This window comes from Paenibacillus sp. FSL R5-0701 (genome assembly GCF_037973995.1).
Taxonomy (GTDB): Bacteria; Bacillota; Bacilli; order Paenibacillales; family Paenibacillaceae; genus Paenibacillus.
Map to the genome: position 1 here is coordinate 2189292 of NZ_CP150230.1, position 57671 is coordinate 2246962.

General features: G+C 46.4%; 59 protein-coding genes and 1 other RNA gene (2 of these 60 cut by a window edge). 36 read left to right on the plus strand and 24 right to left on the minus strand.

Features of this window, described 5'->3' with window-relative positions; all coding sequences use genetic code 11:
• The 4 genes from MKZ13_RS10230 to MKZ13_RS10245 all read left to right on the plus strand — a co-directional run.
• Nucleotides 1-427 carry the end of a M14 family metallopeptidase gene (locus MKZ13_RS10230; RefSeq protein ID WP_339185377.1) on the plus strand. It extends 779 nt beyond the left edge of the window, so 427 of the gene's 1206 nt are visible here — the last part of the coding sequence; its start codon lies off the left edge, out of view; it ends in the stop codon at nt 425-427.
• A 195-nt stretch (nt 428-622) separates the two neighbouring features.
• A complete protein-coding gene (locus MKZ13_RS10235; protein ID WP_017689423.1) occupies nt 623-880 on the plus strand; it encodes a hypothetical protein in 258 nt (85 codons plus the stop codon).
• 142 nt (nt 881-1022) lie between these two features.
• Nucleotides 1023-1325, plus strand: coding sequence for an iron-sulfur cluster assembly accessory protein (locus MKZ13_RS10240; RefSeq protein WP_339183749.1), 303 nt, complete (start codon nt 1023-1025; stop codon nt 1323-1325).
• Nucleotides 1326-1346: 21 nt separating this feature from the next.
• On the plus strand, nt 1347-1568 hold the full coding sequence (locus tag MKZ13_RS10245) for a DUF1450 domain-containing protein (RefSeq protein WP_017689421.1): 222 nt from the start codon (nt 1347-1349) through the stop codon (nt 1566-1568).
• Nucleotides 1569-1667: 99 nt separating this feature from the next.
• On the opposite strand, the gene MKZ13_RS10250 is transcribed toward MKZ13_RS10245, so the two are convergent.
• Nucleotides 1668-2066 carry a hypothetical protein gene (locus MKZ13_RS10250; protein WP_339183752.1) on the minus strand — a complete coding sequence of 133 codons (399 nt, stop codon included), beginning with the start codon at nt 2064-2066 and terminating at the stop codon, nt 1668-1670.
• 150 nt (nt 2067-2216) lie between these two features.
• On the opposite strand from MKZ13_RS10250, the gene MKZ13_RS10255 reads away from it, so the two are divergent.
• On the plus strand, nt 2217-2498 hold the full coding sequence (locus MKZ13_RS10255) for a hypothetical protein (protein WP_076209046.1): 282 nt from the start codon (nt 2217-2219) through the stop codon (nt 2496-2498).
• A gap of 174 nt (nt 2499-2672) precedes the next feature.
• Nucleotides 2673-3503: an aldo/keto reductase gene (locus tag MKZ13_RS10260; RefSeq protein ID WP_036670089.1), complete on the plus strand. Its 831-nt coding sequence runs from the start codon at nt 2673-2675 to the stop codon at nt 3501-3503.
• A 354-nt stretch (nt 3504-3857) separates the two neighbouring features.
• On the opposite strand, the gene MKZ13_RS10265 is transcribed toward MKZ13_RS10260, so the two are convergent.
• The 4 genes from MKZ13_RS10265 to MKZ13_RS10280 form a co-directional block, all read right to left on the minus strand.
• Complete coding sequence (locus MKZ13_RS10265) at nt 3858-4583, minus strand: DsbA family oxidoreductase (protein WP_339183755.1); 726 nt, start codon at nt 4581-4583, stop codon at nt 3858-3860.
• A gap of 85 nt (nt 4584-4668) precedes the next feature.
• A complete protein-coding gene (locus MKZ13_RS10270) occupies nt 4669-5094 on the minus strand; it encodes a cytidine deaminase (protein ID WP_339183757.1) in 426 nt (141 codons plus the stop codon).
• A gap of 75 nt (nt 5095-5169) precedes the next feature.
• The gene (locus tag MKZ13_RS10275) at nt 5170-7170 is read right to left on the minus strand and encodes an LTA synthase family protein (protein WP_339183759.1); all 2001 of its coding nucleotides are present in this window, start codon (nt 7168-7170) and stop codon (nt 5170-5172) included.
• 213 nt (nt 7171-7383) lie between these two features.
• On the minus strand, nt 7384-8538 hold the full coding sequence (locus tag MKZ13_RS10280; RefSeq protein WP_074094429.1) for a class I SAM-dependent RNA methyltransferase: 1155 nt from the start codon (nt 8536-8538) through the stop codon (nt 7384-7386).
• A gap of 239 nt (nt 8539-8777) precedes the next feature.
• On the opposite strand from MKZ13_RS10280, the gene MKZ13_RS10285 reads away from it, so the two are divergent.
• Entirely contained in the window at nt 8778-9410 is a 633-nt protein-coding gene (locus tag MKZ13_RS10285; protein WP_237176081.1) for an O-methyltransferase, read from the plus strand.
• A gap of 184 nt (nt 9411-9594) precedes the next feature.
• Here MKZ13_RS10285 and MKZ13_RS10290 read toward each other — a convergent pair whose 3' ends face one another.
• Nucleotides 9595-10806 carry an asparaginase gene (locus MKZ13_RS10290; protein WP_100529287.1) on the minus strand — a complete coding sequence of 404 codons (1212 nt, stop codon included), beginning with the start codon at nt 10804-10806 and terminating at the stop codon, nt 9595-9597.
• Between the two features lie 486 nt (nt 10807-11292).
• Between MKZ13_RS10290 and MKZ13_RS10295 the strand changes: the two genes are divergently transcribed.
• The gene (locus MKZ13_RS10295; protein ID WP_237176079.1) at nt 11293-12495 is read left to right on the plus strand and encodes a cytochrome P450; all 1203 of its coding nucleotides are present in this window, start codon (nt 11293-11295) and stop codon (nt 12493-12495) included.
• Between the two features lie 106 nt (nt 12496-12601).
• Here the strand turns inward: MKZ13_RS10295 and MKZ13_RS10300 are convergent, their stop codons facing one another.
• Nucleotides 12602-13813: an MFS transporter gene (locus tag MKZ13_RS10300; RefSeq protein WP_339183764.1), complete on the minus strand. Its 1212-nt coding sequence runs from the start codon at nt 13811-13813 to the stop codon at nt 12602-12604.
• 204 nt (nt 13814-14017) lie between these two features.
• Between MKZ13_RS10300 and hemE the strand changes: the two genes are divergently transcribed.
• The 6 genes from hemE (at nt 14018) to MKZ13_RS10330 (ending at nt 20512) form a co-directional block, all read left to right on the plus strand.
• Nucleotides 14018-15082, plus strand: coding sequence for a uroporphyrinogen decarboxylase (gene hemE / locus MKZ13_RS10305; protein WP_339183765.1), 1065 nt, complete (start codon nt 14018-14020; stop codon nt 15080-15082).
• Nucleotides 15075-16025 carry a ferrochelatase gene (gene hemH, locus MKZ13_RS10310; protein WP_221823324.1) on the plus strand — a complete coding sequence of 317 codons (951 nt, stop codon included), beginning with the start codon at nt 15075-15077 and terminating at the stop codon, nt 16023-16025. The genes hemE and hemH overlap by 8 nt, the downstream gene beginning before the upstream one ends.
• Nucleotides 16025-17449 (plus strand): protoporphyrinogen oxidase, encoded by a 1425-nt coding sequence (gene hemY, locus MKZ13_RS10315; RefSeq protein WP_221823326.1) that lies wholly within the window; start codon nt 16025-16027, stop codon nt 17447-17449. Before hemH ends, hemY begins: the two co-directional genes overlap by 1 nt.
• Before the next feature lie 185 nt (nt 17450-17634).
• Nucleotides 17635-19056: a CapA family protein gene (locus MKZ13_RS10320; RefSeq protein ID WP_221823328.1), complete on the plus strand. Its 1422-nt coding sequence runs from the start codon at nt 17635-17637 to the stop codon at nt 19054-19056.
• Nucleotides 19057-19080: 24 nt separating this feature from the next.
• Complete coding sequence (locus MKZ13_RS10325; protein ID WP_221823330.1) at nt 19081-19833, plus strand: glycerophosphodiester phosphodiesterase family protein; 753 nt, start codon at nt 19081-19083, stop codon at nt 19831-19833.
• 46 nt (nt 19834-19879) lie between these two features.
• Complete coding sequence (locus tag MKZ13_RS10330) at nt 19880-20512, plus strand: fumarylacetoacetate hydrolase family protein (RefSeq protein WP_221823332.1); 633 nt, start codon at nt 19880-19882, stop codon at nt 20510-20512.
• A gap of 121 nt (nt 20513-20633) precedes the next feature.
• Here MKZ13_RS10330 and MKZ13_RS10335 read toward each other — a convergent pair whose 3' ends face one another.
• Entirely contained in the window at nt 20634-21041 is a 408-nt protein-coding gene (locus MKZ13_RS10335; protein ID WP_339183770.1) for a hypothetical protein, read from the minus strand.
• 388 nt (nt 21042-21429) lie between these two features.
• On the opposite strand from MKZ13_RS10335, the gene MKZ13_RS10340 reads away from it, so the two are divergent.
• From MKZ13_RS10340 to MKZ13_RS10380, 9 genes are all read left to right on the plus strand, one after another.
• Nucleotides 21430-21987 (plus strand): MarR family transcriptional regulator, encoded by a 558-nt coding sequence (locus MKZ13_RS10340; protein ID WP_339183773.1) that lies wholly within the window; start codon nt 21430-21432, stop codon nt 21985-21987.
• Between the two features lie 58 nt (nt 21988-22045).
• Nucleotides 22046-23494 carry an aryl-sulfate sulfotransferase gene (locus MKZ13_RS10345; protein ID WP_339183774.1) on the plus strand — a complete coding sequence of 483 codons (1449 nt, stop codon included), beginning with the start codon at nt 22046-22048 and terminating at the stop codon, nt 23492-23494.
• A 9-nt stretch (nt 23495-23503) separates the two neighbouring features.
• Complete coding sequence (locus MKZ13_RS10350) at nt 23504-24559, plus strand: ABC transporter substrate-binding protein (protein ID WP_339183776.1); 1056 nt, start codon at nt 23504-23506, stop codon at nt 24557-24559.
• 32 nt (nt 24560-24591) lie between these two features.
• Nucleotides 24592-25368: an ABC transporter ATP-binding protein gene (locus MKZ13_RS10355; RefSeq protein WP_339183778.1), complete on the plus strand. Its 777-nt coding sequence runs from the start codon at nt 24592-24594 to the stop codon at nt 25366-25368.
• Nucleotides 25369-25385: 17 nt separating this feature from the next.
• Nucleotides 25386-26159, plus strand: a complete 774-nt coding sequence (locus MKZ13_RS10360; RefSeq protein ID WP_091017536.1) for an ABC transporter permease — start codon at nt 25386-25388, stop codon at nt 26157-26159.
• Between the two features lie 228 nt (nt 26160-26387).
• Nucleotides 26388-27197 (plus strand): DUF92 domain-containing protein, encoded by an 810-nt coding sequence (locus tag MKZ13_RS10365; protein ID WP_339183812.1) that lies wholly within the window; start codon nt 26388-26390, stop codon nt 27195-27197.
• A 13-nt stretch (nt 27198-27210) separates the two neighbouring features.
• The gene (locus MKZ13_RS10370; protein WP_339183814.1) at nt 27211-27789 is read left to right on the plus strand and encodes a TetR/AcrR family transcriptional regulator; all 579 of its coding nucleotides are present in this window, start codon (nt 27211-27213) and stop codon (nt 27787-27789) included.
• A 59-nt stretch (nt 27790-27848) separates the two neighbouring features.
• Nucleotides 27849-29780, plus strand: a complete 1932-nt coding sequence (locus tag MKZ13_RS10375; protein ID WP_339183816.1) for an ABC-F family ATP-binding cassette domain-containing protein — start codon at nt 27849-27851, stop codon at nt 29778-29780.
• Between the two features lie 163 nt (nt 29781-29943).
• Nucleotides 29944-30882, plus strand: coding sequence for a hypothetical protein (locus MKZ13_RS10380; RefSeq protein WP_339183818.1), 939 nt, complete (start codon nt 29944-29946; stop codon nt 30880-30882).
• 116 nt (nt 30883-30998) lie between these two features.
• Here the strand turns inward: MKZ13_RS10380 and MKZ13_RS10385 are convergent, their stop codons facing one another.
• From MKZ13_RS10385 to MKZ13_RS10405, 5 genes are all read right to left on the minus strand, one after another.
• Nucleotides 30999-32039, minus strand: a complete 1041-nt coding sequence (locus MKZ13_RS10385; protein WP_339183820.1) for a M42 family metallopeptidase — start codon at nt 32037-32039, stop codon at nt 30999-31001.
• A gap of 113 nt (nt 32040-32152) precedes the next feature.
• The gene (locus MKZ13_RS10390; protein ID WP_339183822.1) at nt 32153-32533 is read right to left on the minus strand and encodes a lipopolysaccharide assembly protein LapA domain-containing protein; all 381 of its coding nucleotides are present in this window, start codon (nt 32531-32533) and stop codon (nt 32153-32155) included.
• A gap of 132 nt (nt 32534-32665) precedes the next feature.
• Complete coding sequence (pepF, locus tag MKZ13_RS10395; protein ID WP_339183824.1) at nt 32666-34456, minus strand: oligoendopeptidase F; 1791 nt, start codon at nt 34454-34456, stop codon at nt 32666-32668.
• Between the two features lie 213 nt (nt 34457-34669).
• Nucleotides 34670-34855, minus strand: coding sequence for a hypothetical protein (locus MKZ13_RS10400; RefSeq protein ID WP_047842378.1), 186 nt, complete (start codon nt 34853-34855; stop codon nt 34670-34672).
• Nucleotides 34856-34858: 3 nt separating this feature from the next.
• Nucleotides 34859-35092: a hypothetical protein gene (locus MKZ13_RS10405; protein ID WP_017689395.1), complete on the minus strand. Its 234-nt coding sequence runs from the start codon at nt 35090-35092 to the stop codon at nt 34859-34861.
• 162 nt (nt 35093-35254) lie between these two features.
• Between MKZ13_RS10405 and MKZ13_RS10410 the strand changes: the two genes are divergently transcribed.
• Nucleotides 35255-35452 carry a cold shock domain-containing protein gene (locus tag MKZ13_RS10410; RefSeq protein ID WP_017689394.1) on the plus strand — a complete coding sequence of 66 codons (198 nt, stop codon included), beginning with the start codon at nt 35255-35257 and terminating at the stop codon, nt 35450-35452.
• A 154-nt stretch (nt 35453-35606) separates the two neighbouring features.
• Here the strand turns inward: MKZ13_RS10410 and MKZ13_RS10415 are convergent, their stop codons facing one another.
• Both MKZ13_RS10415 and MKZ13_RS10420 read right to left on the minus strand, forming a co-directional pair.
• Nucleotides 35607-36779 (minus strand): MFS transporter, encoded by a 1173-nt coding sequence (locus MKZ13_RS10415; protein WP_221823353.1) that lies wholly within the window; start codon nt 36777-36779, stop codon nt 35607-35609.
• A 39-nt stretch (nt 36780-36818) separates the two neighbouring features.
• Entirely contained in the window at nt 36819-38159 is a 1341-nt protein-coding gene (locus MKZ13_RS10420; RefSeq protein WP_192132474.1) for a multi antimicrobial extrusion protein MatE, read from the minus strand.
• Between the two features lie 179 nt (nt 38160-38338).
• Between MKZ13_RS10420 and MKZ13_RS10425 the strand changes: the two genes are divergently transcribed.
• Together MKZ13_RS10425 and pfkA are read left to right on the plus strand one after the other, a co-directional pair.
• On the plus strand, nt 38339-39418 hold the full coding sequence (locus MKZ13_RS10425; protein WP_017689390.1) for a tetraprenyl-beta-curcumene synthase family protein: 1080 nt from the start codon (nt 38339-38341) through the stop codon (nt 39416-39418).
• A gap of 53 nt (nt 39419-39471) precedes the next feature.
• Nucleotides 39472-40443 (plus strand): 6-phosphofructokinase, encoded by a 972-nt coding sequence (pfkA, locus tag MKZ13_RS10430; protein WP_036609663.1) that lies wholly within the window; start codon nt 39472-39474, stop codon nt 40441-40443.
• 83 nt (nt 40444-40526) lie between these two features.
• On the opposite strand, the gene MKZ13_RS10435 is transcribed toward pfkA, so the two are convergent.
• The 4 genes from MKZ13_RS10435 to MKZ13_RS10450 all read right to left on the minus strand — a co-directional run bounded on the left by MKZ13_RS10435 (nt 40527) and on the right by MKZ13_RS10450 (nt 44613).
• Complete coding sequence (locus tag MKZ13_RS10435; RefSeq protein WP_339183827.1) at nt 40527-41879, minus strand: MATE family efflux transporter; 1353 nt, start codon at nt 41877-41879, stop codon at nt 40527-40529.
• 204 nt (nt 41880-42083) lie between these two features.
• On the minus strand, nt 42084-43265 hold the full coding sequence (locus MKZ13_RS10440; protein WP_339183829.1) for a putative glycoside hydrolase: 1182 nt from the start codon (nt 43263-43265) through the stop codon (nt 42084-42086).
• A gap of 163 nt (nt 43266-43428) precedes the next feature.
• On the minus strand, nt 43429-43617 hold the full coding sequence (locus MKZ13_RS10445; protein ID WP_029880762.1) for a hypothetical protein: 189 nt from the start codon (nt 43615-43617) through the stop codon (nt 43429-43431).
• 174 nt (nt 43618-43791) lie between these two features.
• Nucleotides 43792-44613 (minus strand): YitT family protein, encoded by an 822-nt coding sequence (locus MKZ13_RS10450; RefSeq protein WP_036609659.1) that lies wholly within the window; start codon nt 44611-44613, stop codon nt 43792-43794.
• Nucleotides 44614-44918: 305 nt separating this feature from the next.
• Here MKZ13_RS10450 and MKZ13_RS10455 point away from each other — a divergent pair, with 305 nt between their 5' ends.
• The 4 genes from MKZ13_RS10455 to MKZ13_RS10470 all read left to right on the plus strand — a co-directional run bounded on the left by MKZ13_RS10455 (nt 44919) and on the right by MKZ13_RS10470 (nt 48362).
• Nucleotides 44919-46514, plus strand: a complete 1596-nt coding sequence (locus tag MKZ13_RS10455) for a DEAD/DEAH box helicase (protein ID WP_076209022.1) — start codon at nt 44919-44921, stop codon at nt 46512-46514.
• A 218-nt stretch (nt 46515-46732) separates the two neighbouring features.
• On the plus strand, nt 46733-47545 hold the full coding sequence (locus MKZ13_RS10460) for a DUF624 domain-containing protein (protein ID WP_339183834.1): 813 nt from the start codon (nt 46733-46735) through the stop codon (nt 47543-47545).
• Between the two features lie 51 nt (nt 47546-47596).
• Nucleotides 47597-47788: non-coding RNA, 6S RNA (gene ssrS / locus MKZ13_RS10465), on the plus strand.
• Nucleotides 47789-47969: 181 nt separating this feature from the next.
• The gene (locus MKZ13_RS10470; RefSeq protein ID WP_017689382.1) at nt 47970-48362 is read left to right on the plus strand and encodes a DUF1499 domain-containing protein; all 393 of its coding nucleotides are present in this window, start codon (nt 47970-47972) and stop codon (nt 48360-48362) included.
• Nucleotides 48363-48434: 72 nt separating this feature from the next.
• Here the strand turns inward: MKZ13_RS10470 and tpx are convergent, their stop codons facing one another.
• Nucleotides 48435-48953, minus strand: a complete 519-nt coding sequence (tpx, locus tag MKZ13_RS10475; protein ID WP_036609653.1) for a thiol peroxidase — start codon at nt 48951-48953, stop codon at nt 48435-48437.
• 148 nt (nt 48954-49101) lie between these two features.
• Here tpx and MKZ13_RS10480 point away from each other — a divergent pair, with 148 nt between their 5' ends.
• Both MKZ13_RS10480 and MKZ13_RS10485 read left to right on the plus strand, forming a co-directional pair.
• Nucleotides 49102-49728: a rhomboid family intramembrane serine protease gene (locus MKZ13_RS10480; protein ID WP_036670140.1), complete on the plus strand. Its 627-nt coding sequence runs from the start codon at nt 49102-49104 to the stop codon at nt 49726-49728.
• A gap of 69 nt (nt 49729-49797) precedes the next feature.
• Nucleotides 49798-50709, plus strand: coding sequence for a LysR family transcriptional regulator (locus MKZ13_RS10485; protein WP_036609648.1), 912 nt, complete (start codon nt 49798-49800; stop codon nt 50707-50709).
• 44 nt (nt 50710-50753) lie between these two features.
• Here MKZ13_RS10485 and MKZ13_RS10490 read toward each other — a convergent pair whose 3' ends face one another.
• Both MKZ13_RS10490 and MKZ13_RS10495 read right to left on the minus strand, forming a co-directional pair.
• Nucleotides 50754-51434, minus strand: coding sequence for a zinc metallopeptidase (locus tag MKZ13_RS10490; protein WP_036609646.1), 681 nt, complete (start codon nt 51432-51434; stop codon nt 50754-50756).
• A gap of 28 nt (nt 51435-51462) precedes the next feature.
• Nucleotides 51463-51891 (minus strand): MerR family transcriptional regulator, encoded by a 429-nt coding sequence (locus MKZ13_RS10495; RefSeq protein WP_076209500.1) that lies wholly within the window; start codon nt 51889-51891, stop codon nt 51463-51465.
• Between the two features lie 352 nt (nt 51892-52243).
• On the opposite strand from MKZ13_RS10495, the gene MKZ13_RS10500 reads away from it, so the two are divergent.
• Genes MKZ13_RS10500 through MKZ13_RS10510 form a run of 3 tightly spaced genes read left to right on the plus strand, consistent with a single transcriptional unit; the run spans nt 52244 to nt 55505 of the window.
• Nucleotides 52244-53644: an ammonium transporter gene (locus tag MKZ13_RS10500; RefSeq protein WP_221823363.1), complete on the plus strand. Its 1401-nt coding sequence runs from the start codon at nt 52244-52246 to the stop codon at nt 53642-53644.
• A gap of 38 nt (nt 53645-53682) precedes the next feature.
• Entirely contained in the window at nt 53683-54771 is a 1089-nt protein-coding gene (locus tag MKZ13_RS10505; RefSeq protein ID WP_339183839.1) for a DUF294 nucleotidyltransferase-like domain-containing protein, read from the plus strand.
• Nucleotides 54768-55505 (plus strand): exonuclease domain-containing protein, encoded by a 738-nt coding sequence (locus MKZ13_RS10510; protein ID WP_339183841.1) that lies wholly within the window; start codon nt 54768-54770, stop codon nt 55503-55505. The genes MKZ13_RS10505 and MKZ13_RS10510 overlap by 4 nt, the downstream gene beginning before the upstream one ends.
• Here MKZ13_RS10510 and MKZ13_RS10515 read toward each other — a convergent pair.
• Nucleotides 55491-55982: a Mov34/MPN/PAD-1 family protein gene (locus MKZ13_RS10515; protein WP_339183843.1), complete on the minus strand. Its 492-nt coding sequence runs from the start codon at nt 55980-55982 to the stop codon at nt 55491-55493. The two genes, MKZ13_RS10510 and MKZ13_RS10515, sit on opposite strands and share 15 nt — an antisense overlap.
• Before the next feature lie 226 nt (nt 55983-56208).
• Between MKZ13_RS10515 and MKZ13_RS10520 the strand changes: the two genes are divergently transcribed.
• On the plus strand, nt 56209-56760 hold the full coding sequence (locus MKZ13_RS10520) for a TlpA disulfide reductase family protein (RefSeq protein ID WP_339183846.1): 552 nt from the start codon (nt 56209-56211) through the stop codon (nt 56758-56760).
• Nucleotides 56761-56879: 119 nt separating this feature from the next.
• On the opposite strand, the gene cimA is transcribed toward MKZ13_RS10520, so the two are convergent.
• Nucleotides 56880-57671: the end of a citramalate synthase gene (gene cimA, locus MKZ13_RS10525; protein WP_339183848.1), read on the minus strand. 828 nt of this gene lie beyond the right edge of the window; the window shows 792 of its 1620 coding nt (coding positions 829-1620); the start codon falls outside the window, past its right edge; its stop codon occupies nt 56880-56882.

Sequence of the window (57671 nt, forward strand, 5' to 3'; positions counted from 1 at the left end):
AGCCCATTGGGAGGAAGAAGCAGTGAGAAGAGGTGTGACCTCACCTGGCCCCAGGGATTATGCAGGGACAGCGCCATTGACAGAACCAGAGGCACAGGCGCTTGAGCAGTGGACTCAGCAACATACATTTGATGCGGTAGTATCCCTGCATAGTCAGGGACAGGAGATTTATTGGAACTATCGTGATCTTGAACCCAGGGAGAGTGGACCGCTGTCGCGTAGACTCGCCAAAGCTTCCGGCTACAAGGCGGTGAAGCTCGGTGGCAGTGATGCCGGATATAAGGACTGGTTTATTCAAGATTTCGGTAAACCGGGCTTCACGGTGGAAGTTGGATTGGGTGTTAATCCGCTTCCCGTAGAACAGTTTGATGATATCTGTATAGAAGTGGGAATGTTGCTGGCTGAACTGTTATCCAATGGACAATGAGGCAAGACCCTGAATTATGAAGGTGTGAAACTTAACAGTAGATCATTCGTATAACAGGAACGGACGCTATGAGCGACGTTCCGTTTTTATTATTTTTTATAATGACATTCTACGTCATTCGTTCTGAATGTTTTTGAACGGGTAATGATGGATGTGCCGTTTCGGCGACATATACAATTATACGGAGGGATTCAAATGAAGTGGAGAAGACTGCTGTCGTTCAAACGATGGACACAAGTTTTCAAAAGGCTCCCCCGGCTGCTCCGGGCTCCGCAGATTCCTTTGGGAGAAAAGTTGTTGTTTATTATTCCGGCGCTGTTATACTGGGTACTTCCTGACGTAATGCCGTTTATGCCCATCGATGATATCGGGGTCACTTTGATTCTGATGAACTGGTTTGTAAGCCGGGCAGAACGTAAATATCCTGTGCTTCAGGAGGGGGCACCTTCTTAGTTTGCGGCCGAATGGATCATTTTAACATTGAATTCGCATCAATATTATTGCGAAGAGCGGTAACTTTCTTTACAATAGATGCTGTAGTTTAAGAATGCTGAAATTGTTGAAACCTGCAATTACAATATAGGAGATGAAGAGAATGAACTGCAAAATTACGCGTAATGCTGCTAAAGTATTGAAGCTTGAATTGGACAAGCCGGAGAACGAAGGAAAAACCCTGCGCGTTGTCATCACACATGCACATGGTGACCATGCTCACTACGGGCTTGATCTCGACACACCAAAAGAAAATGATACAGTTGTATCTACCGATAAAGAGATTGATGTCATTCTCGCGAATGATCAGCCTTTGTTGAACGGTGTTAAAATTGACTACCTCTACTTCCCGGAAGAGGGATTTGTTATTACGAATCCGTCCCAAGGTAATCACGGCGACCACTAAGGGCGCGAAGAAGGGGAACTCATGGCTAACGATATCCGCGTATGCGAAAAGTGTAATCATGTCCGACTGAAATCGATTGTACCCAAGCTGCAAAAAATGGCTCCAGACACGGAGATCAAGATTGGGTGCAAATCCTATTGCGGTCCTTGCGCGAAACGTGCATTTGTCTTTATCAATGGTCGGTATATCAGTGCGCCGACAGAAGAAGAAGTACTCGCCAAAGTCGCAAAGTTCGTGAAGTAATAGGATAAAACAAGGTGAGAGAACGAAAAGTTCAAACATCCGCAAGGAGGGGCTACGTGCCTCTCCTTTTTTTCGTTTGGGTAGCAGTGAAAGGATGTGTTACTCCATAGCACCTTGGACCATTTCAGTAATTTGGAAGGTATCTTCTCGAATTTCAATGGCAATGACGGTAATATCCTTTTTCAGGAAATGTACATTTCCAAGTCGTTCTTCCTCCAATTCTACCCAGCCTGTATCCGCTAACTTCTGAAAATAATCCATTGGCGGGTATAGTCCTTGCTCACCCCCAATATGTTTCAGCTCGTACTTAACGCCTTTTTTAAGGTTGGGATCATCGGAATAAGCTATGTTTTCAATAAGCTTTGCATTGGTTGGAACCGGGATGTCTGGGTTCATGGATGACGCTGTATATCCTTCTATCTCGTATGTTGCAGGAGTGCAGCCTTGTACCCAAATGAGCAGGGGCAACATACAGAGTGTCAATAATATTTTCTTCAAATAAATTCCTCCTGATTTGGAATGATTACCTAATAAACGTAGCGAAATCAATTAAAGTTACGATGAAAACACAAAAGAAGAATAAGGAAGGCTTGTGTTATCCATCCTAAAGGGGTAACAGGAACATGATAATCCCAAGGAGGAATACTCATGCCGAAGCGTTATGATTCCAGTTTGCAAGCCGATACCACCGTATCTCAGGCGCAAAATGCGGTGAACAAGCTTCATTATGCTGTATCTCAGGCCATGTCTCATCCGACGGCACAGACCATTGTACAGGCGGAACGACGTCTGGCACACACGGAGCAGGCGATGCGACAAGCAGAGCTTTCACTCGGAGGGCAAGGTGTTGAGTTGGCAGAGGAAATGTTCATCGAGGAGAAGAGAAGATTGAATTCAATCCAGAGTCAGCACGGTCAAGGGAATTTATAACGTTCCTGTCACACCAGAACCCGCAGGGCAGCAATGCTTTGCGGGTTTTTCATCTCTTTTGCAATGACTCCTCTTCCATTGGTATTCTTCGACAGTGTGTCGAATGGTCGCTTAAAATTCTGTGAGAAGGTTAATAGAACAAGAGCAGGCAAAATTCCATACGGGAGGTACAGAATGACAAAACATATTACAGATTGTACAATTCTGAACAACGGAGTAACGATGCCATGGCTAGGATTTGGAACATATAAAGCAAAAGGTAAGGAAGTACAACAGGCGGTTGAGACCGCTTTGGAGGTTGGATATCGGAGTATTGATACGGCGTCCATCTATGGCAATGAAGAAGAAGTGGGACAAGCTATTGCAAGCAGTGGTGTTGCCCGTAACGAACTGTTTGTGACGACCAAGCTCTGGAACGAGGATCAGGGATTTGATTCAACGTTAAGAGCATTTGAAGCCAGTCAGAAGGCACTTGGACTAAATGTGATTGATCTTTATTTAATTCACTGGCCTGGCAGAGACCAGTATAAGGAGACGTGGAGAGCATTCGAACGTCTATATAGCGAAGGAAGCATCCGTGCGATTGGTGTGAGTAATTTTCAAGTTCACCATTTGCAAGATATCATAGATGAGGGCGGAACGGTGCCTGCGGTAAATCAGGTAGAGCTGCATCCCGGTCTGATCCAGCAGGAACTTCAGGATTTCTGCGGGGCGCAGGGAATTCAACTGGAGGCTTGGAGCCCGATCATGAAAGGCAAGCTGAACCAAGAGTCCACCCTCAAAGCGCTGGCCCAGAAATATGGGAAAACGCCAGCACAGATCATTCTGCGCTGGGATATTCAGAATCAGATTGTGACGATTCCGAAGTCGGTTACCCCGGAGCGTATTCGTGAGAATGCGGACATCTTTGACTTTGAATTGACACCGGATGAGTTGAGACAGATTGATGCACTGGATTCGGATAAGCGGACGGGTCCACATCCGGATCAACTGTTCTGGGATTAAGTGGGTAGACGCTAGTTGAATATAAGTGTTTGATGAACTACTTGCGTTTGTTCCGGTTACGGATCGTTCTTCGTGGGTTTAAGATGTAAGTATAATCGGTCACGCTAAGACACTGCGTGTGCAGAACAATCTTTCGATCGCCGTTATCCCCAGATTTTTTTGAAATTTCTATCAAGGGAGAAATCCGGTGATAAATGCGAGCGCTCCGCTTCTCCAGCTTTTTTCTGCCCACTCCGTTATCGTGAATATTATAAATCCATCTTTAGATTGGGTGGGTAATTAAAAAGGATATAAAAAAAGCAGCAGGATCGGGAAATATCCCCTGATCCTGCTGCTTTGTGTGTGTGAATTGGCTTAATTTTTTTTCGGGACTTCGCATCCGTCATCTGTGCAGATGCCACTGCCGTCTGTTTCTGTTGTGTTGGATTCAACCATGGTGAAAGGGGAACGCTCGTCCCATGCTTTTTGAATGGCATCCAGGAACACCTCGTCAGGCTGAGCACCTGATACGGCGAACTTGCGGTCGAATACAAAGAACGGTACACCGCGGATGCCGAGTTGCTCGCCTTCCGCTTGGTCAGCTCGGACATTGTCGGTGAATTGATCACTGGACAGCACTGCCTTAGCTGCATCTCGATCCAAGCCGACTTCCTCTGCTAACTGAGCCAACACTTCAGGGTCGCCGGAGTGTTTACCTTCAATAAACACAGCTTGGAATATCCGTTCACTCAGTTCGAGCGCTTTGCCTTGTGTATCTGCCCAGTGTGTCAGGCGGTGAGCTGAGAAGGAGTTCGTAGGGATCATGGCGTCGATATTGTATTCCAGTCCTGCCGTGCGAGCATTGGCATTCATCTGGGCATTCATACCTTTGGCCTGTTCCACGCTCATATTATATTTGGCAGCCAGATATTCCGAATTGGTTTTGCCTGGGTTCAATGCAGCGTTTGGATCAAGCTCGAAGCTTTTGAATTGCAGCTTCACTTCATCACGGTGTGGGAACTGTTCCAGTACATTCTCCAGGCGGCGTTTGCCGATATAACAGAAAGGGCACAGAAAATCAGACCATATCTCAATATTCATTTTATTAAAACCTCCATCATCCTTTTAGTTGAAACTAATATGGTTACAATTATAAAGCCACTTTCTATAATTCGCAAGGAGATTACTATTTATCCCGATATGCCTTGGACCAATGGTAAGGTTGAATCTCATCCAGTCTCTTGAAGACCAGTTGACCAGAAGGATCGTATACGGCAGCTTTGACTTCTTCGCCCCAGTAAAATAATCGTTCCTGGCATACACCGCAAGGTGTAAGGACCTTAAATTCTGAATGCTCGTCATCACGAGCGATACAGAGGGAGTGGGTGACACGTTCGTTCAATTTGTGGGCTTCCAGATAAGCTCCTGTTTCCATGCACAGATGCGTGGCATCGTTGATGACCTCTGGAGCTACGCTAATCAGCAGGGAACCGGCTTCGGTATGGACGGCACCCGCACCGCCCCATCCCTGAGGATAACGTTGCTTCACGAAGTTTGCGGCTGCATCGAACAATTGCTGTTCAATATTGATTGGTTCAGTGTGTGATGTCATGTAATGTAAGTTCCCCTTTTTAAATCCAATTCAATTCATTTCGTGTATTTGTTTAGCTTGTCATTACGATATTGCTCATTGCGATGTTGCTGCTCCACTGTCTTCCTCTTGAAAGCGCTGAATCAAATCATAGGTAATGACCGTGTCCGAGACATGCAATCGCTTAGTTGCTTCATCATGAGCGGGACGGCAAGCATTGATATCCGTTTTGTCACGTGTGGACAAGTCATAACAAGCGCCATTCTCGTAGATATAATCATCCGATGGAATGTAGAATACAGAACCATCCGAGAATGCGCCATTACGCAGCACAACCGTACGTTCAGACCCGTCATATACGTCGTTACCCATATGATAATAGGAAAGGTCGGACACGCCGAGCAGATGCAGCACGGATGGTGTGATGTCCAGTTGTCCCGAAGGTTCGTCGATGGTTCCGGGAGCTGCTCCGTCCGGTAAATGCACGAGCAGAGGAACCTCGTTCATGATCTGTGCCATATCGAGTTCGTTCAATGAACGTCCCAGAAATTGCTCGTATTGTGATTGTTCCTTAATCGAGTTGTCGTGATCCCCGTAGAACATGAAGATGGTATTTTCCCATAATCCCCGATTTTTCAGATCCTCCACCATCTTGCCGAGCGCCGAATCCACGTAATGAACGGACTGCAGATAGTTACCAAACATGGTTCCCTGGAACTCGCCTACATCCAGTTGCTGCTTCTCTTTTGGCAAGGCATACGGATGGTGGCTGGTAAGAGTGATTAGGAAGGAATAGAACGGTTCGGTCACCTCACTACTCATTTTCTCAACGGATTGCCGGAAAAAGGATTCATCAGACAGGGACCAGCCAAGCGGGTCATCCTGTGCAAAATCATTTTTACTATAAAACTTGTCGTACTTCATGTTCTGATACATCGTATACCGATTCCAGAAGCCACTCTCATAAGCGTGAAATACATTGGTGCTATACCCGTTATCCTTCAGGATGGAAGGAAGGGAATCATACGTATGGTCTGCATATCGTACAAAGGCTGATCCAACCGGAAGTGGATGTAGGGAAATGTTTGCGCCAAAATCGGCATCTGACGTTCTACCCTGACCGGTCTGGTGATAAAAGTGACTATAATACTGGCTTTCCTTCATCAGTTCATTAAAATGGGGCGTGATCTCCTGACCGCCAATGCTCTGACCAATCATGAAGTTCATAAAAGCCTCACCCTGGACAATGATCACATTGCTGTCTTTATATTTGCCAAACAAGGCATCATTCTGCGGGGCAGTTCCTTGCCTTTCAGCGAAGAATGCCTTTGCTTGCTCAACATCAGCGGGATCAGCCTGCGGCCCGGAGCCGATGTGGTCTTTGGCATAGTTGTACAGATCATAACTGTGAAAAGCGAGTAGTCCGGTCACGTTGTACATGGATACATTCCACCAGTTGTTATCGAACAGGCCTTTGGCCCATGTTTTGCTGTAGAAATAAATCGGGCCGACGGCGAGGCCAAGTCCCAGCACAAGGGCAATGCTGCCAGCCGTGAGACGGCGGCGCAACCGTATCTTGCCATCGTTATACGAATAACTCCCGTAACTCGTAACAGATGTACTGGAGTACTTCGAACGGTAACGTCTGCTGAACAGTACGATAGCTGCGAACGGGATGACGACAAGCCAGTCGGCAAAGAACCAGAGATCACTTGTGTAGATCAATGTAGCGATGCTGTCACCCAATGCGTCAACTTGTCTCGCCTGCAACAATACCGGGATGGTCAAGAAATCCTGGAAATAGCGATAATACACCATATCGGCATAGATTAGTCCGGTAAGCAGCAGGTTAAGCACGGCGAGAGACGCGATCATGCCTCTACGTGGCAGCAACCAGGCCCAGAAGGACAAGAGTAGTAAAGATCCAATGGCAATCACCTTATCCAGCAGTCCCATCGTAATGTTATAAGCGTGAAGATTGTGATGGAGCCACATGAGTTTGAGCAGCATGAGCACAAGAAAAATAAGATATAACGTTAATGGATGATTTAGAAGCCCGCGTGGCATGGAGCTGCGCGTAGGCCGAGTGACAACCATATGTATGTCCCCCTTGCTTTTGTTGTTTTGTTATCGGAATGTAAAATAGGGCTCCATCCATTATAGCGTGGCCTCATGTGTTTTCAACTATGCCTCAGAAGAATTGATTTCTGCTGAGGCGAAGAGCGAAGTTGATGAATTCATATGATCGGAAAAGCGCACAAAAAAAGCGCCCCGCCCATGGATGGCAGGAGCACTTTAGATTTGAAACAATTACGAAGATTGTGGTGCTTTATTTCGTGGAGGCAGTGGGCCCAAATACTGATAGTACTGGGTTTCAATTCGTCCGTTGAACAACTTGCGACGTTTGTCTGCCTTATGACCGAAATACTCCTCGAAAGCTTTGGTCGATGTGATTGCAAAAAAGGACCATGTTGGCATGTCGAGGTAACTGCGCCCTAATGAGCGAAGCAACTTCTGAACTTCTTTTTCTTCACTCAAACGTTCGCCATATGGGGGATTGGTGATGATGACACCATATTCACCCTGTGGTCTTGCGCGATGAGCGGGCAGGACGCTGACTTCAATATCTTTGGCGAACCCAGCACTTTTGATCGCTGCCATAGCAACTTCAATCGCTTCAGGATCAATATCGCTACCTGAAATCTGTAACGGGACATCGTCACGAACAGCATCGAATGCTTCTTCGCGTGCTTGTTCCCATAATTCTTCAGGAATCACAGCCCAATCCTCAGAGTTGAAGGTCCGACGAAGTCCTGGTGCAATGTTCCAGCCGATCATGGCGGCTTCGATCAGCATTGTACCTGATCCACAGCACGGGTCATAGAATGGGCGGGATACATTCCAGCGGCTGAGCTGAATAAGAGCTGCAGCAAGTGTTTCTTTCAGTGGCGCTTCGGTGACGAGTTTACGATAACCCCGTTTATGCAGACCTGGTCCCGTTGTATCTAAAGTAAGCAGGGCGCGATCGTTCAGCAGAATGACCTCAATCACATAACGAGACCCATCCTCTGGGAACCACTCTGTGTCATAAGTCAGCTTCAGTTTCTCTACGATTGCTTTTTTCACGATCCCTTGTGATGCAGGCACACTGCTTAACTGGGATTTTTGAGAACGACCCTCTACAGGGAATTCGCCGTCGGCTGGAATCCACTCTTCCCAAGGCAGTGCTTTGGTGCCTTCAAACAATTCGTCGAATGTTGTGGCAGGGAATTCACCCATTTTCACCAATACACGATCCGAACTTCTCAGCCACAGATTACAACGGCATATATCAATATAATCTCCTGTAAAGAAAACCCGTCCATTGTCGATCGTAACATCTTCATACCCCAGTTGTTTCAGTTCCCGGGCAACAACAGCCTCGAGTCCCATCGCCGAGGTTGCAATCAATTGCAATTGAGCCATGTGATTCATTTCAACTCCATTTCAAGCTGGAGAAGGGAAATCCTTCTCTCTGCTGTATAGTGACGGTGCGGCCTTGCCGCTTTCCGTGAAAAAACTTACAATGAGAAATGCGGTGAACGTAGGCACTCCTTTTTCGAAGTGGTGCACCTGTCAACCGCCTGTGTTGATAACAAACATTTATTATAGAACATTGGCATCCATATGGAAAGCAGTCCAAGTGTCCAAGGAGGATTTTAGTGGTGAATCTGACCCCTGATGAATATGTAAATCAATTATTTCAAGAGGATGATCTTTTGCTGAAAGTGAAAGAGGCCATCCGTTCGAACGGTATGCCGGAAGTATCCGTTGCGGCGGCGTATGGACGATTACTCACGTTTCTAGCGAAGACATCCAAAGCAGAAGCTGCGCTCGAAATCGGCGTGCTGGGCGGTTACAGTGGGATCTGCATTGCGCGCGGTTTGCGTGAGAATGGAACCCTGACTTCGCTGGAACTGAAAGAGGGATATGCGGCAATGGCGCGTGGTCATATGGAAGAAGGCGGATTTGGCGAAAAGGTCGAGTATCGGATTGGCCCGGCGGCAGACAGCCTGGAGCAATTGGAGCAGGAAGGACGCACATTTGATTTCTTCTTTATTGACGCAGATAAGGAGAATTATCCGGTATATCTCGATTATGCCATTAAGCTGGCCCGGCCAGGTGCTGTCATTGTAGGTGATAATTGTTTCCTGCGTGGTCGTACGCTGAATCCGGACAAGCAGGGCCCGGCCGTGCTTGCGGTTCGCCGTTTCAATGAACAGATGGCAAGTGACCCGCGCCTGGTGACGACCATGTTGCCCGATTACGATGGGCTGGTACTTGCCTGGGTGAAGTAACAGTGGAAATTTCCTAAAGATAATACTCCGATGGAACACGATCTCACGCGTTTATGTTTGTGAGGGGGATCGTGTTTCTGTTTGGCGTTTTCTGAAAAACACAAAGAAAGAGACGACACACCTTGAATGAAAGGGTGGTGTCATCTCTTATTTTTGTCCAAATTTATAAAGGATAAGTGCTTTCTTATACTTCAGGTGTTCCGTACGTTTCAAACCATTTTTTGATGGTGTCAAAATCATCACTGAAGGACAAACCCAGCATCAATAATACACGAGCTTGTTGTGGACTCAGGTTGTCGCCTGCAATGATACCTTTGCCACCGCCATACACACTTCCTGAACCCGTCCGAGTGGTGGTCACAAAGATGACACCTTCTTCAATGGCTTTGGTACGAGCTTGTCCCATAGCTCTGGATATACCGCCAGCTCCGGTACCGGAAGTTACGATTCCTTTGGCACCGCTGCTCACGAATCCTTCAATGGCTCCGCCGCCAGCTTCTTGATATGAGATCGCAATTTCTACTTTGGCCAGATCTGCCTTAGTGATTTTACTTAGATCAAATACGGGCTTTGCTGTGCCTTCTGGTTTCAAGGCACGTGCAGGAGCACGGTAGATTCGAATGTTCTCTTCATCTATATATCCTACAGCGCCGAGCATCGGCGTTTCAAACGTATCTGTCCGATAATCATTGGTCTTGGTTACACCGCGAGCAAGCTGGATTGTGTCATTCAACATGAGTACTGTGCCGAATGAAGTGGTACGACCACTGCCTGCAAGTTTGATGGCGTTGTACAGATTGGCTTGAGCGTCAGAACCGATGACGGTCCATGGACGCATGGAGCCTGTAATTACGACAGGTTTGTCACTCTGAACCGTCATATCGAGGAAATAAGCGATTTCTTCCATAGTATCTGTACCCGTGGTAACGACAACACTGTCATACATTGCCAGAGCTTTGTCTACCGTCTGCGACAAGTCATAGAGGTCGGTCATGCTATAGGAACCTGAACCTGAGTTTCCGAATTGGAGTGTGCTAACATCAGCAATCTTCTGTTTATCCGGTAAGGCGTCTACCATCTCTCCAATCGGAAGTGTACCTGCCTTGTAATTTTGGAAGCTGGTAGCATCCTCAGATTGACCTGCAATCGTTCCGCCAGTTCCGATCACCAATACATTAGGGAGTGCAGATTGCTTGGAAGAGTCTGGTATTGCAGGGATGGAAGTATTGCGAGCCGGAGTAGTGGTTGCTGTCTGAACAGCACCTGTTGTACCTTTCACCTCTACCGTAGCTGCGTGCGCGGCGTAGGTTCCAATGGGGGACAACGAGATAGTTAATGCTGTTAAAGCTGCGGTACTCCATACGGCCCAGGGACGAAGATTGGATGTTTTACTCATGAATAGCACTCTCCTTCAAGTAAGTGTGATGTTAAGTTTGTTAAGAAGAATATGTATACCATTTCAAATCGATTGTATTTCATGTTAAGTAATATGACAAACTTAGATAATGGTAGAGTAATCGATTACATTCGTAGATAATGAGAGTAAAATGATTATTTATGAGGAATTACGAAAGAATATTCATTCTGCTAGAGATATATAAGAGCTGGCTTTAGAAGTTTTGAAGAGAGAAATGTCTTTTTAATGTTAGTTAATATTACATAGCGAGTCTTTTGTCCTGATAAAATGAAGCATTTTAATAAAAGAATGTCGAATTGGGACTCATATCAGAAGTAGGTAACAGAATAAGTGGATGATAGTAACACATATTAGGTAATGGGGATCAATTACGGTCTAAAGAGTGGTTTCGTTATAGAGTTATGTTTATAATAGGGGTGATCAACATATGTAAATAAATATATAATAATGATTGGAGGAGAAACGATGAAACAGGCACCGAGAAAGTATGCAAATTACATTCCGATTCGGGAACTGGAGACTTTGGAAGAGAGGTTATCTCCCTTCAAGGTGTATGCAGAACTTCGTGATAACACTCCAGTCCGATATGATGAGCATCGAGAATGTTGGGATGTTTTTGGTTATGAAGATGTGAAGTATGTTCTGAAAAATCCGAAACTATTCTCTTCTGCACGTGATCGTGCCAATACGAGCATGTTGACGACAGACCCTCCCAAACACAAACAGCTGCGTGATCTGGTGAATCAGGCGTTTACACCCAAGGCAATTGAAGCATTGGCTCCGCGTATTCAGGAAATCACAGATGAGTTAATTGCTCCACACCTGTCAGAAGGACATATGGAACTTATTGATGACCTTGCAACACCATTGCCCGTCATTGTCATTGCGGAATTGATCGGAGTCCCTGCGGCGGATCGTCAAAAGTTCAAAGACTGGTCTGATGTGTTGGTGAAAGGCGCGCGTGACGATAGTGAGCAGGCCTTCCAGGAGTTATTGGAGGAGAAAAAAAGAAATATGCAGGAGTTGCATATCTATTTCACTGGCATTATGGAAGAACGTCGGTTGCAGCCAAAGGATGATCTGATCTCATTACTGCTTGCTGCGGAGATTGATGGTCAGCAATTGACTTCAGATGAAGTGGTAGGCTTCTGTATTCTCTTACTTGCTGCCGGTAATGAAACAACAACCAACCTGATTACCAATGCGGTTCGTATTCTGTCTGAACAACCCGAGCTACAACAGGAGTTGCGCGAACATCCTGAGCGGATTACTTCTGCGATTGAAGAGACGCTGAGATATTATCCGCCAATTGTCGCGATTGGGCGGGTCGCCAAGGAAACTGTAGAGTTGAATGGCCAGATGATTCAAGCTGGGGAGCAGGTGATTTCCTGGGTTGGAGCAGCCAATCGGGACAGTGCCCAATTTGAAAACCCGGAAGATTTTATATCTGATCGCAAGCCGAACAGACATATGGGATTTGGATTTGGCATTCATTTTTGTTTGGGTGCACCACTCGCTCGATTGGAGGCAAGGGTAGTCCTTCATACATTGCTTCAGCACATGGGAAACATTCAGCTTGTGCCGGGAACGGCTCTGCAACCGATACAAAGTGCTTTTGTATTTGGTGTGAAACATTATCCGATACAATTCAATCTAATAAATAAATGATGAATGGCGCATGAATGACAAAAGCCGCTCTCAGGCCAATTAGGCGCTGGAAGCGGCTTTTTCAAATGAAAAAGTAAGATGTACTCATTAAGAAATGGATAGGGAATCAGGATTCCCGAATAGAAGCAGGTTTGTTATACAATTTGAATCTGACCCAAACCATATTGAGCAGTAGCAGTCCACCAGAAACGATAAAGAGACCTTCTATTCCGATGAATCCTGCCATAAAGCCTCCGATGACGGCCCCAAGCATGTTGCCCAACGCCAAAGTGCTCGTATTAAAACTGAATGCACGGCTAATCATGCTATCTGATGTGTAGGAACGGATCAAGGCGTTAACGCTTGGAAGCAGGCCACCCATGAACACACCCATCATGAAACGAACAAGAATGAGCTGCCACACGGTCTGAACAAATGCCTGCGGAATAAGCATGAGTCCTGTTCCTATGAGAGAGAACGTCAGCACCTTGTGAGGACCAATCCGGTCACTCAGCTTCCCGAGAATCGGAGACATCGCCATATTGGATAGTCCCGTAACTGCACCGACAAGTCCTGCCCAGAAGGCCACATTTACATCCGAAGCATGCAATTTTTGTACATACAGCGGCAAGAGTGACATGGGGCTTATCATCGCAAATTGCAACAGGAACGTCACAGCAAACAGTGCGGGCAGTTGAGGTGATTTGTTCAACTCCTTCAGACCGGACAATACGGATTGTGCCGGCAGTTTGGCTGCTTCTTTGCGGTCGAATTTCTCTCTCACCAGGAACATGGCGAGCATGGAAGCGACGAAGATCAGTCCGCCTGTAATGTAGAAAATGGGACGGAAGCCTACCGCATCAGCTAGCAATCCACCAATGAGCGGACCCAGGATCGTGCCGGCAACCTGCCCGGACTGACTGATTCCCATGGCGAAACCCATTCGGTCCTTCGGAGTGGTACCCGATATCAGCGCAACAGCTGCAGGATTGAAACCGGAAATTGTACCGTTAAGCAAACGCAATAAGAGAAGCTGCCAGGGATTCTGTGCCAGACCCATAAGGGCGATCACGATGGCCATTCCGAATCCCGAGCGCAGCAGCATAACTTTGCGGCCATACTTGTCCGATAACTTGCCCCAGAGCGGTTGGAACAAAAATGAGGTCAGGAAATTGGCTGCAAATATAAATCCGGCCCAAATGCCAATTTCATGTTCGCCAACAACGCCAAGATCTCTTGCGAGATACAGGGACAAAAATGGGGTAATCATGGTCATGCCCGAATTGACCAAAAATTGTCCGAACCAAAGCACAATGAGGTTTACTTTCCATGTTTTCAAAGTGCTTTCACTTCCTTTCAAAGATATTTCTGTAATTCTCAAAAAAACACCATTCTTTCATTATAACATAATTGGCATATGGAGGAGGGGTGTAAGGAATGTCATAGTATTGTCACGTAGAACGCATCTGCATGTGGTTGTTACGGCTGTTTAAAAAGGGCATAATGGTAATTATGAGTCCAAAAACTATTGGAGGCTTCTTACATGAGCTATAATGATCGACTGATTCGGGCAAGTTTCAAGCAACAGGTCGACCGTGTTCCGGTATGGTACATGCGTCAGGCTGGACGTTACGATCCTGAATATCGCAAGATTAAAGAAAAGTACTCCTTGCTAGAAATCTGCCAACAACCCGAGCTGGCGGCTGAAGTTACACTCATGCCCGTACGCAAGCTTGGTGTAGATGCGGCTATTTTGTATTCCGATATTATGAATCCGGTTGCCTCACTGGGCATTGATTTTGACATTGTAAAAAATATTGGTCCAGTTATCGATAATCCTATTCGGTCCGCTGCAGATGTGGATCGTTTGCGTCCCATTGACGTCGAAGGAGATCTGTCACATATTCTGGAGACCATTCGAATTCTGGATAAGGAACTTGACGTGCCTCTGATTACGTTTGCGGGCGCACCTTTCACGATTGCGAGTTATCTGATCGAAGGACAACCTTCGAAAGGTTACATCCGCACCAAAACGATGATGTACAGCGAGCCTGAAGTATGGCACAAGCTGATGCAGAAGCTTGGTGATATGGTTATTACATATGTCCGTGCGCATATTGCGAATGGCGGTAAGGCATTCCAGTTGTTTGACAGCTGGGTTGGAGCACTTTCTCCCAAAGACTTCAGAACATATGTGTTGCCTACGATTACCCGTATCTTTACCGAATTATCGGATTTGAATGTACCGAAGATTTATTTCCCTGGTGTTGCATCCGGTGAGTTGTTGCCAACACTGCATAATCTGCAAGCCGATGTGATTGGACTCGACTGGAGAGTATCCATTTCGGAAGGGCGTCAACGGCTTGGCGGCAAATTTGCAGTACAGGGTAACCTGGACCCATATTTGCTGACTGCCCCGATGGAACTGATTAAAGAGCAAGCCAAAGTGATTATTGACGAAGGAATCAAGGAGCCGGGTTATATTTTCAACCTCGGACACGGATTATTTCCTGAAGCATCGCTAGAGAAGCTCAGAGAACTAACGGCGTATATTCATGAATATTCTGCCGAAGCAATGAAGACTGGGGTGACGGTAACCAATGACTAATACTGTAGGTGTACTGGTGATGTCGTATGGCACACCGGAAAATATGGAGAGTGTTGAAGCGTATTACACACATATCCGCAGAGGACGTCCGCCTGAACCGGAGCAATTGAAGGAACTGACGGACCGTTATGAAGCCATTGTTGGCGGTGTTTTCCCACTTCGTGAGAACACAGACAATCAGGTCAAGGCCCTTCAAGAGACATTAAACCGCGATGAGCGTGGCGCTGATGTGGAATTCCGTTGTTATCAAGGACTGAAGCATGCCTATCCGTTTATTGAGGATGGCGTGGAGCAGATGGCGAAGGATGGAATTCAGACAGCCATTGGTATTGTACTGGCTCCTCATTTTTCCACGATGAGTGTAGGCAGTTATATCAAACGTGCGCGTGAAAAAGCAGAAGAGCTGGGCGTTCATATGTCCTTTATTGAGAGTTATCATCTGCATCCGAAGTTAATTCAGGCGTTGTCCACACGTGTCAGTGCCAAGTTGGATGCGTTCGAAGAAGCTGGAGCAAAACGCGGAGATGTGAAGGTGTTGTTTAGTGCGCACAGTCTGCCGGCACGTATTGTGGAGATGGGTGATCCATACCCGCAACAATTGCTGGAGACTTCGGAAGTGATTGCCTCACGTGTAGGCATAACCAATTGGCAATTTACGTGGCAGAGTGCCGGACGAACAGCTGAGCCTTGGCTTGGACCGGATATTCTGGATACGTTACAGGAGCTTTCTCGTGAACAGGTAGAGGATGTACTTGTGGCACCAATCGGGTTTGTCTCGGATCATCTCGAAGTGCTCTATGATCTCGATATTGAGGCCAAATCGATTGCCAAAGAGATCGACATGCGCCTGATGCGTATTGACTCCCTCAATAGCGATCCTCTATACATGGAGACGTTAAGCGACGTTATTATAAGCCAATGGCAGCAAGGGTCGGATGAGTAATGGGTGATAAGAAACGCCGTGTTGTTGTTGTCGGCGGTGGCCTTACCGGCCTCAGCGCGGCATTTTATATCCGTAAGCATTACCGGGAAGCGGGAGTTGAACCCGTGATTACTTTGGTCGAGAAAAGCTCCTCCATGGGAGGCATGATTGAGACACTGCACCGGGATGGATTTGTGATTGAAAAAGGGCCGGATTCTTTCCTGGCTCGCAAAACAGCAATGATTGATCTTGCCAAAGAATTGGAGATTGATCATGAACTGGTCAGTCAGAATCCGGAGTCGAAGAAAACATATATCATGCAGCGTGGCAAGCTTCATCCTATGCCAGCAGGACTTGTTCTCGGTATTCCGACAGAACTAAGACCATTCTTGAGAAGTGGTCTGGTCTCTCCAGCAGGCAAACTGCGGGCATTGATGGATTTTGTCATCCCGCCACGTCGTACAACAGAGGATGAATCGCTCGGTTATATGATTGAACGTCGTCTTGGAGCAGAAGTGCTGGAGAACTTGACGGAACCACTGCTCGCAGGAATCTATGCAGGTGATATGCGGCGATTGAGCCTCCAGGCTACCTTCCCGCAGTTCGGAGAAGTAGAGCGTGATTACGGCAGCTTGATCCGGGGCATGATGACGGGGCGCAAACCGGCTGAGACGCATACCGGAACAAAACGAAGTGCCTTTCTGAACTTTCGTCAGGGACTTCAGAGCCTTGTTCATGCACTCGTCCATGAGTTGCAGGATGTGGACCAACGTCTGAACACTGCGGTGAAGTCGCTGCAACGCCTTGATGGAGCGGAAACCAGATACCGTGTTGAACTTGGTGATGGCGAAATGCTTGAAGCCGATGATGTAGTGGTTACTGTGCCAACATATGTCGCATCGGAGCTGCTGAAGCCTCACGTCGACACAGCGGCACTGGATGCGATTAACTATGTGTCTGTAGCCAATGTAGTGCTCGCTTTTGAGAAAAAAGAGGTGGAGCATGTATTCGACGGGTCCGGTTTCCTCGTTCCGCGGAAAGAGGGTCGGAATATTACGGCTTGCACGTGGACATCGACGAAATGGCTGCATACGAGCCCGGATGATAAGGTGCTGCTTCGCTGTTATGTTGGTCGCTCCGGTGACGAACAGAACGTAGAGCTTCCGGATGAAGCGCTGACGAATCTCGTTCTCAAGGATCTTAGAGAGACGATGGGTATTGAAGCAGTGCCGATCTTCTCCGAGATTACAAGGCTACGTAAATCCATGCCACAGTATCCGGTGGGACACCTCCAACATATTGCCGTCCTCCGTGAGGAGCTTGGCAGCAAATTACCGGGTGTGTACATTGCAGGTGCAGGTTATGAGGGCGTAGGTTTGCCTGATTGCATCAGACAAGCGAAGGAAATGTCTGTTCAGGCTACACAAGAGCTTGCAGCAGATTAAGTACAGCAAGAGTGCTGTCTCAAACGTAGAATTATCTACTGGAGAGATGGCTTTTTTTATGTGAAGATCTGGAAGCTAACTGAGTTCATACCCTTTCAATCGATACAGTTCCAACGAATGATGGAAATCCAGAATATGCCTGATATAATGGTATGTATGGCTGTGAAGAAGAAGAGGAGTTGCTTATGTATCCCCCAAGATCAGAGCGAAGCGTAAAGAAGAAAAAAGGTAGTAAACGCACCCGCAATACAATCACAATCATCTGGACAGTTAATATTGTATTGATCATTGCAATTGGTCTGGTGGGCATTTTTTATGTCATTGATACACGTCAGCAACAGGCAGACCAGCCGGTGAAACAAGAAATCGTCGATCAGGATCAGCCTTCCATTGGAGACGATGCCAAAGGCGGCGATCAAGTAACTTCTCCAGACTCGGAATCCGATGAGAATTCGGAAGAAGAACACGAAGCTACGGATGAAGAGACAACAGCGGATGCAGATAAGACATCTGGAGTAGCGACACCTGACACTTCAGGCAATACCAATAGTGAGAAAGCAGAATCCGGAACGAAAAAACCTGTAGCAACTTCGACACCATCCAGCACCAAGGGAAATGCAGGTGTGGATCAGGAATCAGGGACGTCGAAACCTTCCAATTCAGCGAAGGATGTCACGATTAACTTTGTTGGTGATATTCAATTCTCGGGCAAAGTTGCTGAGTTGCTGGATAAGAACGGTTATGACTATCCCTTTGCCAAACTCGGCAGATTATTCAAGGATGATGATCTTACCATCGGTAACCTGGAGACACCAATAACTCATGGTGGTACCAGTGCAGCTGATAAAACCTATGTCTACAAATCATCGCCCAAAGCATTGGCGGCAATGGCTTCAGCCGGTTTTGATGCTGTCAATTTGGCTAACAATCATATTTTGGATCAGGGCGTAGAGGGCTTGGTGGATACGTTAACTTATCTCAAGGAATATGGCATAGCTCACACCGGGGCAGGTATGAACAGGGATGAGGCCTATGCACCAGCATATCTGGAACGCAAAGGCATGAAGATTGCATTGCTTGGGTTCTCCCGCGTTGTACCGGAAACGAGTTGGAAGGCTGAAGGCAATCGGGCTGGCGTGGCTGAAGCCTACGATTCCACAGGAGCAGTCAAAGCGATCCAGGAGGCCCGTAAGAAGGCTGATCTGGTGATCGTGGTTGCACACTGGGGAGAGGAACGTGTAAGTACTCCGAATAGTGACCAGACCCGATTGGCTCATGAGTTTGTAGATGCTGGCGCTGATCTGGTCATAGGTGGTCATCCTCATGTGTTGCAAGGGTTGGAGTACTATAAGGGGAAGTGGATTGCATACAGTACGGGAAATTTCATTTTCTCCAGATCAACAACCGAAGAGACTTGGAAAACGGCGGTATTTCAGGCTCGCTGTAGTCAAGATGCAGCTTGCAGCATGAAAGTTATCCCTTATGAGGCTGGGCTTGGTCAGGCCATTCCGATGATCGATGAGGCGAACAAACTGCTGTTGGAACAGATGGCTAAGCTCTCCCCGGGTATTCGATATGATGGGAATGGGGTCGCTTCACCTAATTAAAAACCTTTTTGAGGAGGGAATCGAATGAACAACCTTTGTGTAGCGCACCGTGGATTTTCTTCTATTGCACCAGAGAATACGATGGCTGCATTCCTGATGGCCATGGAGCGGCCTGAAGTTCAGTGGATGGAGCTGGATGTGCAGTTGTCGCGTGATGGTGTGCCAGTGGTTATTCATGATTTTACAGTGGATCGCACGACGAATGGCAAGGGCCTGGTTCGGGAAACCGATTGGGCTGATCTGCAACGTCTGGATGCCGGAGCATGGAAAAATAAGTCTTACAAAGGCGAACGGATTCCGGCGCTAAGTGAATTGTTAGATCGCTCGTGCGGCAGAGTGCGTTTGAACATTGAACTGAAAACGCAGGGAGACATGTACCCGGGTCTGCCTGCGGCTGTTGTACATGAAGTGAGAAAAAGACATATGCAAAATGATGTTGTGATTACTTCATTTGAACCAGCCGCTCTGATCGAAGTGAAGAAACTTGCACCGGAGATCCAGACGGGGCTGATTATCGATGCACGACCAGGCGATCTGTTAACCGCCCTGCGGAAGATGAATTGTACATTCCTCTCGATTGGATACACCAATGTAGATAAATCCTTAATGAACGAGATGCGGAGTGCAGGCATTCGGGTGATGGCTTGGACAGTGGATGACAAGACCATTATGAAGAAACTGGCGGCGGTTGATCCAGAACTCATGTTATGTACGAACCGTCCTGACGTATGGGAGCTGGCATTTCAGGAGACGAGCAGCCGATTTTTCAGACCCTAACTTTCCTATATGCACTAATGAATCCGATAAAGGTGGTAATATACCCATGTTGACTAACATTCGCAATGTATACTGTGTAGGACGCAATTATAAACTTCACGCGGAAGAATTGGGTAACGCGGTTCCGGATGAGCCAATGATCTTTATGAAACCTTCTCATGCAGTCGTGCCCCTGAATGGCGAAACGCTTGAATTGCCTGCTACCAAGGGTGAAGTTCACTATGAAGCTGAATTGGTCGTTCAAATCGGCCGGAATTTTGAGCCAGGTATGGCGGTAGATGAACTGGTGGATGCGTATGGGTTTGGTATTGATTTTACGTTACGTGATGTACAGACCGTGATTAAGAAAAAGGGCCACCCGTGGACGGCGGCCAAAGGGTTCAAAAATTCCGCTCCGGTTACTGCATTTCAGGCATTCCCGGGTGCGGCAGCATTACTGGAAAAAGACTTTACATTGACCAAAAATGGTGAGGAAGTCCAGCGTGGTAACATTCGTAATATGATCTTCAGTTTACAGGATATTGTGGATTATGTAGGTCACCATTACGGCCTGGGGCCGGGCGATGTCATTTTTACAGGAACACCTGAAGGTGTTGGACCAACACAAGCAGGAGATGTGCTCGAACTGGCATGGGACGGCGAATCCTTGGGTGCCTGCAAGATTGGGGCAGCGCAATAAGGATTACACATCAACCTGCTTGAGATGAATAGGTTACAAGAAAGGGGCGTGAATACGCTCCTTTTTGCTTTGTTATCGTGGATATATGTTTATACCTTCATTGTACGGATACGCTCCTAATTTACGCCAAGCTGTATGCTGTATTTGCGCTCTGTGTGACCAACTCTTCCAGTTCAGCTTGTTGTGCAGCATGTTGCTCCGAACGGATACTTCCACTTGCGAGCCGTTCATCCAACTGCTCTCTGAGCTGTCTTACTTGTACAGCAATGACCTCATCCAAATTCCCGTTATTTTCTTCCGTAATCGTCCTCAGTGATTTGCCGCTGTACAGTTCCTGATAGAGATCCGCTTCTGAAGCCTGATTCAGAGCGCTGAGCAGCTCGTCGCTGTTTCCCTCACGAGTATCCAAGTCAACGATGGACCATTTAGCAGTAGGTATAGGGGAGATGGCGGATTGGCCCCATGCTGTTCCGGCGAAGGACATGGTGACAATCATTGTGCCTATAATAATGACTCTTTTCATATTCATATGGATAATCCTCATTTCTGTAGTTGAGTACGAACTGAATCGTAGCTTGTCGTAGATGTAGTTGTTGATGTTTCGATCTAAGAATAGTGTAAACGGGAAACCTGAAGTGAAACTTAAAACAGGATAAGTAATTTCAACCTGGCTGAGAATGGCTGCAACAAGAAAAGATCAAAAAACAATTCACACTTGACAGGTTGGGTTAGTTGGTTATATGATAATCTCAATTATTTTAATACTCATTAAATGAACAGTGAACTAATTTGAACTGAAAACTGCATTGAGCTGATTGGACCACCAAAGGCTCCCGGGACTACTCCTCTAAGGAATGTCCTCGGGGGCCTTTTTTCGTATCTTTATTGAAGCTTCAAACGATCAGGGAGGTTATGGAATGAGTGATAGAGACTGGGAAGCGTTGGAGCGGACGGATTGGTTATTTCGCAAAATGGTCAGACGATTCGTCAAAGAGCGGGATCGAATCTCTGTAGAAGGTATCAGCCTGCCAGGCATGCTTATCCTGCACAAGATCATTCGTGAAGGAGAACAGCGGCTTGGAGATCTGGCAGAACAGTTGGACTTTACATCGGGTGCCATTACAGCTCTGACCGATAAGTTGGAGAAAAAGGGACTCACCATCCGCAGACGAAAGGAAGACGACCGCCGGACGGTTTTACTGGATATCACATCAAGCGGGCGGGAGATGTATGCGAGAAACAGCAACATCGGTGCCCGATGTATCACGCTTCTGTTTGAGGGTTTTACGAGTGAGGAACTGGAGCAGCAAAGTCAATTCTACGAGCGGGTAGTAGCGAATCTGGAGGGGTTCTCGGACACGGTGCTGGAATTGGCGGAGAACAACGGGATACAAGAACATGATCGGTCCTCGACAAGTAACCTTGAGCAGAAGCAGCAGGACAGTACCGGGAAGAGGAACTATCTCAGTTATTGAGGTTGGGTCAATGTAACGACATTTGATATACCACAAACATTCTAGGGAGAGATGATCAATGGGACACTCAACAATATATCCAACTGGAGCAACGTTATACTATCCGGATAAGGCTTGGGGCGGTTATACCGTTTATCAGGCAGGTGAGGAAGGCGTAGTGTTGATCGATATGAATGGCAAGGAGGTCCACCTATGGAAAGGATTGTTAGGTTTTCCGGCCAAAATATTACCTGGCGGCTACGTGCTGGGCAGCACGGGTCGAAGAGATCCGAAGTTCGGTATTCAGGATAATGTCGATCTGGTTCAGGTGGATTGGGACGGCAACATTGTATGGAAATACAATAGCTACGAACACATCGAAGATCCGGGGTATGAGCCACTATGGTATGCCCGCCAGCATCATGATTATCAGCGTGAGGGGAATCCGGTAGGTTATTATGCACCCGGCCTTGCGCCAAAGACGAAGAGTGGCAAAACACTTATTCTGGCACACAAAAATGTGAGTAACCCGCAAATTTCAGATAAGCCATTGCTTGATGATGCCATTATCGAAGTCGATTGGGAGGGGAAGGTACTCTGGGAGTGGCTGCCTAACGAACACTTTGAAGAATTAGGTTTTGATGAAGCTGCTCGAAATGTCCTGTTCCGTGATCCGAATACACGTTCTTTCGGTCATCTGGGTGGTGGCGTCGGTGACTGGTTACATATTAATTCTGCTTCTTATGTCGGACCCAACCGTTTCTATGAAGAAGGAGACGAACGGTTCCACCCCGACAATATTATCTGGGATGCCAGAGAGGCCAATATAATCGCCATTACGGACAGACAGAGCGGAAAGATCGTGTGGAGACTAGGGCCAGACTATGCTTCAACTGAAGCGAAACACATTGGCACAATTATCGGACAGCATCATGCACATATCATTCCCCAAGGTCTACCGGGAGAAGGCAACTTGCTCGTATTCGACAATGGCGGCTGGGCAGGTTATGGCCTCCCAAATCCGGCTTCTCCATTTGGATTGAAACATGCGATTCGGGATCACTCCCGTGTACTGGAGATTAACCCGGTCACCCTGGAGATTGTCTGGCAGTATACATCGGCAGAAGCAGGTTTCTCGGTTCCGACGGATTCTTATAAATTTTATAGCCCATACATCAGTTCCGCCCAGCGTTTACCTAACGGCAACACCCTGATAACCGAAGGTTCCAATGGCCGATTGTTCGAAGTCACAGCGGAGCATGAGCTGGTCTGGGAGTATGTCTCCCCGTACACGGATGGGCGGAATACCAATATGGTCTATCGCTCATATCGAGTTCCTTATCAGTGGGTTCCACAGTTGGAGAAACCGCAGGAAGTTGCCATCGAAGCCATTGATGTCTCCAACTACAGGGTCCCGGGAGCAGCGCCCAAAGGTTCTGCATCCATCGTGAGCGTAGAGACAACTCTTCCATTTGTGGAGGGTGCAGCCTGTGTGGCAACGTCGGATGAAGGCAAGTCAGGCGGTTAAGCGTCAATCATGACTAGATCGAATGGGGTGTATATTGTGAGAAAACCATCCATAGTAACCGGCATATTGATATTATTTCTGGCTACGGCACTCCTATTATCCGGATGCAGTTCAAACGCAGCAGGATCTGGAGCAAAAGACGCTACCGGCAAGAATACCGATAATGTAAAAATTCGAATCGCAGATACAAGTACGAACCCAACGTTCAGGGTAGCCATTGCCAAAGGTTTTTTTGAAAACAGGGGCATTGATGCAGAGAGTATTACGTTTGGCTCACCGGCTGAAGGTGTAAATGCACTATTTATCAAACAGGTAGATATTGCGTACGGGGCGGACTTCCCTGTATTAAATGCTTTGGCTAAAGGGGAATATTCAGTCGTCGCTTCCGCAGGTCAGACTACGGATGAAGCGGCAGCCGCCTGGAAGCTGTATGCAAGAGAGGATATTCAGAGTGGAGCGGATTTGAAGGGCAAGAAAGTGAGTTTCATTCGAGGCACATTTATTCCGTATCTATGGGATGAGTACTTGAAAGATCAGGGAGTGGCGCTGAGTGATGTGACGCAAATTGGTCAGGGGGCTTTTGATGAAGCCTACATCGCACTGAAACAGGGAGACCTTGATGCCGCTTGGGTTATAGGTTCCGCGTTAACCGATAAATTCGATGCACTCGAAGGAGTACATCAGCTGACGGATATGTCTCAGACCCCTATACGCCTTGGTATGGGACTGGTATCGAGTAATGAATTCATCCAGGCAAACCCTGAAAAGATAAGTGACTTCCTTGCGGCGCTGGATGAAGCATCCACGTATGCCCAAGCGCATCCTGAAGAGGTTGCTGATCTGATGTATCAAGAGACCAAACAGCCTAAAGATGCCACGTTGAAAGACCTTCCGATCAATCCATGGGAAGTTGGATTTACGCAGGCTGCTTATGATAGTTTGGCAGGTCAGAAGCAATATATGGTGGACACCGGAATCATCGAACAGGATTTTGATCTCGACACCAAACTCGACTTGACTTCTCTCCAACAGGCTCTGCCGGAAAAAGTGACATACAGTAAATAATTCTTATTGAAATGAAATGGGAGGTGTCCGTTATGTCCTTACCTGCAACTGAGCATACCATTCATATTGAACAGCTTCGGAAAACGTATCATGCCCCGACCAATGGGGATGTGCATTATATCATTAAGGATATCGATCTGGTTATCAAGGGAGGAGAGTTCTTTGTCCTGCTTGGTCCCAGTGGTTGCGGGAAGTCAACGCTGCTGAACATGATCGCGGGTTTTATTTCCAAGTCGGGCGGACAGCTCAAGGTAGACAACAAGGAGATCGACAGACCGGGCAGGGATCGGGCGATGGTGTTCCAGCAGGCGGATTCTTCTCTCTTTCCATGGCTAACCGTGAGGGAAAATGTTGAATTCGGACTTCGAATGTCCAAGGTGCCTAAGACACAACGACGTGAGATCTCTGATCGATACATCCAGCTTGTGGGACTGAGTGCTCATGAGGGGAAATTCTCGAAAGAGCTCTCGGGTGGCATGAAACAGCGGGTTCAATTGGCTCGGGTACTTGCGAATGACTCGGCGATCTTGCTGATGGATGAGCCATTCGGTGCGCTGGACGCAATGACGCGGCGGACCATGCAGAAGGAACTGGTTAATATTTGGAAAGAAACACATAAAACCGTTATCTTTGTCACTCACGATATTCAGGAGGCGTTATTGCTGGGTGAGCGCATAGGCATTATGTCTGTAGGTCCGTCTTCGAATATAACGGATATTTACCACAACACGTTACCTTACCCAAGGAACATCGCCTCGTCTGAGTTCAACACCCTGTATGACCGAATTCAAGGCCACTTTGAAGAATAACTGAGGTGATATGTAAGATGAAATGGTTGGAGAAAAAATGGGTGTCTATCCCGCTTCTATGGGTAACGGTCATCTTAATCTGGCAGCTTGGTGCCCTTATCTATGGGCCTGACGTAATCCCTGGTCCGTGGCACACGATCCTGGGAGCACGCGAACTGATAGCTGACGGTACGCTGATGGAGTATATCGGAATCAGTTTCACTCGTGTACTGGCGGGCTGGGTACTCGGAAGCATCATTGCTATTCCGGTAGGACTGATTATTGGCAAGGTGCATATCATCCGGCTGTTCGCTGAGCCATTCCTTAACTTTATACGCTTTATCCCGCCGATTGCTTTTATTACCTTATTTCTGGTGTGGTTCGGAATTGGTGAGCAATCCAAGATCGCGCTCATTATGTATGCAACCTTCTTCATTGTTGTATTGAATACACTGACAGGTGTACTCTCCGTTGAAGAAGACAAAATCCGGTCGGCCCGCAGTATGGGAGCCAATGAACGGCAGATTCTGCTGCATGTGATTGTTCCGGCGACAACCCCGTATATCTTCACAGGTGTGCGACTGGCGATGGGAACCTCGTATATGGCCATAATCGGTGCTGAGATGATTGCCTCCAATGAGGGAGTGGGTTACTTAATCTGGAACTCCAGACTCTTTTTCCGAACAGATTGGATCTTTGTCGGACTGATTTCCCTGGGTTTTATGGGATTCCTGACGGATCGTTTGTTCAACTGGTTTGGTCGCAGAGTACTCTACCGATATGGGGTCATTGGAGGAGCGAAGCGGGTCTGAAACAGACCCTGGGAACACCGAATTCCAGACGTAACTTGAAAAGGGAAGTTATCTTGTTTTAACGTTTGATCAATAACCTGTTTTGGCACTTCTACACGAGGCCAAAACAGGTTTTTTGTGTGCTGGCGTAAGGAGTTTCGGCATTGACATCAAACCGTGGTATAATTGAATTTCAAAAATACAATAAACGTCATGCGGGCTGTACATACGCTGCATGCAGGAGACATTATGGATTGGATTATTGGCGCCGTATGCGCTTCTATGGTGGCAGGTGCTGCCTATGCGAAAAAGTCGCTAACCCTGTCTGGCTGCCTGGCAGCCATCATGATGGGAACGATATATTACGGAGCGGGTAACCTGTTCTGGTTTGGCACGTTATTGTTGTTTTTCATTACTTCAACGTTGCTCTCCAGGTTTCGTAAAGATCGGAAGCAGGAGCTGGAGAAATCCTATGCCAAGTCAGGAAATCGGGATGCTGGGCAAGTGATGGCTAATGGTGGAATGGGTATGTTCCTATGTCTGGGATACTGGATATTTCCACATCTGGCATGGGTGTATGCTTTCATAGGTGTAATGGCTACCGTTACATCGGATACATGGGCAACCGAAATTGGGAGTCTCAGTCGCAAGCCGCCGCGCTCTGTTCTCACGTGGAAGGTACTTACGCCAGGTGCTTCAGGAGGTGTCTCACTTCTTGGCACCGTGGCTGCAGCCGTAGGCGGGGCTCTGATTGGTGCGGGAGCATTCTTGTTTTCCTGGATCGCCGGGATAGAAGGCCTTAGTCTGTTTAGTTGGACTTTTGTCGGTCTTGCAGGCGGGTTAGCAGGGGCTTTTGCCGATTCCTATCTGGGCGCAACGGTGCAGATGATGTATCGTTGTACTGTGTGTGGCCGTGAAGTTGAGGTACATGAACATTGCGGGCATCCAACGGTTCAGGCTCGTGGCTGGGCATGGATGAGTAACGACCTGGTGAACGTGCTTAGCTCGATGATCGGCGGATGTGTGGCGATTGGTTTAGGTAACATTTTGACGTTGTAGGAGGGAGTAACATTTGAGCACTGTACAGGGAGACAAATCGGAGGCTATTTTGGATGCGGCCTATGGAATTTTTGGCTCGAAAGGTTTTTATGAGACCAAAATGTCTGATATTGCGGACGAAGCCGGCATCGCAAAAGGCACCATTTATTTATATTTCAAAAGCAAGGAACAATTATTTATCGCAGTATCCAAGCGGGATTGTAACAGTTTTATCAGTCGTCTTGAATATGCTTTGAACTCGCATGAGAACACAGGTGATAAACTTGGCGCAATAGCCAAGACGCATCTTACGTATTATTATGAGCGTCGCAATCATACCAAGCTCTTTTTTATGGCACCCAATAATGATCCGGATCTGATGAAATTCATGAAGGCATTCATGAATCAATACATGAGCATGGTGTGTGAGGTATTGGAAAGTGCAAGTGTACCTGAGCCAGTCTTATTAGCCAAATCATACATTGGGATTCTGGATCGTCTGAAGATGGATATTATGCTTAATCCAGAGTTCAACGAAGAAGATCTGAACAAACGAATTGCCTTCTCAGCAGCATTATTTCTGGATGGGTGTCGGTCCTTTTTGAAAACGTAAGTGCTTGTGTGGGTACGAGTAATATTGAATTTTAATTCACAGAGAAGTGGGTACGAGCAATGAACATAATGACGGTAGAGCAAGTTGCAAAAAGTTATGGCGAAAAAATATTGTTCAAGGATGCTTCATTTGGCATGGCTGATCAGGACAAGATTGGTGTCGTTGGGGTAAATGGAACCGGAAAATCCACGTTTTTGCGTGTAATTTCTGGTATGGAACCTGCAGACGCGGGACAGATCTCGATCGGTAATGACGTACGTATTCAGTTCCTGGCACAAAATCCGGACTTCAATCCAGATAATACGGTACTGCAACAAGTATTCGAAGGTGACAGCATGGAAATGAAAACCGTGCGTGAATATACGGAAACGATGGAACTATTGGAACTGAATTCGTCCGATCCAGCATTACAAGAGCGGTTATTACGTTTGAATCAGCAAATGGAGCAGCTTCAGCTCTGGCAGATGGAGAGCGAAGCGAAGAGCATTTTGTCCAAATTGGGTATTCGTCAATTCGATGCACTAATGGGCACATTGTCTGGTGGACAACGCAAAAGGGTAGCACTCGCTGCCGCGCTGATTCACCCTTGCGAACTGCTCATTCTGGATGAGCCGACGAACCATATTGATAATGATTCGGTAGTATGGCTTGAGCAGTACTTGCAGAAGCGCCGCGGCGCACTGCTTATGATTACGCATGATCGGTATTTCCTGGATCGTGTGGCGAATGTCATGCTGGAATTGGATCATGGCCGTTTGTTCCGCTATGAAGCCAACTATACACGTTTCCTGGAACTGAAGGCGGAGCGCGAAGAACGGGAAGCCTCTTCCGAACAGAAGCGTAAGAACTTGCTTCGGACAGAGCTTGCATGGATTCGTCGTGGTGCCAAGGCACGGACAACGAAACAAAAAGCGAGAATTGATCGGTTCGAACAACTCAAAGACCAACAAGGAGTCCAGCGCTCGGGTTCATTGGAAGTATCGGTTGGCTCCACCCGTTTGGGTAAAAAGATTCTGGAGATCGAGCATCTTTCCAAATCCGTCGGTGGTCGCACGCTGATCGAAGATCTGAGTTATATTGCCGTACCTGGAGATCGGGTAGGGATTGTTGGACCGAATGGTAGTGGTAAGTCCACGTTGTTACAGATGATATCTGGCAAGCTGGAACCCGATGCAGGTGTGGTTGACGTCGGTCCTACGGTCAATCTGGGTTACTTCACACAGGAACATCAGGAGATGGATGAATCCCTTCGTGTCATTGAGTACATCAAAGAAGTGGCCGAGAATGTGAAAACAGCCGATGGCTCTCTGATTACAGCATCCCAGATGCTGGAGCGATTCCTGTTTACCCCGGCATCCCAGTGGACGCCAATCTCACGTCTGTCTGGTGGCGAGAAGCGTCGCCTGTATCTGTTGCGTGTTCTAATGGCTGCGCCTAATGTATTGCTGCTGGATGAGCCGACGAATGATCTGGACATCCAGACACTCGCTGTACTGGAAGACTATCTGGATGATTTCCCGGGTGTTGTTTTTGTGGTATCCCATGATCGCTATTTCCTTGATCGTACTGTGGATAAAGTGCTGTCTTTTGAGGGCAACGGTGCTGTACGTGTACACGTCGGCGACTACAGTGAATATGCGGAATGGATGTTGAAAAATGCACCTGGAGCTAATCAAGAGAGTGACACAGGAGCGGCGAAGGTGAAGCAGTCATCGGAGAAAACGACTCCTGCTGAGTCAGCGGCTAAACCGAAGTTGAAATTCAGCTTCAAGGAGCAACGTGAATACGACCAGATTGATGAAAATATTGAGAAGGCTGAAGCCAATCTTGTCCGGATTAACAAAGAGATGGAAGAGTCATTTAGTGATTCTGCCCGTCTGCAGGAGTTGATGGCGGAGCAGGTTGAGGCTGAACGTCATCTGGATGAATTGATGGAACGCTGGACCGTTCTGAATGAACTTGCAGAGCAGATTGAACAGAGCAAGTCTTGATTTATAACTAAACATCGCCCTTTCTTCTACAGTGACTTTATGTCGCATTGGAGAAAAGGGCGATTTTTTTGTCTGCGAATTTGCGATTTTATGTGAAACGTTCTGTATGTTCATTACGTTTTATAAGTAAAGAATTCCATAGAAGGGAGAGAACACCACACTTATGTATAAGGAAATTAATGAACAGTTGGCAGTGCTCAAGGAAAAGGGGAGAATTTACGAGAAATGGACCAAACGTCTGGAGAAACTTCAAACGGAGGAAAGCGAATGGGAAGCAAAGGTAAAACGTCGTCTGGAGCATCTCCAGAAGGAGAAGAAGGACGTTGATCGACTGAACAGTATGACTTTGTCGGCATTTTTCTATCAACTGATTGGCAAGAAGACAGAACAGCTGGAGAAGGAAGAGCTGGAACTGATGGAGAGCAAGGCTGCTTACGACACCGCTTGTCGCATGTTACAAGACGTACAGGAGCAACGAATTCATGTGGAGCAGGAGTTGGAGGGCGGGCGGCAGTATCAGTATTGGCAGAGCGATTACAACGCGCTGTGGGGGAAGAAGGAAGGTCGTCTGCTGGACCAGGATGCGGAATTGCAACAGATGGCTGAGAATCGGGAACATCTGGCGAGCGAGCTACAGGAACTGGATGAAGCTTTCCGGGAGGGGGAGTATCTGGTTGATGCTCTTGAACGTGCGGAGAAGGCTTTGGCTTCGGCAGGTAATTGGGGTGTATATGACATGATGGGCGGTGGGGTCATCTCCACGCATATCAAGCGAGGAAGAATGGATGATGCTCAGGTCGCTATCATGGATGCAGGTAAGCGTCTACGACGTTTCCAGAAGGAATTGGAGGATGTAGAGATGGCTGTACACGCGGATCTGCATCTGGGAGGTCTGCTTTCATTCGCAGACTATTTCTTCGATAACCTCTTCGTGGACTGGATGGTTCAGGACAAAATTCGCAAAGCCGAACGTCAGGTGAAGGATGGACTGAGTGCGGTTCGAAAAACCATGCATGTGTTAAGAAATGAAATACGTGACCATAAGGCAGAGTTAGAGATATTGGATCGTAAGTATCATGCATATGTCGAACAGGCAGATTAAGAGATATGACAACAAAGGCCCCTTCCAAGCACACTGAATTGTGTGCTTGGAAGGGGCCTTCTGCTTAGACGAACATGTGGATGTTATCCATGATAATGTAGATCAATGATTCGGTTTTACTTGGTTGTAATGTAGGCTGCGAGCAATCGTGCCGTATTCAGGACAGCATCCTTATGTGTACGCTCCATGGAATGAGATGCGTGAACTCCAGGACCGATCAGTGCTGCACGGATATTGTTTCCTCCGCGTAATGCTGCACTGCCATCTGAGCCATAGTGGGGATAAATGTCCACGACGTAATCCATTCCATCTTGTTTGGCCAGTTCAATGAGACGACTGGTCATATCGTAGTCATACGGGCCAGAAGAATCTTTGGCACATATGGAAACGTCGGTTTCTTTACAGCTGAGGTCATCACCCATGGCTCCCATGTCTACAGCGATCATTTCACTGATTTCTACAGGGATATACGATGCGCCATGTCCAACTTCTTCATAGTTCGAGATAAGCAGAGAGACGTTATGTAATGGTTTCCAGCCTTCACGATGTGCAGACTCAAGGATGCCGAAGAGGGCAGCCACGCTGGCTTTGTCGTCCAGATGACGTGATTTGATATAACCACTCGGCGTGATGACTGCGCGAGCATCAAAGGAGATAAAGTCGCCGACAGAGATCCCGAGTTTCAACACATCTTCCTTGGAGGAGACGACCTCATCGATTCGAACTTCCATATGGCTCTCGGACCGTTCAAAGGTACGTGCATCCGGATAAACGTGGACAGATGGATGAAGGGAGAGAATGGTGCCTGTGTATGTCTTTCCATCCCGAGTATGGATGCTGCAATATTCGTTTTCAATACTTTGCATCGAAAAGCCACCGACAGAGGTAAGCTTCAATGTGCCATAGGATGTAACCGAGCGTACCATGGCCCCTAGCGTATCCACGTGAGCGCTTAAAGCAATTGTCTTGGAAGAGTCCTGTCCGGGCAATGTAAGCACCGCACCGCCCTTGTTATTCAGCTCACAGGCGATGTCCAGTGCTGCTGCTTCCTTCCGGATCATCTCGATTATATGATGTGTGTAACCACTTGGGCTTGGTGTATCCAGCAATTTTTTCAGGAAAGACAGAACGTATGATTCATCAATTGTAAAACTCATTGTGTAATTTCCTCCTCGGATCGTGGGTATGGTGTGAAACAAAATACAGCCTGTCTGGGGGAGAGAATGTGATACTACCATTCCTGACTCGCCAGCAGGCTGTCTCTGATTGGTTACAGTGTTCCCGTAGGGTTTCCTTTGCGCTGACTCTGGATCGAATCCTTCTCCAATAGGCTATCGGATTTATTTGAGTCAAGCGAATCCATCGATTTGAAAGAATCCAATGTAGATTTGCTTATCGCGGAACTTTCCAATTCAGACACACGCAATTTCAGTTGTTTATTTTCACGTTGCAGTCTGTATTGGCGATAGATGCCATATGACCCTACAATAATTCCACCGATCAGGGTACAGCCGAGAATGAGCAAGATCAGCGGGATTTGTACCGTGTTAAATAACAGGTTGACTTGTACGGAATCCACATTAATGACCGCAAAGATTCCCGTGAGCAGTGCAAAAACAAGACCTGCTATGAGTGCCCATTGCATTTTCATGGTGTTGCCTCCTTGTTGAACAATTGAGAACTAGATATGCATTACCCATATTCGGGAATGTTGCATCTTGCAATGATGATAAAATCCCCTGCCCAAACGGGCAAGGGATGCAGGTCACATGGATAGACAACCTTATTTGGTTAGTTGCTCCATCTGTTCAATCAGTTCCTTGAAGACACTCATAGCTTCACGAATTGGCTGTGGTGTAGACATATCCACACCTGCTTTTTTCAGAATGTTGATGGAGTAATCACTGCCACCGCTCTTCAGGAAGCCAAGATAACGGTCAACAGCCGGTTGACCTTCTTCCAGGATTTGCTTGGAGAAGCTTGTCGCTGCGGAGAAGCCTGTAGCATATTTGTAAACGTAGAAGCTGTTATAGAAGTGGGGAATACGAGCCCATTCCATTTCGATTTCTTTGTCAACAACCATGCCTTCTCCGTGATATTTAACGTTCAGATCATAATAGATCTCGGATAACAATTGTGGTGTTAATGCGTCACCTTGTTCCGCACGTTCATGAATGATTTTCTCGAATTCAGCAAACATGGTCTGACGGAATACCGTTGTACGGAATTGGTCGGCATAATAGGTCAACAGATACAATTTTTCCTTTGGATCTGTTGATTTGTTAAGCAGATAATCCATCAGCAACGCTTCGTTGGTTGTGGATGCAACCTCAGCCAGGAAGATGGTGTACTGGGCATCACGATACGGAAGTGTTGTATCCGAGTAATGTGAATGCAGAGCGTGACCCATTTCATGTGCGAGTGTGAACATGCTGTTCAGGTTATCTTTGTGATTCAACAAGACATACGGGTGAGTGCCGTAAGCGCCCCAGGCATATGCGCCTGAACGTTTATTTTCATTCTCATATATATCGATCCAGCGGTTATCATATCCAGTCTGCAATGCGTCAGCATAATCCTTGCCGAGTGGTTTCAGACCGTCTTTGACCGTTTGTTTCGCTTCCTCATAGGTAATGTCCATTTTGTATTCGTCTACGAGTGGAGCGAACAGATCGTACATGTGCAGTTGATCCACACCCAGCAACTTTTTGCGCAGATCCATATAACGATGCAATAACGGAAGGCTCTCGTGAATGGTGTCTACCAGATTGGTATACACATCCGTTGGGATGTTATCTCCGTATAAGGACATTTCCATCACGGAAGGGTACTTCCGAACATTAGCATAGAACATATTTTTGGTGACATTTGCATTCAAGGCAGCCGCAATTGTGTTCTTCTGTTTGGCATAGGTTTCATATACCGCTTTGAAGGCACGTTCGCGAACTTCACGATTAGGATTCTCCAGGAACTGAATGTAGCTGCCGTGTGTCAGCTCAACTTCGTTACCATGCTCATCCTTGATTCTTGGGAACTTGAGGTCAGCGTTATTCAGCATGCTAAAGATTGTCTGTGGTGCTTGTGAGAGGTTGCCTACCTGTGCAAGCAAAGCCTCTTCTGCTTGGCTAAGAACGTGGGCTTTTTCGCGTTTCATCTCTTCCAGCGTAAATGTGTAAGCAGAGAGTTTTTCGTTCGCAATAAATGCATCCAACTGGTCATCTGGCAGGGAAAGAATCTCCGGTGTGACAAAAGAAAGTGCTTCACCAACCCGTACGCCTAATTTCTGGGCTTTTTGGGACAGGTTTTGATATGTAGGATTCGCTGTGTCTTCATCTTGATGCATACGTGCGTACACAAAGAGGCGTTCTATTTTGAGGCTGATCTCATCTTCGAATTCGAAGCAAGATTTGAGTACATCGGGTTGATTCAATTTGCCTTGGAATTCGGAGGCCTTCTTGGTCAAAGACGATACTTCTTCATATTCCTGATCCCAGGCTTTCTGATCGGCAAATAAATCTTCCAGTTTCCAGCTATGCTCAGCTGGCACCTCGGAACGTTTCAATAATTGACTCATGGAAATCCTCCTTTGATGATCTGATGAATGTATGGACGAAGCTGCCTTCGTCGCACTCGCGTGTGCGGAGAGAGACGAAGGAATCAGACTAAGTACCAGGATAACAGATAGCGATTTCTGGTATTTCAACGGCCTTCCTCCTTACGATACGAATAATCTCGTATAGTATGACCTTAGGCACGTTGAAATATTTGAATATCTGGGTCCCCGTTATTAGGTTCCCATGTTATACAGAAAATAAACGATCAGGAAAAAGGCAAAACAAATGAGCAGTGTAGCAATAAGAGCCATTCCCCGTCTTAATCGATCCGGGATGGAATTGCGTCCCAGAATAAGCACAATACCAAGGGAGAAGGCAAGGATAATAAAGATGACGACATTGCTTGAGTCAAGCTGCATGGGTTAGACCCCTTTGAAGGCAGCCATCAATTGACGCCATTCATCCTCACGGTTCTCAAAATCTGCTTTTGGGAAACGGCGTTCAGCCCAGTGCATTAATGCAGGACGGCTAAGGAATGTATGGCATTCTTCGCCCCACTCTTCCGAAATTTCTCGCAGTACGAGATATTTGCCTTGAACTTCTACGGTCATCATATTCCACTTGTCTGTTTTGTATATTTCATGTTTTTTTATCATAGGTAGTCTCCAAACTAACGGTTTTGGTAAAATGATACCGTACCCTACGATTCAAAGCAAATTTTTTCGACATTTATGGAAAGATAAATTGCAAAATGGAAGCCCATACAGTATAATAAGGGTATTCGCCATAGATGGCGATATTTTTAGGAGGTTTTTCATTTGAAAGGTACAGTTAAATGGTTTAACGCAGAAAAAGGCTATGGCTTTATTTCAGTTGAAGGCGGCGAGGACGTATTCGTACATTTCTCCGCAATCCAAGGAGATGGCTTCAAAACATTGGAAGAAGGTCAAGCGGTAGAATTCGAAATCACTGATGGAAACCGTGGTCCTCAAGCAGCTAACGTAAACAAACTGTAAGAATTTTTCCGGTCAACGGACTTCTTATATATGATAAATTTATAGCTGAATATTAGAACCTAAGCACAGTCCCCCATGGGAGGCTGTGCTTTTTTTGATTCTAACATTTTCAGTGTAAATATCGGTTGAATATGGAGTATGTTTCCCTGTGTGTTCAGGAGACACGATTGGTCATGCTGGACCATAACTTCAATCCGAAACCGATCAATGCAGCCAGGGAGAAAGCCATAGCGGTGAGATAGAAGGTTTGTCTGCCTGCATGTTCCAGCAGCAGTCCGCCCAACGTTCCACTAAGAAGTCCCGAAGCACTGGACCAGACAATGGTGAACAAAGCCATACCCGTTGCTCTGTAGCCGTCCGGAACTAGGCGAATGATGTAGCGGACCGCCGTAACGTAGAAAATACCAAAGGTAACACTATGCATCGTCTGAATCGCAACGACAGCTGCAGGTGTATCGGATATGGACATAAGAAGCAAACGAACTGTATACATCAGTGCAGCAAAAGCGATTAGCGGCAGTTCCTTATAACGGTTTCCATACTTGCTAAGCAGCAGGAAAATGGGAATTTCACTTACGGAAGAGATCAGCAAAGACCAGCCGATCAGCCCCTCGCTGGCACCCAGATCTTTTAGCGTGATGGTAAGAAACGCTTCGTTCATGCGATGTCCCATGGCAAGCAAAAATACACAGCCAAAAAAGGTGAGCACATCTCTGCGTTTCAAAATAGCCCATAACCCCGATAGATCCATTTTGCTACTATTCCCTGAAGGTTGATCCTTCAATTGAAAACTGATCAATAATGTAGTGGCAGCAAGACCGACGCAAAGCCATATCGTCCATCCTGGACCGAAAGATCCAAGGAAATACCCGATACTTAATGCAAAGAAGGCATAACCGATCGATCCGAAGACTCGAATAGAAGTGAAATTTCGACCATACTTGCTGGCGGTTGTAATAGCCATCGTATCGGAGAGTGGATAGACCGGATAATAGAAAAAGTAAAACAGGGTTACGAGTACAAATACCTGACCGAAAGTTGTCGCGTTGGCAAGCATGATCCCTGTGATCAATTGACCACCAAGCAGAATGATCATCACTTTGCGTACCGTTTGGTAACGGTCGCTGGCCATGCTCCAGAACATATTGGAGAACACAGAGATGAGGGGGCCAATTCCGTAGAGATATCCAATCTCAGCCCGACTGAAGCCCAGATGACTGAAGTAAAGCTGGAAGTAGGATACCACCAGAACGGTGGAACCAAAGATGGTGAACATGAGAGCCCGCAGCCAGTTCTGGTCCGGGCGGGCGTTGTGACTTAATTTCATGATGAGAGACTCCAATCCTGATAACATTCAATGATTTTATTACCCTTTCAGGGATGTTGATTTACGGGCTTTCGGCACAGACATCGTAGGTTCTTGCTTCGTGCGCCGGATGACAAGCCAGACAATGATAAGTTCGGCGAGCAGCCCAAGGGATTGGGCAACAGCGCCAATCATACCGTTCCATGCAGGGAAAATACTAACCAGTATAAGCAGCACAATTACCGTGCAGATTGCATTCGCCGTTTGCGAACGAAACATCGTTTTCGTCTGACCGCGAAGAAGAATGAGGCCATTGCTGAAATCCAGAAAAGGGAAGATCAGCGGAAATAAGACAAACGCACGCAGTGTCCACAGACTTTGTTGCAACAGTTCGCCCTGAACGCTCATGACATTTTCGAGTACCCATGGTCCCAAGGGGGTATAGGCAATCGACACCATCATCGCAAACGGAATAAATCCGGTGACAAGTGCGAATTTTCGTACCAGTTTGGCATCCACAAGGTAGAAATTCAGCACGATCTGATGGATGTATGTAAAGAAGCTTAGCATCAACTGCATCAGACTGCTTGCTATGGCAAAGGACGAAATGGCTAGTGCGATCCCGGTCGTTTTGCCAAGTACGATGTTAATAACCGGTCCTATGAACAGCGCTACAAAGCTGGATAACAGCAGCGGCTTATAAAAGCGAAATACGTCTCCCTTGCTCTCGACGGGATGATCCTCAAGCTTGGCTGGCATCTTGCGCTTGATGCTGTTTCCCTCCAGAAAACTGACGAGCGCTTCAATCATCATGCCAGCAGCAAAAATGATAGCGCCTACACGTCCACTGTCAATGCTGTCTGTGTATATGAAATAGAGGGATAGTCCGTACATGCCGGCTAAACGGAATACCATCCCGATGGTTAACCACTTGGTGCGGTTATTCGTAATGATGATCCCCTGATAGATGTTGCGGATCACTGAAAAGATACTCACATACATGAGAATTTCATATACGTCGATGACTTTGGTCAGCAGATCCGGACTTACACCAAACAAGTATTTGAACACCCCGGTACCAACGGGAGAGTATACGATGAGAAACCCAATGAGAAGCACACAGGCAAGAAAAATTTTGGTCACAAACGTGAGGGCCTGAAAGGAAAGGCGATCGCGAACCAGTGCGGAACAGGTTTGCCGCAGCAGGGTGGAGGGGCGTTCCGTGAGGGTTAACAAGCTACCGGCGATGGCATAGCTGGCAATAACCGTCTCGGGATGAGCGGAACGTGCTAATGTGCTGTTTATGATGACGTGAGAAATGGTGACGAGAGAGGCGGAAATGCCAAGTGGCACAAAAAAAGAAAATAACCGTCTCCACGAAAGTGATTCACTTGACGACATGTCAACGACTCCTTTGATGGATGAAATATGGATAGTATATCACAAAGCTTTGAACGCCGATGCGATTTTTTATGCGGAATATGCGGCAGATCATTTGTACAATTAAGGGGATCATATTATAATAGGAATGGTTAAAAATCGCTCTAATACGTATTCAACCAAGTGGAGGCACATTTATTTTGAGCCAATCAAATCGAAAACGTCATCAATATCCGCGTGGACCGCTGGCATTGATGAGAGGGGTGTACAAATACACCATTCCGGAAACACGGAAGGCACTGAATGGATGGCGTGCTCAAGCTGAGGCGATTCCGAATGAGGAATTGCGTACACAGGCACTTGCCAGTCTGAAGGATAAACAGTTTCACTGTGAAGGCGGAACCGTCTACGCATTGGCTGATTTGCCAAACAGACACATTCTGATTCCGCTGATCGTTTCATATCAAACTATTAGTGATTATTTGGACAATCTGTGCGACCGCAGCACGTCGATGGATCCGGATGACTTTCGTCTTCTCCATCAATCCATGCTTGATGCGGTAGATCCCGAAGCAATTCCCGTCAATTATTATGCCCTCCGTGAGGAGCAGGATGACGGTGGATATCTGCGGAATCTGGTGACCACATGTCAGGAACTGACCCGTCAGTTACCAGGCTATACGTCCGCCAAGCCCCAAATTCAGGATCTGGCAGGCCTATACACGGACCTGCAGGTATATAAGCATATCAAGCCGGAACTGAGAGAAACGGCACTGCTCGAATGGTGGTCGGAGCATCGTCATCGCACACCTCAGTTTCGTTGGAACGAATTTGCTGCTGCAACTGGCTCTACACTGGGCGTTTTCATGCTGTTTCTGGCTGCGAGTGACGATCAGTTGACTGAAGAGCAAGCGGCCTCGATCCACACGGCCTATTTCCCACATGTATGCGCATTGCACATTATGCTCGATTATTTAATTGATCAGGATGAGGACCGCATCGGGGGAGATCTCAACTTCTGCAACTATTATGAGAATGTAGAGACAATGCTGGACCGAATTGCTTTTATTGTGGAGATGGCACGGAGCGATGTGCAGAAGATTCCGGGTAGCTCCTTTCACCGGATGATCATCGAAGGACTGATTGCCATTTACCTGTCTGATCCCAAAGTCAGCGAACAACAGGAAGTTCGCGTTGTATCCAAACGTCTGCTGAAAAATAGTCCGATCACAAGAATATTTTTCTTCATTTTCAGTCGCTGGATACGGAAAAATATGTAAGTCAGGTGTGATATTGCGGAGCCTGAAGTGAAACTAGAGGAGGAAGAAACATCATGACAGCAGTAAAGAAAATCGCAGTATTAACGAGCGGTGGTGATTCACAGGGGATGAACGCGGCTGTTCGTGCGGTTGTTCGCAGCGGACTGTTTCACGGTCTCGAAGTATTTGGAGTTCAACGTGGATACCAGGGTCTTTTGAATAATGACATTTTCCCAATGGATTTGCGGAGTGTAGGGGATATCATCCAACGTGGGGGAACGGTTCTTCAATCGGCACGTTGCAAGGAGTTCTATACCGCTGAAGGTCAGCAAAAAGGTGCGGACATTCTGCGTGCGCGTGGCATTGACGGTCTGGTTGTTATCGGTGGGGATGGTTCCTACAACGGAGCAAACAAACTGAGCAAACTGGGTATTAACACCATGGGTCTGCCAGGAACGATTGATAACGATGTTTCATTCACCGACTATACCATCGGATTTGATACAGCTGTAAGCATAGTAGTTGATGCAGTAAACAAATTACGTGATACGATGTCTTCACACGAACGTTCTTCCATCGTGGAAGTTATGGGTCGTCACTGTGGGGATATCGCTCTGCATGCCGGACTTGCTTCGGGTGCTGAAACGATTCTTGTCCCAGAAGTTCCATTTGACATGGACGAAGTGGCTGATCGGATGAAAGCTAACTTTGCACATGGCAAACGTCACAGTATTATCATCGTTGCAGAAGGCGTAGGCAAAGGTGAGGATGTAGCAAAAGAACTGATGGAACGTTGCCCAACGTATGAGCCACGTGTAACCGTTCTGGGACACATTCAGCGTGGGGGTACACCAACACCTTTCGACCGTAACCTGGCAAGCCGTCTTGGCGACTTCGCTGTTCGCAGTCTGATCGCAGGCGAGACAGACAAAGGTTGTGGCATTATCAAGGGTGAACTTACCCTGACGGATATTGATAAAGTGGTTAACACAAAAAAAGATTTCGATATGGTGACTTACGAGCTTGCACAACGTTTGTCCCAATAATTCGATTTATACGCAAAGAGCACAATCCCGCTTTAACGTGGATTGTGCTCTTTTTGTTGTTTCACGGAGTGAGTATATCAATGTTACGCCTTGCGGAGTGCGGCTTGTTTTTGTACCCGAAAGAGTCTCCAGAGAAGCGCTGTTGCTCCTACAGCAAGGCCGGCAATGAGGCCAATCCAGTATCCGAAGGCACCGAGTGAAGTATACGTAGCAGTTAGATAACCTACAGGCAAGCCAATGATCCAATACGCTATGAACGTAATGATTAGTGCCGGATTAACATCTTTGTAGCCACGTAGTGCTCCTTGGGTCGGTGTAGCAATCGCATCCGAGATCTGAAAGAGAATGGCGTAGATGAGGAAATGCTGCGTAAGTGCAATGACCTCTCGATCGTTTGAATACACGCCTGCAATCTGTTCGCCGAACACAATTAACACGATCGCTGTCAGCAGTGAGAGCCCGATGGCTCCACCAATTCCAAGCAGACTGTATTGTCTGGCATCTCTCAGACGCCCCGCACCTGCCTCATAGCCCACAAGGATCGTAAGAGCCATACATATACTCACAGGCAGCATGTAGAGTGTAGAAGCGAAATTCAGCGCCGCCTGGTGTGCAGCAATTGTTGTGGTATCGAAACGGCTCATCATTAAAGTCACAGCAGCAAAGATGGACGTTTCGAAAAAAGTCGCAAATCCGATGGGCACTCCAATCTTGAGTAACTCTTTCCATTTGGACAATGAGACACGGGTCCATTGACGGAAAATGCCATACTGGGCGAAAGGTTCGACCCGATGGACAAAAAAGAGACTAATAAGAAAAATCAGCCAGTATGTACATGCTGTAGCCACACCGGCACCAACACCGCCCAATTGGGGGAAACCCCAGCGGCCGAATATCAGCAGATAATTCAGTAAGATGTTAACGGGCAGGGAGACCAACGTAATGAACATCGTAGTCCGTGTCTGGCCAAGTGCATCCATGAAGCTGCGCAGCACCGTATATCCGAAGAGTGGGATAATGCCAAAAGCAAGTGCGCACAAAAAATAGAAGGCGACTTGGGCAACCCGAGGTTCCAAAGGCATTCCGTTCAGTATAGGGCCAAGTAACAACGCCCCGGCTCCAATAACAACGAGACTGACAGCAATTCCAAGATACAGCGCCTGGATGACGTTATACCCGATCTGATCATTACGTTTGGAACCTAACAGATGGGAAACGACAGGTGTAATACCGATTAGAATCCCGCTTAGTCCAGTTTGAACGGGCATCCATAGACTTGTGCCAATCGCAACTCCTGCAAGGTCGGCCGGAGAAAACTTGCCTGACATATTGGTGTCGAAGAACGACATGGCAGAAAGGGCGATTTGAGTGGTGAAGATGGGCAAAAATATAATCAGGAATTGCTTCACTTTTTGGGAAAAACTTGTTGTGTTCATGTTCACTGGCAGTGCCTCGCTATTCTTAAGAGATATCATCCAAGTGTCATGTCTGGACAGCTATACATTGTAGTGGATTTTGTCCGTTTTGGATAGGGACAGATACAGAGGAGAGGTACACCGAGAAAAATGAACACCAAAAAACCTCGCTCCGCTTCAAGCAGAACGAGGTTGGATGAAATGAGAAGTATGAAAGAGTGCGGATTACTTATATTGTACACCTGATGTATAACGGTTGGACGCATTCCAGAGCAGATATTCATGTACATCCATGTCTTTCATTGCTCTAATCTGGTCTTCCACTTGTTTCTTGCCATACTTGATATAATGTCCACTGCCCAGCCAGCTTGCTGTGAAATCCTGGATCCACGGGCGTATGACGGGTTTAAGCTCCTTAGTAGGGTCCAGTTTCTTATGCGTGTCTTCCATGGAGCCCTTAATGGTTGTGTAAGGATCTTTATCAGGGTCTTTGACCCCATACCAACCAGTTGAATAGTGACTAGGGTATACCATCGGTGAGATGACATCCACATTTTCGGATATTTTAACAAAATCCTGTCCAATGCCTTCAGCCGCAGGTACAGAAGCCGCATAACCGAAAATATCAACCGATACTCGAACACCTAGCGGTGCCAACTCCTTGCGTGCATATTGCACGAATTCAGCCACAACATCCACTCGTGACTTGTCAGATTTGGTGTATTTGAGTACATCAGCACGAGTTTCGAAACCTTCCGGGAAACGAACGTAGTCAAATTGAATTTCTTTGAATCCAAGCTTGGCTGCTTCCTTGGCGATTTCGATATTATAGTCCCATACTTCCTTGCTGTATGGATTCACGAAGCTATCGCCTTTGCCATTCGCCCAAACCGATCCATCCTTGTTGCGGAAAGAAAGCTCTGGATTCTTCTTCGCAAGAATTGTGTCTTTGAATACAACGACACGTGCAATCGGGTAGACCTCATGTTTTTGCAATCGTTTCATCAAGGCATCGATATCCCGAATAAAAGGTTGGGATTTACCCATTTTCTGAAGCGCTTTGTTTTCTGTGGAATAAGTTATGTATCCGAGATCGTCTTTGATATCAATGACCATCGCATTCAGTTCTGTACTGTCGGTCAGTTCCAGCAATTCTTTCATGCGTGCGCCGCCAGCACTGTATGCCGTTACATAGATTCCTTTGACGACGGGGGCATCAGGTTGTGGGTCTGTTTTAGCAGGTGGATTATCGGCATCGATAACAACCTGATCTTTTTGAGATTGGATAATTGCGGTGTTAAAACTGTTGGTTAACGATTGAAATTGAGGATTTCCCTGATCTGCCACTGCCGGAGCAACACCAAAGCCTCCAAAGGCCATAGCCAGTAAAGCCCAAAACATGTTCATTCATTTCCACTCCCTTATGTGTGCATTCCATGTATGAATTATACATTAAAGCCTCTGGGCTTTTAACCATATTAATCAAGTAATGAAACACATGGAAAAAATGAAAACCGCTTCCTGCTGAGGAAATCCCCTGCAAGAAGCGGCGTGATCAATCTGAAAAAAATTATTGAATGTAAATCTCATTTTGATGCTCACAAATACTGTACTGAATGATTTCCATTGCGTCTCCCTGTTCCAGGATGCCCAGCCCATCCCGGAGGACAATCAGTGAGTCGAGTTCATTCGGTTTCAAGAAAGGGAGCATTTCCGGGCACCATCTGTTGACAATCTCAAACAGTTTTACCGTTTCCATATCCACAATAATCACCCTTTCCTACTCGAATTCCAAAATGGTAAGTCATTCGGCGCGATTCGGGAAAGCATATGGCCTGTGAAATTGAAGGGTTGAACCTGCTATACAACATATTTAGGAGCCGTACACCGTTATTATACCACAATGTTGTGAATTGTTAACCGTACAGGTGTCTCAACTTCTGCGGAATGAGCCCATAACACCAACCGTTTCCACGATGTTAACAAAAGCGTTTGGATCTGTATCCTTGATAATACGTTTAATTTCAACCAACTCGTAGCGGGTGGTTACGGTCATGAGCATGTCCTTTTCAATATCCGTGTATGCTCCCTGAGTCTTAATTTTGGTAACTCCACGAGGCCGAACAAGTAATTTTTTTAACATGGCTTCGGTTTCGTTTGTAATAATGTACAGTGTTACTTTGACGTGACTGATATGGATCAGATCAAGCACTTTGCCTGTAATGTAGATGGATACCATCGAGGCCAAGGCTGTATTCCAATTGTCACTCAGGTATCCCGCAAGCATAATGATCGTACCGTTCATGCCGGCCATCACTGTACCAATCGGAAAGTCTCGTTTACGCGTGAAAATGGACCCAACAATGTCGAGTCCTCCTGTAGAGCCGCCGACTCGGAAGGAAACGCCTGTGCCCATTCCAATAAGTACACCGCCAAATACAGAACTAAGTAAAGGGTCTGTAGCCACAGCAAAAACAGGCAGAAGCGCAATGAACCAGGAAGTGGCTGCTACCGAAAGAATACTTAATGTAATGAAGCGTCGTCCAAGAATAAACCAACCTGCAATGAGCAGGGGAATGTTAAGAACAAAATACATTATACTAAGATTCAACGTTGTAAAATAACCCAGAAGCATTGAAATACCGGACACCCCGCCGCTTAAAAGCTGATGGGGGACCAAAAACCAGTTGAAGCCGCAGGCAATAGCTGCAGCACCCAAAATGATCACTAAAGAGTGCCAAATTATTTTGGGCAATTTAATCACCTCATTTATATTTAAAACCAGATTGCTGGTAATCTTGAATTGTTTTGTGATATAATAATTTGTGGATATTCTTGAGTAGGAAACTTTTCCTAAATGGAGCAATAAAATTTTGAAATGTTTCAAACACATGTATGTAGTTTTAGTCTTATGTTGGGGACCCATTCATGGAATTATATTCGTTAGTGAAAATAATTCGTCCCGTTGGGATACCCTATAAATATTAACGCTACTTAAGAATACAGACAACAAAGTGGATTGTCCACCATGTCCACCATATAAAAGGAGCATGAATAATTTTGACAAATTTAAACTTTACAGATTTCAATCTTGAACCACTGGTGCTGCAAGCCATCACTGAGCTCGGGTTTGAAGAAGCAACACCAATCCAATCCAAAGCGATTCCTTTGGCACTCGAAGGCAGAGACTTGATTGGTCAAGCTCAAACAGGAACGGGTAAAACAGCTGCATTCGGTATTCCGTTGATCAGCAAAATCTCAAAAAGTGACGAGAAAATCCGCGCACTTATTATGGCACCTACACGTGAACTTGCAATTCAAGTTGCTGAAGAGATCGAAAAACTTACTCGCTTCAAAGGTCTTCGCTCCCTGCCAATCTACGGCGGACAAGATATCGTGCGTCAAATCCGTGCACTAAAAAGAAAACCACAGATCATCATTGGTACACCTGGACGTCTCCTTGACCACATCAACCGCAAAACAATCAAACTAGATGATGTACAAACTGTTGTACTGGACGAAGCAGATGAAATGCTCGACATGGGTTTCATGGAGGATATCCAATCCATCCTGAAACAAGTTCCAGACGAGCGCCAAACTATGCTGTTCTCAGCAACAATGCCTCCTAACATTCAAAAATTGGCACAACAATTCTTGAACAATCCTGAACACATTTCTGTGATTCCGAAACATGTTAGTGCACCATTGATTGACCAATCCTATATCGAAGTACCTGAGCGTCAAAAATTCGAAGCATTGAGCCGTTTGTTGGATATGGAATCTCCTGAACTGGCGATCGTATTCGGACGTACAAAACGTCGTGTTGACGAATTGGCTGAAGCTTTGCAAAAACGTGGATATTCTGCAGACGGTCTTCATGGTGACTTGTCCCAGAATCAACGTGATGCGGTAATGCGTAAGTTCCGTGACGGCAGCATTGACGTACTCGTTGCAACAGACGTGGCTGCACGTGGTCTCGACGTATCTGGCGTAACACACGTTGTAAACTTTGACCTTCCGCAAGATCCGGAGAGTTATGTTCACCGTATCGGTCGTACAGGCCGTGCGGGTAAAGAGGGTGCTGCTTGGTCCTTCGTTACACCGCGTGAGATTGATCACTTGCACTTCATCGAGCGTGTAACACGTCACCGTATTCCACGTAAACCACTGCCAACAATGGCAGAAGCGGTTGAAGGTAAACAACGTTTGACAGCAGAGCGCTTGCTGGAAATCGTACAATCAGGCGAACTGAACGAATATAAAGGTATTGCGATTCAAATGCTTGAGCAATATGATTCTGTTCAACTGTTGTCGGCTGCACTGAAGCTCCTGACAGGTGACAAGAAAGATGCTCAAGTTGATCTGACTCCTGAAGATCCAATCCGTGCAAAACGTCGTAAACCGGATGTTCGCTCTGGCGGACGCAAACCATCGGGTTACAGCGGTAACCGCACAAGTGGTAGCGGCGGCAGTGGTGGTGGTTACAACCGCGATCGCAACAGCAGTGGCGGCGGACGTGGCGGTTACAACCGTGATCGTAACAGCGGCAGCAGCACTGGCGGTGGAAGCAGAGAAGGTGGTTACAACCGTGACCGCAAACCGCGTCCAAGCAGTAACGAAGGACGTCGTCCAGCGAAAGATTCTTCTTTCGAGTAATATAAACGTATGATCTGAAAAATGGAGCGGGCAACTGCTCCATTTTTTTATTTTCAAAGTGACTGCATCATTTTATTTCACTGCCAGAAGCGGCCAGAAGCGCTAGCTAAGGACAATGACGATCTCTTTTCGGGAAGTACTGGCTTTTCCTATCTATAATAAGGTATATTAATATTAGACTTTAGGTAATTCGCAAGGCTGCAGAGGAGGAGAAATGTTTGGAATTTAAAGGAGCTATGGGTGGGATCTACCGGCTTACAGAGTGGATTACGAGACTGGCCGCAACCAATCTGTTGTGGGCTATTTGTTCGTCTCCGTTCTTGTTTTTCTTGGTTATGAAACTGCTCGTGATGCAGCAGAACCTCGCAAATGAATCATTGCAAATGAACTGGGCTATAGCTATTGTGGCACCGCTTACACTGTTCCCGGCGACTTCGGCGCTGTTTACGGTTGTTCGTAAATGGAATATGGGCGATACGGATGTACCGATCTTCCGTACTTTCTTTGTAGGTTACAAGGAAAACTACAAGCAAAGTTTAATTGGGGGTATTTTTTACACACTGCTATTCGCGATTATGTATCTGGATTATACCGTGTACATGACGCAGTTCCGCAATATGCAGCTCGTGGGAATCATCATGTTAGTACTGCTTCTCTTGTTATTTGTATCACTCTTTAACTTTTTCTCGATGGTTGTACACTATCATATGTCCATCGGACTCATTATCAAAAACGCGGTATTGCTTACGCTGATCAGACCATTCCGTGTATTTTCCACATTGCTGGGAAGTGGATTGCTGTTCTACATCGGTTTCCGTTATCCGGTCTTGTTTGTTTTCTTCATTATCAGCATCATTGCCTGGTTTGCTTTCTTTAACTTCTACGCAACCTTCAACAAGATGCAGGAGCAGATGGAGAAGATGCAACTCAAGAAGGAAGAAGAGGAAGCTGCTGCCCTGGCTGAACAATCAGCAGAGAATGGTGAAACACCTGAGCCATCAGACGACAAAAACATTACATTGCAAAAATAAAACATGATGGATCGCCATTTACTTTTTACACAGTTAGGGATATAATAATTGTACATCCTGCGATGTACGTTTCGGTTATTCGTTGTTTTGAACCAATGATGATGTCTTCGGGAGATCAACACAGAATGTTGCTGAAAAGCCCTGTCTATACGACATGGGGACTTCAAAAAGCATTTTTGCGGTCACCCACCTGCCAAGCAGGTTCATAAGACAATGTAGCCGGACGGCATAGGCGGGTTCCTAAATCTTATGTACAGCACCCTGACTTTTCCTCTTCAGAAGGAATTTCAGGGTGTTTTTAAGTTGTGATGAATGTTTTTGATTGGTTTTACGATAAATATGATGCTTGCCCTTTTGTTACTACTTGAACAATGTTACACTAAGATACATAAATGGAACGGTTACAATTAAAGGAGGAAGGGTCTTGACCTTAAAGAGAACGCTCGTCGGTATCATCCGCAGCATGGAGGGGACCAGCGATCGAGCCAAGGATCCCAAATTAAAAACACGGTATTATAACTTATCCAAAGACAGAGCCTGGGAAGAGGTCTCTTCGACACTCAAAAAGATTCCGGGTTATAAAGTGCTGCATGAAGTGCCTTCTGTTGGAGAAGTTATTCTGGAGAAGCGGACTACCTTTGGACGGACGATGGATATTACAGTTTCCATTATCTCAGTAAGTCCTGTTCGCAGTGCGGTGGATATGTATTCAGCTTCACGTGGTTCACTTGGAGACTTGGGCTCCAATTATCGCACGATTATGAACTTATTCTCTGTACTGGATAAAAAGCTAAGCAAGTATAAAGCAAATGATTGAAATAGATAATAAATAACAAAAAGCGAGTGAAGGTTAACCTTCCTCGCTTTTGTTCTGAACGTATGATAACTTCTACAGCAAAGCTTTTACAGCAGCAATCGCTTGTTCGAAGTTAGGGGAGTCTGTCATTTCAGGCAAATACTCCACATATGTAATCCGGTCTTCGGCATCCAAAACAAAAATGGAGCGCATGTCGAGTTGGAATTCTTTGATCAGAACGCCGTAGTCTTCACCGAAAGAACGTGTTTTGTAGTCTGACAATGTAACTACGCGGTCAACACCAGCTGCTCCACACCAACGAGCCTGAGCAAACGGAAGGTCAACGCTTACTGTCAAGACAACAACATTGTCTCCTAGTTCTCCAGCTTCCACGTTGAAACGACGAGTTTGCGCATCGCATACGCCAGTATCCAGGGAAGGAACAACGCTGATTAATTTGATTTTGCCTGCGAAGTCTTTCAGGGAAGCGTCCTCAACCAGGTTCTTGCTCAGTGTAAAATCAGGTGCTTGATCGCCGACTTTCAGTTCGGGTCCGATCAATGTAATAGGGTTGCCTTTAAATGTGGCTGCGCCTGTACGTTCTTGTGTCATAATAATGTTCCTCCTTATAAATTGGTGATCCGTGCCAAAATCCATTATAATCTTTTATGAAAGGCATTGTCCAATTCGGACATGTACCATTACGATGGATCAGAGATGTAAGTCCGATCTGAACAGGGTGGAGTGAAAGAAGAAAGTTATGATATTTATTCGCTATGAGAACTGGAAAGGTTATTTGAAGTATTTCCCTTTGACGTCGCTTTTTTTAATTGCCAATGTAGTCATGTTTATTGTGTTAACGGTGAACGGTGGATCAACGAACAATATGGTGCTGCTGAAATTCGGGGCACTTACGAATCATGAACTGTTCGCGCATGAATGGTGGCGTTACATTACATCCATGTTCCTGCATGCGGGCTTCGGTCATTTATTGTTTAACAGCTTTGCGTTAATTGTATTTGCTCCACCGATGGAGCGGTTGCTCGGGTCGGTAAGGTATGGTGTATTGTACCTGGGTGGCGGTGTATTGGGTAATATTCTTGCTGTTGCGTGGTACAACTCGGTTGGGAGTATTACCATCTCGGTAGGTGCTTCAGGAGCGATCTATGCCGTCTATGGTGCATTCCTGTATGTAGCGCTGTTCCAGCGAACGATGATGGACGAGGCTTCGCGCAAAACGATGTACACATTGCTTTTGTTCGGGATCATATTCTCCTTCGCCATGTCAGGCATCAACTGGATGGCTCACCTTGGCGGATTGTTGGGTGGATTCTTTATTTACGGACTGTTGATCAGATTGTGGAAACCCCGCAGCTTAAAGCGGTAGTCAGAACGTTCTCAAGATGGAATACAGTCAAGGATAAGTAGGGTATAACAGATTGGAGCGATCAGGCGAGTGGAATTAAGACAGTTGCATTACTTTTTAAAAGTGGCACAGAAGGAACATGTAACACAGGCTGCTGAAGAGTTGCATGTGGCACAGTCGGCGGTGAGTCGTCAGATTCATCAGCTGGAAGAAGAACTGGGCGTGGACCTTTTTATGCAAAAGGGACGAAACCTGCAGTTGACTGCAGTGGGGCAGCTTTTTTGCAAACGAATTGAAGGTATATTAAAAGATTTGGACAAGGCAGTCGGGGAAGTTCATGAGTTTCTGGACCCGGAGCATGGAGAGATTCGAATTGGATTTCCGCATAGCCTGGGGATTCATCTCATTCCTTCCGTGGTGGCTGCTTTCCGTCAGCGCTACCCTAACGTGAAATTCAGATTCAAGCAGGGAATGTTCCCTACGCTGATTCGGGATGTGTTATCGGGAGAGGTAGACTTGGCATTTATTTCTCCTTTTCCAGAGAAGCATGATCAAGTAGATGGTGATATTGTACTCACGGAAGAATTACATGCCATCCTTCCTCCTAATCACCCGTTAGCTGGTGAAGAGACAATTGCGCTTGAACAGCTCAAGGATGATAAATTTGTATTATTCAGCAAAGGTTATTCTCTTCGTCCTATTGTATGGCATGCCTGTCTGGAAGCTGGTTTTACACCCAAGATCGCTTTTGAAGGGGAAGAGACCGACACCATCCGCGGATTGGTCGCTGCGGGCATGGGGGTCAGTCTGCTGCCTGAGATGGCGTTATTCCAGACGAATCCGTTGCAACCGGCACATGTGGCTATCTCCCATCCAAAAGTAACGCGAACTATCGGGTTAATTCATCGTGCGCATGATAAACTGCCGCTGGTTGCTCAGTCCTTTCGTTCATTCTTGCTTGATTATTTCGGTTTACAACAAAACAATACCCCATCCGATTAACGGTGGGGTATTGTTTTTTGTTTTTTGTTGTATTAAGTATCCAATTAATCGCGGCTGTTGAAGATTCCGATGTAACGAATCAACTCAAGCAGTGAAATCAACGCTGCAGCAACGTAAGTCAAGGCTGCGGCATTCAGAACTTTTGCAACCCCTTTTTCTTCTTCATTACGGATGTACCCTTCGGATACCATAATCTCTCTAGCGCGGTTACTTGCATTGAACTCAACCGGTAAAGTGATGAGTTGGAATGCTACAGTTACGGAGAAGAAGATGATACCGATACCTACAAGGTTCATGGCATTGAAGATGAATCCTGCAATCAACAGGAATGGAGCTAATCCGGATGCAAAGTTCACAATTGGGAAGATCCGGTGACGTAGTGCCAGCATCGGATAACTTTCTTTATGCTGAATGGCGTGGCCAACTTCGTGACACGCTACCGAAACAGCTGAGATTGAGTTTTCGTAATATACTGGTTCTGATAAACGTACAACCCGATTAATCGGATCATAGTGATCAGAGAGTGTACCACGTACAGGTTCAATTGGAACATCATGCAGGCCGTTAGCATCAAGCATCTGGCGAGCGGCATCGTAACCAGTCATTCCGTTCTGGTTCGGTACCTCCGACCAACGTCTAAACGTACCTTTAACGCGAAATTGCGCCCATAAAGAGAGCAAAAAGGCGATAATGATCAATACGAACATACCGTTATTAAAACTCATATTCATTCCTCCGCTTTCTAAGAATAAGCTACATCATGGTGTTCTCAAGCAAGATTTTTAGTGCCTCCATTGTACCGGCACTTTTGGTGAGGAGTCCTGCCATCATTTTACGTGCTTGTACAGGTTTCATCTCTCCAAGTAGCGGTTTGAGTTCGTTAACCTCTCGCTCAAGTTGTTGTACATGAAGCTCCAACGTTGTCAATTTGCTGGCAACTTGTTCTTCTGTACTAACCAGACGCCACTTCTCAAGAGATTGCTTAATCTCGTCGAGACTATACTTCTCTTGTTTCATCTGTACAATACGTTCAAGCCTCGTTAAAGTTTCATTACTATAGAGACGATAATTTTTTTGTGTACGTTCTTCGGGAGAGATTAGTCCAAGCTTTGTGTAATAATCAATCGTCCGTTCACTAACACCAGCGGTCTTGGCAAGTTCGCCAATCCGAAAAAGTTTCATATCCCCAATGATATTCACCTCGCTTGCAAGTTCAAATGTAGGGAATTGTAGTTTCCACTTGTGAATTTCTAGACTACGCCCAATTTTTCTTACTAATAAGTATGATACATGATCTTTAACCGTACAGTCAAACGTTATGCTTTGGCAATCAGCATACTGCATTTCTATATCTATGTACTCATAGAATGTGATTATGTACTTAAGTGCAAGAAAAAGACGTATGACTTTATTCCCAGAAATAATTTTCAGTTTTGATGAAAATACTCTTGTCAACTTTCCTCTCTTCTGCTTATAATGACATTAAGAGTTTCACGTTATGTGAAGAAACTTAACATAAGAGGGAGTGGGGTATATGAGAAAGAAATGGTTGGTTTCCGTGTTAGTAATGCTTACTTTGTTCGCTTTTCCGGTCAGCGCATTTGCGGCTGCGGAGGGCCCGACTAACATTGAACTTCAAAGTGGTTTGAACTCAGCCTTTACGTTTTTGGCTGTTGTACTCGTGTTCTTGATGCAAGGGGGATTTGCTTTACTCGAAGCGGGTTCAACACGAATGAAGAATGCAGGACACATTGCGGGTAAGACCATCCTGACATTGGGAATTTCAGTAATTGCCTTCTGGGCTTTGGGTTTCGGTCTTGGTTTCGGTAATGGTAACAGCTTCTTTGGAACAACAGGATTCTTCCTGAGTGGTGACAAGATGGCTGCTTCCTTCGAATCACTGGCTTTCTCCGATGTTCCACTGACTATTAAATTCGTATTCCACCTCGCCTTTGCGGCGGTATCTCTGGCCATTGCCTGCGGTGGTATGGCTGAACGTGCAAAGATGAGCGTATATATTGTTTTCGGTACTCTTTATACCATTATCATGTATCCGGTTGTTGCTCACTGGGTATGGGGCGGCGGCTGGTTGGCTGAGCTGGGTATGCAAGACTTTGCAGGATCGACGGTTGTTCACTTGACTGGTGCGACTGCAGCATTGGTAGCGACCATCTTGTTGAAACCACGTATTGGTAAATATAACAAAGACGGCAAACCTAACATCATTCCAGGTCACAACCAAGTGTATTCCGTACTCGGGGTTATTATCCTCTGGATCGGTTGGTTCGGATTCAACCCAGGTAGTACATTATCTGCCATGGGGGATGGATTCTTCGGTTATGTTGCATTAACTACTAACGTAGCTGCAGCAGCTGGTGGTGTTGCTGCGCTGTTGATCTCATGGGCAGTACTTGGTAAGTCCGATATTCCTAGCATGTTAAACGGTGTGCTTGCGGCACTCGTTGCGATTACAGGAGCATGTGCATTCGTTGAACCTTGGGCAGCTCTGGTTATCGGTGCTTTGGCGGGTATCATCACATTCTTCACAGCACAGTACTTCGATCGTAAAGGAATTGACGATCCAATCTACGCTTTCTCCGTGCATGGTATTGCTGGTATGTGGGGTGCGATCTCCACGGGCTTGTTCGCTACTCCTGAACTTGCCGAGAATGCGGGTGTAGGTCAAGCGGGTCTGTTCTATGGCGGTGGATTCCACCAATTAGGCGTACAGCTTCTCGGTCTGGCAGGTGCTTTTGCCTTCGTACTGGTAATGTCCTTCATTATTCTGGGCGGAATGAAAGCGATCATGGGCATCCGTGTTACTGAAGAAGAAGAAACAATGGGTCTGGATATCAGTGAGCACGGTACTTACGGATACCCTGAACAAATGAAAAATGCAGATTCTAAATCCAATGGTGGTACGTTCAGCTCCTGAAGTGAATGATGCTGAATCATGCTTCAAGGAGGCTGGACATGATGGAACCCATCTCGTATACAAACTATTCCTGGTCTTATCAGGGAATCGATGGTGCGGTGTCTTCTCAAGAGCTGCGCCAGGCACGTGTGATATTACAGAACGAGCTCCAGGAATTGTTGTCCGCTTCCTTGTCGCCGATCGAGTGGTACCAAACGGTAAATGAACTGCATGACCGGATTGCACGGAAAGCAGTAGAGTTATGCATTCAGGGGATGGTTGAGGAAGGCTTCGGCCAACCTCCCGTCCCCTATGCCTTTATCGTATTTGGCAGTTCCGGCAGGGAAGAAGCAACGTTATGGAGTGATCAGGATAATGGCATGATCATTAGCGATACTCCGCATGAAGGTAAAGAGGAATATTTTGCTCAGCTCGGACAGCGTATGACGGATATGTTGGAAGAGCTTGGTTACGCCAAATGCGAAGGCAAAGTGATGTGCTCGGAGCCCCTCTGGAGAAAGACGCTGGAATCATGGAAGCAACAATTAGCAGGTTGGAGCTCGGATCTGAATTGGGAGCCAGTTCGTAATCTGATCATCGCTTCAGACATGCGTTTTGTTGCAGGGGAGCGTAGTCTGGCAGAGGAATGGATCACGAGTTTTTATGAACAGTTCAGACTGGTTCCTGAACTTTCGGATGCAGTTCTTCGCAATACGGTTAAACATAAAGCTACATTAAATGTACTTGGACGTGTGGTCACAGAACGATTTGGTGAACATGCAGGCGGATTTGATGTCAAGTATGGTTTGTACATTCCGCTGGTGAACAGTGCCCGTTATTTGGCTTTGCAACATGGGATCAAGGAGTCATCGACATTAAAAAGAATGGAGAGATTGACTTCACTTGAAGCTGTTCCATTTACATTACTGGATGCATGCCAGCGAGCCTTTTTTGCTGCTTTGAAATTTCGCAGAAGTACACCGGTTGTCATCCAAGGGGAATTGCAACATAGCAGTGGGTTCCTGGATGAGAAACAGATGAAACAAAAACAGATTCATTATGAGCTCAGGGATACGCTCGGATTGGTACGACGAGTGCATCGTGCTTTGCAAAGACAGTTGCGTTTTGCAGAAAGGAGACGTCCATGAGAGAGCCGGCAAGGGGCAATACAGGATTCTGGAATTCGCTGCGTCAGGGAGGGGTTCCTTCCGCCATCGCTTCCATTATGGGAGCCCCTACGGCGCAACACATGGCGTTTATCCGTTCGATGATGAGAGAACAACGCAGACCTGAGGTTTTGCATACACCTCTAAATGAGCTGGACGCAGTTGTATTTGATCTGGAAACGACGGGATTTTCACCCCAGCATGGGGATGAGATACTCTCATTTGGTGCGGTCCGTATACATGGTGGTGTAGTACTGGAAGGAGAACAGTTCTATACGGTGGTGCAGTCCAAGACTGCGGTTCCGGAACATATTACTGAACTTACAGGTATTACACAGGAGATGACGCTGGACGCACCAACTTTGCTGGAAGGGCTGCATGATTTCATGTCTTTTGTAGGTGGAAATGTTCTGATTGCACACGCAAGTGCACATGACCGAGCCTTTCTGAATGCTGCTCTGTGGCGGACTTCAAAAGTAAGGCTGACACATCGTTTAATTGATACGATGATGTTGGCCCGCTGGCTTGAACCAAGCAGGCCGGGGTATGGTCTGGATGAATTGCTGGAATCCAGAGGGATTCCGATCTATGGACGTCACCATGCACTGGAAGATTCGAAAATGACTGCGCAGTTATGGTCCTGCTACTTGGAGGACATGACTCGTAAAAATGTGGAGACCTTGGGTGATCTGTATACCCAGCTAAGTCACGCATAACGGAACGGGAAGCAAATTGTATGAAGGTACAACGCGTTGTGCCGGATCCTGCGATTCCTTCGAGGATTCAATCTTATAACCGTTGAGCTGCATATGAGATCGCAACCCGCTTGTTAGGTCAGGTGAGCCGATGAGGTACATTTGAAGCAAACCGGCGAAGGCCGGAAGAGCTTGCATGTCCTCTAAGGAAGGAACAGGCCTTGTCTGCGGATGAGAATGGAAGATACCAATGAGCTTAGGCTCGGAGAATATGCACCGAATCCATTCGGCATCGTCCAGAGTAAAATGGTGCAGCGGGTCAGGTGCTACGTTACGAATGGGCTGAAACCGACTGATTCGTATACCGCCCGCTGCGGTTTCACCCAGCATAACCCCGCAGGCTTCTTGTGGCAGCGAAAGGAACATGTGCTTTGACATCTCTTGTTCTACGGAAGAAGGGATGTAGAAGACGTTTTGCTGCCCGTGAAGTGCTGCCATTTGTATTCACCCCTCTCTCTTTGGCTCCTGCTTAGGCAGGAGTCCTTTTTCATTTTATTTTCTGTAATGCGGATTGTAAAATTTTAAAGGAAAAGGGTACAATAATAAAGAGAACATTGGGGAATCATGTTCTGGTGAACTGTCATAGAGCGTGATAAACACTTAGCATGTGCAGAAATTACGGTTTCAGTTTCAATATGCTAATTATATAAAAGGGTGGCGGGTTATGAAACGAAACATATACATACTCCTTGGTGTTGTGTTGCTGGTTGGTATTGCACTGGCGCAGAATAAGGGTGACGGCATTGCAGCCGTCTTTAAGCAGGAAGAACCCATGCCTACAGAGACGGGACCACGTGCGGGGCTTCTGGCGCCTGCTTTTTCTCTGACAGCAATGGATGGGAAGACGTACAGTGTGGGCGGTGCCAAAGATAAGGCCACGTTTGTAAGTTTCTGGGCATCCTGGTGTGAGCCGTGTAAGCAGGAAGCTCCAGAGCTGAATAGAATGGCTGCAAAATACAAGGATAAGCTTAACCTCTACGGTGTTAATGTAACATCATACGATAAACTCAAGGATGCCAAAGCTTTTGTGGATGAGTACCAACTGGCATTCCCTATTCCTCTGGATGAGAAGGGGACTGTGTATGCTCAATACAATGGGGTGGCTTTTCCCACGAATGTTCTGATTGACTCCAGAGGAGTTATACAGGAGATTGTTCTGGGCATATTGCCCGAAAAAGAGTTGGAGCGTAAGATTAAAAAGTTAATTGCGAATTAATTTTCTGCAAAGAAAGAAGCCTTTGCATCCATGAATCATGGGTACAGAGGCTTCCTTTTTATTTTCCGGGAAATAAGCGTTAAAAGGTTGTTCAAAAAAAGCTTTTTTGGACATGCATTTTAGTGGTTGCTTATCCCATGAGCAGGAATAGGGAGTGTGCCCGGCTCATCCAGCAATTTTTCTTGAAGCAAAGCATAGCGGAAACTGTGTACGAGTGCTTCCCAACTTGCTTCAATTACGTTCTCGGATACACCTACAGTGTTCCATGTGTTCTCCGTATTTTTGGATTCGATCAATACACGAACTTTGGCGGCTGTGGCATCTTTCTCATCCAGTACACGTACTTTGTAGTCCGAGAGGTGCATATTGGCAAGTGAAGGGAAGTATTGCACCAGTGCTTTCCGAAGCGCGTTATCGAGTGCGTTAACTGGACCATTGCCCTCAGCAGCGGTATAAGCGCTTGTTCCAGCGATATTCACTTTGACAAAAGCTTCAGAAACAACGGATTTGCCTGCCGTTTTCTCCACAAGCATTTTGAATGATTCAAAAGTGAACAATTCTTTCATGTCACCGTTCGCTTCACGAATTAACAATTCAAGCGAAGCATCTGCACCTTCGAACTGGTAACCCTGATGTTCCAGGTCTTTGATTTTCTCAATAATCTGACGTGAATTGGCACTGTTTGGATCGAACTCAAGCCCCAGTTCCTGTGCTTTGGATACAATGTTACTTTGTCCGGCAAGTTCAGAGACCAGCACACGTTGTTTGTTACCAACCAGTTCAGGCACGATGTGTTCATAGGTACGTGAATCCCGCAGGATGGCAGAGACGTGAATTCCACCTTTGTGAGCAAAAGCAGCATTGCCAACATAAGGCTGATTAATCGGCATATTCACATTGGCAATCTCGCT

Coding starts and splice junctions, on each gene's coding strand:
- MKZ13_RS10375 (WP_339183816.1), top strand. CDS start 27,849: ATGAACATAATGACGGTAGAGCAAGTTGCAAAAAGTTATGGCGAAAAA.
- pepF (WP_339183824.1), bottom strand. CDS start 34,456: ATGAGTCAATTATTGAAACGTTCCGAGGTGCCAGCTGAGCATAGCTGG.
- MKZ13_RS10280 (WP_074094429.1), bottom strand. CDS start 8,538: ATGGCTCAATTGCAATTGATTGCAACCTCGGCGATGGGACTCGAGGCT.
- MKZ13_RS10495 (WP_076209500.1), bottom strand. CDS start 51,891: ATGAAACTTTTTCGGATTGGCGAACTTGCCAAGACCGCTGGTGTTAGT.
- MKZ13_RS10510 (WP_339183841.1), top strand. CDS start 54,768: ATGAGAGAGCCGGCAAGGGGCAATACAGGATTCTGGAATTCGCTGCGT.
- MKZ13_RS10290 (WP_100529287.1), bottom strand. CDS start 10,806: ATGAGTAAAACATCCAATCTTCGTCCCTGGGCCGTATGGAGTACCGCA.
- MKZ13_RS10380 (WP_339183818.1), top strand. CDS start 29,944: ATGTATAAGGAAATTAATGAACAGTTGGCAGTGCTCAAGGAAAAGGGG.
- MKZ13_RS10435 (WP_339183827.1), bottom strand. CDS start 41,879: ATGAACACAACAAGTTTTTCCCAAAAAGTGAAGCAATTCCTGATTATA.
- MKZ13_RS10265 (WP_339183755.1), bottom strand. CDS start 4,583: ATGAATATTGAGATATGGTCTGATTTTCTGTGCCCTTTCTGTTATATC.
- MKZ13_RS10320 (WP_221823328.1), top strand. CDS start 17,635: ATGTATCCCCCAAGATCAGAGCGAAGCGTAAAGAAGAAAAAAGGTAGT.
- MKZ13_RS10405 (WP_017689395.1), bottom strand. CDS start 35,092: ATGATAAAAAAACATGAAATATACAAAACAGACAAGTGGAATATGATG.
- MKZ13_RS10505 (WP_339183839.1), top strand. CDS start 53,683: ATGATGGAACCCATCTCGTATACAAACTATTCCTGGTCTTATCAGGGA.
- MKZ13_RS10365 (WP_339183812.1), top strand. CDS start 26,388: ATGGATTGGATTATTGGCGCCGTATGCGCTTCTATGGTGGCAGGTGCT.
- MKZ13_RS10270 (WP_339183757.1), bottom strand. CDS start 5,094: ATGACATCACACACTGAACCAATCAATATTGAACAGCAATTGTTCGAT.
- hemY (WP_221823326.1), top strand. CDS start 16,025: ATGGGTGATAAGAAACGCCGTGTTGTTGTTGTCGGCGGTGGCCTTACC.
- MKZ13_RS10275 (WP_339183759.1), bottom strand. CDS start 7,170: ATGGTTGTCACTCGGCCTACGCGCAGCTCCATGCCACGCGGGCTTCTA.
- MKZ13_RS10245 (WP_017689421.1), top strand. CDS start 1,347: ATGGCTAACGATATCCGCGTATGCGAAAAGTGTAATCATGTCCGACTG.
- MKZ13_RS10235 (WP_017689423.1), top strand. CDS start 623: ATGAAGTGGAGAAGACTGCTGTCGTTCAAACGATGGACACAAGTTTTC.
- tpx (WP_036609653.1), bottom strand. CDS start 48,953: ATGACACAAGAACGTACAGGCGCAGCCACATTTAAAGGCAACCCTATT.
- MKZ13_RS10350 (WP_339183776.1), top strand. CDS start 23,504: ATGACTAGATCGAATGGGGTGTATATTGTGAGAAAACCATCCATAGTA.
- MKZ13_RS10335 (WP_339183770.1), bottom strand. CDS start 21,041: ATGAATATGAAAAGAGTCATTATTATAGGCACAATGATTGTCACCATG.
- MKZ13_RS10400 (WP_047842378.1), bottom strand. CDS start 34,855: ATGCAGCTTGACTCAAGCAATGTCGTCATCTTTATTATCCTTGCCTTC.
- MKZ13_RS10385 (WP_339183820.1), bottom strand. CDS start 32,039: ATGAGTTTTACAATTGATGAATCATACGTTCTGTCTTTCCTGAAAAAA.
- MKZ13_RS10345 (WP_339183774.1), top strand. CDS start 22,046: ATGGGACACTCAACAATATATCCAACTGGAGCAACGTTATACTATCCG.
- MKZ13_RS10255 (WP_076209046.1), top strand. CDS start 2,217: ATGCCGAAGCGTTATGATTCCAGTTTGCAAGCCGATACCACCGTATCT.
- MKZ13_RS10390 (WP_339183822.1), bottom strand. CDS start 32,533: ATGAAAATGCAATGGGCACTCATAGCAGGTCTTGTTTTTGCACTGCTC.
- MKZ13_RS10490 (WP_036609646.1), bottom strand. CDS start 51,434: ATGAGTTTTAATAACGGTATGTTCGTATTGATCATTATCGCCTTTTTG.
- MKZ13_RS10325 (WP_221823330.1), top strand. CDS start 19,081: ATGAACAACCTTTGTGTAGCGCACCGTGGATTTTCTTCTATTGCACCA.
- MKZ13_RS10360 (WP_091017536.1), top strand. CDS start 25,386: ATGAAATGGTTGGAGAAAAAATGGGTGTCTATCCCGCTTCTATGGGTA.
- pfkA (WP_036609663.1), top strand. CDS start 39,472: ATGACAGCAGTAAAGAAAATCGCAGTATTAACGAGCGGTGGTGATTCA.
- hemE (WP_339183765.1), top strand. CDS start 14,018: ATGAGCTATAATGATCGACTGATTCGGGCAAGTTTCAAGCAACAGGTC.
- hemH (WP_221823324.1), top strand. CDS start 15,075: ATGACTAATACTGTAGGTGTACTGGTGATGTCGTATGGCACACCGGAA.
- MKZ13_RS10415 (WP_221823353.1), bottom strand. CDS start 36,779: ATGAAATTAAGTCACAACGCCCGCCCGGACCAGAACTGGCTGCGGGCT.
- MKZ13_RS10330 (WP_221823332.1), top strand. CDS start 19,880: ATGTTGACTAACATTCGCAATGTATACTGTGTAGGACGCAATTATAAA.
- MKZ13_RS10295 (WP_237176079.1), top strand. CDS start 11,293: ATGAAACAGGCACCGAGAAAGTATGCAAATTACATTCCGATTCGGGAA.
- MKZ13_RS10520 (WP_339183846.1), top strand. CDS start 56,209: ATGAAACGAAACATATACATACTCCTTGGTGTTGTGTTGCTGGTTGGT.
- MKZ13_RS10480 (WP_036670140.1), top strand. CDS start 49,102: ATGATATTTATTCGCTATGAGAACTGGAAAGGTTATTTGAAGTATTTC.
- MKZ13_RS10420 (WP_192132474.1), bottom strand. CDS start 38,159: ATGTCGTCAAGTGAATCACTTTCGTGGAGACGGTTATTTTCTTTTTTT.
- MKZ13_RS10260 (WP_036670089.1), top strand. CDS start 2,673: ATGACAAAACATATTACAGATTGTACAATTCTGAACAACGGAGTAACG.
- MKZ13_RS10340 (WP_339183773.1), top strand. CDS start 21,430: ATGAGTGATAGAGACTGGGAAGCGTTGGAGCGGACGGATTGGTTATTT.
- MKZ13_RS10355 (WP_339183778.1), top strand. CDS start 24,592: ATGTCCTTACCTGCAACTGAGCATACCATTCATATTGAACAGCTTCGG.
- MKZ13_RS10515 (WP_339183843.1), bottom strand. CDS start 55,982: ATGGCAGCACTTCACGGGCAGCAAAACGTCTTCTACATCCCTTCTTCC.
- MKZ13_RS10240 (WP_339183749.1), top strand. CDS start 1,023: ATGAACTGCAAAATTACGCGTAATGCTGCTAAAGTATTGAAGCTTGAA.
- MKZ13_RS10440 (WP_339183829.1), bottom strand. CDS start 43,265: ATGAACATGTTTTGGGCTTTACTGGCTATGGCCTTTGGAGGCTTTGGT.
- MKZ13_RS10445 (WP_029880762.1), bottom strand. CDS start 43,617: ATGGAAACGGTAAAACTGTTTGAGATTGTCAACAGATGGTGCCCGGAA.
- MKZ13_RS10500 (WP_221823363.1), top strand. CDS start 52,244: ATGAGAAAGAAATGGTTGGTTTCCGTGTTAGTAATGCTTACTTTGTTC.